At 57.0% G+C, this 57164-nt stretch carries 51 protein-coding genes, 1 tRNA gene and 2 pseudogenes (1 of these 54 running past the window's edge); 26 read left to right on the plus strand and 28 right to left on the minus strand.

Annotated elements, in window-relative coordinates:
• Positions 1–86: 86 nt before the first annotated feature.
• Genes tnpA through tnpC form a run of 3 tightly spaced genes read left to right on the plus strand, consistent with a single transcriptional unit; the run spans position 87 to position 2450 of the window.
• Entirely contained in the window at positions 87–512 is a 426-nt protein-coding gene (gene tnpA / locus G518_RS0115205) for an IS66-like element accessory protein TnpA (protein ID WP_028603288.1), read from the plus strand.
• Positions 488–838: an IS66 family insertion sequence element accessory protein TnpB gene (gene tnpB / locus G518_RS0115210; RefSeq protein ID WP_028603289.1), complete on the plus strand. Its 351-nt coding sequence runs from the start codon at positions 488–490 to the stop codon at positions 836–838. Before tnpA ends, tnpB begins: the two co-directional genes overlap by 25 nt.
• Before the next feature lie 28 nt (positions 839–866).
• Positions 867–2450 carry an IS66 family transposase gene (gene tnpC / locus G518_RS0115215; RefSeq protein ID WP_036594857.1) on the plus strand — a complete coding sequence of 528 codons (1584 nt, stop codon included), beginning with the start codon at positions 867–869 and terminating at the stop codon, positions 2448–2450.
• Between the two features lie 54 nt (positions 2451–2504).
• Here the strand turns inward: tnpC and G518_RS35305 are convergent, their stop codons facing one another.
• Positions 2505–2708 (minus strand): DCC1-like thiol-disulfide oxidoreductase family protein, encoded by a 204-nt coding sequence (locus G518_RS35305; protein WP_051236746.1) that lies wholly within the window; start codon positions 2706–2708, stop codon positions 2505–2507.
• Between the two features lie 123 nt (positions 2709–2831).
• Positions 2832–3371, minus strand: a complete 540-nt coding sequence (locus G518_RS0115225) for a GbsR/MarR family transcriptional regulator (RefSeq protein WP_028603291.1) — start codon at positions 3369–3371, stop codon at positions 2832–2834.
• Positions 3372–3879: 508 nt separating this feature from the next.
• Between G518_RS0115225 and G518_RS0115230 the strand changes: the two genes are divergently transcribed.
• Together G518_RS0115230 and G518_RS0115235 are read left to right on the plus strand one after the other, a co-directional pair.
• Positions 3880–4308 (plus strand): NTF2 fold immunity protein, encoded by a 429-nt coding sequence (locus G518_RS0115230; protein WP_028603292.1) that lies wholly within the window; start codon positions 3880–3882, stop codon positions 4306–4308.
• 72 nt (positions 4309–4380) lie between these two features.
• Positions 4381–4935, plus strand: coding sequence for a hypothetical protein (locus G518_RS0115235; protein ID WP_028603293.1), 555 nt, complete (start codon positions 4381–4383; stop codon positions 4933–4935).
• A 596-nt stretch (positions 4936–5531) separates the two neighbouring features.
• On the opposite strand, the gene G518_RS39960 is transcribed toward G518_RS0115235, so the two are convergent.
• The 3 genes from G518_RS39960 to G518_RS0115265 all read right to left on the minus strand — a co-directional run bounded on the left by G518_RS39960 (position 5532) and on the right by G518_RS0115265 (position 8855).
• Positions 5532–6095 (minus strand): hypothetical protein, encoded by a 564-nt coding sequence (locus G518_RS39960; RefSeq protein ID WP_156909408.1) that lies wholly within the window; start codon positions 6093–6095, stop codon positions 5532–5534.
• A gap of 547 nt (positions 6096–6642) precedes the next feature.
• Entirely contained in the window at positions 6643–7149 is a 507-nt protein-coding gene (locus G518_RS39965) for a hypothetical protein (RefSeq protein WP_156909409.1), read from the minus strand.
• Positions 7150–7313: 164 nt separating this feature from the next.
• Entirely contained in the window at positions 7314–8855 is a 1542-nt protein-coding gene (locus tag G518_RS0115265) for an MFS transporter (protein ID WP_028603298.1), read from the minus strand.
• A gap of 111 nt (positions 8856–8966) precedes the next feature.
• Here G518_RS0115265 and G518_RS0115270 point away from each other — a divergent pair, with 111 nt between their 5' ends.
• The gene (locus G518_RS0115270) at positions 8967–9821 is read left to right on the plus strand and encodes a LysR family transcriptional regulator (RefSeq protein ID WP_028603299.1); all 855 of its coding nucleotides are present in this window, start codon (positions 8967–8969) and stop codon (positions 9819–9821) included.
• A gap of 99 nt (positions 9822–9920) precedes the next feature.
• Here G518_RS0115270 and G518_RS35310 read toward each other — a convergent pair whose 3' ends face one another.
• The 6 genes from G518_RS35310 to G518_RS0115300 all read right to left on the minus strand — a co-directional run bounded on the left by G518_RS35310 (position 9921) and on the right by G518_RS0115300 (position 15718).
• Positions 9921–10772 carry an alpha/beta fold hydrolase gene (locus tag G518_RS35310; RefSeq protein WP_169457952.1) on the minus strand — a complete coding sequence of 284 codons (852 nt, stop codon included), beginning with the start codon at positions 10770–10772 and terminating at the stop codon, positions 9921–9923.
• 123 nt (positions 10773–10895) lie between these two features.
• Positions 10896–11396 carry a hypothetical protein gene (locus G518_RS38505; RefSeq protein WP_156909410.1) on the minus strand — a complete coding sequence of 167 codons (501 nt, stop codon included), beginning with the start codon at positions 11394–11396 and terminating at the stop codon, positions 10896–10898.
• Between the two features lie 272 nt (positions 11397–11668).
• Positions 11669–11759, minus strand: a tRNA-Ser gene (locus G518_RS0115285).
• 74 nt (positions 11760–11833) lie between these two features.
• Positions 11834–14125, minus strand: coding sequence for an IPT/TIG domain-containing protein (locus tag G518_RS38510; RefSeq protein WP_051236752.1), 2292 nt, complete (start codon positions 14123–14125; stop codon positions 11834–11836).
• Positions 14126–14312: 187 nt separating this feature from the next.
• Positions 14313–15230 carry an SPFH domain-containing protein gene (locus tag G518_RS0115295; RefSeq protein WP_028603300.1) on the minus strand — a complete coding sequence of 306 codons (918 nt, stop codon included), beginning with the start codon at positions 15228–15230 and terminating at the stop codon, positions 14313–14315.
• 62 nt (positions 15231–15292) lie between these two features.
• Positions 15293–15718, minus strand: coding sequence for an NfeD family protein (locus G518_RS0115300; RefSeq protein ID WP_028603301.1), 426 nt, complete (start codon positions 15716–15718; stop codon positions 15293–15295).
• Positions 15719–15863: 145 nt separating this feature from the next.
• On the opposite strand from G518_RS0115300, the gene G518_RS35325 reads away from it, so the two are divergent.
• Complete coding sequence (locus G518_RS35325) at positions 15864–18224, plus strand: arginine/lysine/ornithine decarboxylase (RefSeq protein ID WP_051236754.1); 2361 nt, start codon at positions 15864–15866, stop codon at positions 18222–18224.
• A gap of 140 nt (positions 18225–18364) precedes the next feature.
• Entirely contained in the window at positions 18365–18589 is a 225-nt protein-coding gene (locus G518_RS0115310) for an HP1242/YdcH family protein (RefSeq protein ID WP_028603302.1), read from the plus strand.
• A gap of 68 nt (positions 18590–18657) precedes the next feature.
• Here G518_RS0115310 and hisC read toward each other — a convergent pair whose 3' ends face one another.
• Together hisC and G518_RS0115320 are read right to left on the minus strand one after the other, a co-directional pair.
• Positions 18658–19746, minus strand: coding sequence for a histidinol-phosphate transaminase (gene hisC / locus G518_RS0115315; protein WP_028603303.1), 1089 nt, complete (start codon positions 19744–19746; stop codon positions 18658–18660).
• Positions 19747–19920: 174 nt separating this feature from the next.
• Entirely contained in the window at positions 19921–21327 is a 1407-nt protein-coding gene (locus G518_RS0115320; protein ID WP_028603304.1) for an aminotransferase-like domain-containing protein, read from the minus strand.
• 116 nt (positions 21328–21443) lie between these two features.
• Between G518_RS0115320 and G518_RS0115325 the strand changes: the two genes are divergently transcribed.
• Positions 21444–22373, plus strand: a complete 930-nt coding sequence (locus G518_RS0115325) for a DMT family transporter (protein WP_084651858.1) — start codon at positions 21444–21446, stop codon at positions 22371–22373.
• A gap of 370 nt (positions 22374–22743) precedes the next feature.
• Here G518_RS0115325 and fabI read toward each other — a convergent pair whose 3' ends face one another.
• Complete coding sequence (fabI, locus tag G518_RS0115330) at positions 22744–23562, minus strand: enoyl-ACP reductase FabI (protein ID WP_028603306.1); 819 nt, start codon at positions 23560–23562, stop codon at positions 22744–22746.
• Between the two features lie 40 nt (positions 23563–23602).
• Here fabI and G518_RS0115335 point away from each other — a divergent pair, with 40 nt between their 5' ends.
• On the plus strand, positions 23603–25411 hold the full coding sequence (locus G518_RS0115335) for an extracellular solute-binding protein (RefSeq protein WP_036594862.1): 1809 nt from the start codon (positions 23603–23605) through the stop codon (positions 25409–25411).
• Between the two features lie 60 nt (positions 25412–25471).
• Positions 25472–26500, plus strand: coding sequence for a microcin C ABC transporter permease YejB (locus G518_RS0115340; protein ID WP_028603308.1), 1029 nt, complete (start codon positions 25472–25474; stop codon positions 26498–26500).
• A 78-nt stretch (positions 26501–26578) separates the two neighbouring features.
• On the opposite strand, the gene G518_RS35330 is transcribed toward G518_RS0115340, so the two are convergent.
• From G518_RS35330 to G518_RS38515, 3 genes are all read right to left on the minus strand, one after another.
• Positions 26579–27568, minus strand: a complete 990-nt coding sequence (locus tag G518_RS35330; RefSeq protein WP_051236755.1) for a UDP-glucuronic acid decarboxylase family protein — start codon at positions 27566–27568, stop codon at positions 26579–26581.
• A 27-nt stretch (positions 27569–27595) separates the two neighbouring features.
• Positions 27596–29203, minus strand: coding sequence for a DUF4422 domain-containing protein (locus G518_RS0115350; protein ID WP_028603309.1), 1608 nt, complete (start codon positions 29201–29203; stop codon positions 27596–27598).
• Between the two features lie 137 nt (positions 29204–29340).
• Positions 29341–30660: a class I SAM-dependent methyltransferase gene (locus tag G518_RS38515; protein ID WP_051236757.1), complete on the minus strand. Its 1320-nt coding sequence runs from the start codon at positions 30658–30660 to the stop codon at positions 29341–29343.
• Between the two features lie 333 nt (positions 30661–30993).
• On the opposite strand from G518_RS38515, the gene G518_RS0115360 reads away from it, so the two are divergent.
• The 8 genes from G518_RS0115360 (at position 30994) to fabG (ending at position 38725) form a co-directional block, all read left to right on the plus strand.
• On the plus strand, positions 30994–32034 hold the full coding sequence (locus G518_RS0115360; protein WP_028603310.1) for an ABC transporter permease: 1041 nt from the start codon (positions 30994–30996) through the stop codon (positions 32032–32034).
• Positions 32031–33653 carry an ABC transporter ATP-binding protein gene (locus G518_RS0115365; protein ID WP_028603311.1) on the plus strand — a complete coding sequence of 541 codons (1623 nt, stop codon included), beginning with the start codon at positions 32031–32033 and terminating at the stop codon, positions 33651–33653. Before G518_RS0115360 ends, G518_RS0115365 begins: the two co-directional genes overlap by 4 nt.
• 121 nt (positions 33654–33774) lie before the next feature.
• On the plus strand, positions 33775–34623 hold the full coding sequence (locus tag G518_RS0115370; RefSeq protein WP_028603312.1) for a polysaccharide deacetylase family protein: 849 nt from the start codon (positions 33775–33777) through the stop codon (positions 34621–34623).
• A complete protein-coding gene (locus tag G518_RS0115375; RefSeq protein ID WP_084651860.1) occupies positions 34620–35465 on the plus strand; it encodes a class I SAM-dependent methyltransferase in 846 nt (281 codons plus the stop codon). Before G518_RS0115370 ends, G518_RS0115375 begins: the two co-directional genes overlap by 4 nt.
• The gene (locus G518_RS0115380) at positions 35462–36667 is read left to right on the plus strand and encodes a beta-ketoacyl-[acyl-carrier-protein] synthase family protein (RefSeq protein WP_036594866.1); all 1206 of its coding nucleotides are present in this window, start codon (positions 35462–35464) and stop codon (positions 36665–36667) included. The genes G518_RS0115375 and G518_RS0115380 overlap by 4 nt, the downstream gene beginning before the upstream one ends.
• Entirely contained in the window at positions 36664–37500 is an 837-nt protein-coding gene (locus G518_RS0115385) for a beta-ketoacyl synthase chain length factor (RefSeq protein WP_028603315.1), read from the plus strand. The genes G518_RS0115380 and G518_RS0115385 overlap by 4 nt, the downstream gene beginning before the upstream one ends.
• On the plus strand, positions 37497–37985 hold the full coding sequence (locus G518_RS0115390) for a hotdog family protein (RefSeq protein ID WP_245597980.1): 489 nt from the start codon (positions 37497–37499) through the stop codon (positions 37983–37985). Before G518_RS0115385 ends, G518_RS0115390 begins: the two co-directional genes overlap by 4 nt.
• A complete protein-coding gene (fabG, locus tag G518_RS0115395; RefSeq protein ID WP_028603317.1) occupies positions 37982–38725 on the plus strand; it encodes a 3-oxoacyl-ACP reductase FabG in 744 nt (247 codons plus the stop codon). Before G518_RS0115390 ends, fabG begins: the two co-directional genes overlap by 4 nt.
• A gap of 72 nt (positions 38726–38797) precedes the next feature.
• On the opposite strand, the gene G518_RS0115400 is transcribed toward fabG, so the two are convergent.
• The 11 genes from G518_RS0115400 to G518_RS35350 form a co-directional block, all read right to left on the minus strand.
• The gene (locus G518_RS0115400) at positions 38798–39577 is read right to left on the minus strand and encodes a glycosyltransferase family 2 protein (protein ID WP_036594868.1); all 780 of its coding nucleotides are present in this window, start codon (positions 39575–39577) and stop codon (positions 38798–38800) included.
• The gene (locus tag G518_RS0115405; protein WP_028603319.1) at positions 39570–40355 is read right to left on the minus strand and encodes a lysophospholipid acyltransferase family protein; all 786 of its coding nucleotides are present in this window, start codon (positions 40353–40355) and stop codon (positions 39570–39572) included. Before G518_RS0115405 ends, G518_RS0115400 begins: the two co-directional genes overlap by 8 nt.
• Positions 40356–40470: 115 nt before the next feature.
• A complete protein-coding gene (locus tag G518_RS35340; RefSeq protein ID WP_051236759.1) occupies positions 40471–41160 on the minus strand; it encodes a phosphatase PAP2 family protein in 690 nt (229 codons plus the stop codon).
• A complete protein-coding gene (locus tag G518_RS0115415; RefSeq protein ID WP_028603320.1) occupies positions 41157–43568 on the minus strand; it encodes an MMPL family transporter in 2412 nt (803 codons plus the stop codon). The genes G518_RS35340 and G518_RS0115415 overlap by 4 nt, the downstream gene beginning before the upstream one ends.
• Positions 43569–43579: 11 nt before the next feature.
• A complete protein-coding gene (locus G518_RS0115420) occupies positions 43580–44179 on the minus strand; it encodes an outer membrane lipoprotein carrier protein LolA (RefSeq protein ID WP_051236761.1) in 600 nt (199 codons plus the stop codon).
• Positions 44151–45065 carry a lysophospholipid acyltransferase family protein gene (locus G518_RS0115425; protein WP_028603322.1) on the minus strand — a complete coding sequence of 305 codons (915 nt, stop codon included), beginning with the start codon at positions 45063–45065 and terminating at the stop codon, positions 44151–44153. The genes G518_RS0115420 and G518_RS0115425 overlap by 29 nt, the downstream gene beginning before the upstream one ends.
• Positions 45062–45406 carry an ApeI family dehydratase gene (locus G518_RS38520; RefSeq protein ID WP_051236763.1) on the minus strand — a complete coding sequence of 115 codons (345 nt, stop codon included), beginning with the start codon at positions 45404–45406 and terminating at the stop codon, positions 45062–45064. The genes G518_RS0115425 and G518_RS38520 overlap by 4 nt, the downstream gene beginning before the upstream one ends.
• A gap of 46 nt (positions 45407–45452) precedes the next feature.
• A complete protein-coding gene (locus tag G518_RS0115435; RefSeq protein ID WP_028603324.1) occupies positions 45453–46787 on the minus strand; it encodes an AMP-binding protein in 1335 nt (444 codons plus the stop codon).
• A gap of 125 nt (positions 46788–46912) precedes the next feature.
• Positions 46913–47197 carry a phosphopantetheine-binding protein gene (locus G518_RS0115440; protein ID WP_028603325.1) on the minus strand — a complete coding sequence of 95 codons (285 nt, stop codon included), beginning with the start codon at positions 47195–47197 and terminating at the stop codon, positions 46913–46915.
• Between the two features lie 50 nt (positions 47198–47247).
• Positions 47248–48522, minus strand: coding sequence for a beta-ketoacyl-[acyl-carrier-protein] synthase family protein (locus G518_RS0115445; protein ID WP_028603326.1), 1275 nt, complete (start codon positions 48520–48522; stop codon positions 47248–47250).
• Positions 48523–48529: 7 nt separating this feature from the next.
• A complete protein-coding gene (locus G518_RS35350) occupies positions 48530–48787 on the minus strand; it encodes an acyl carrier protein (RefSeq protein ID WP_051236765.1) in 258 nt (85 codons plus the stop codon).
• Positions 48788–49015: 228 nt separating this feature from the next.
• Between G518_RS35350 and G518_RS0115455 the strand changes: the two genes are divergently transcribed.
• The 7 genes and pseudogenes from G518_RS0115455 to typA form a co-directional block, all read left to right on the plus strand.
• Positions 49016–49615: an LSm family protein gene (locus G518_RS0115455; protein WP_028603327.1), complete on the plus strand. Its 600-nt coding sequence runs from the start codon at positions 49016–49018 to the stop codon at positions 49613–49615.
• 68 nt (positions 49616–49683) lie between these two features.
• On the plus strand, positions 49684–51168 hold the full coding sequence (gene nusA / locus G518_RS0115460; protein WP_028603328.1) for a transcription termination factor NusA: 1485 nt from the start codon (positions 49684–49686) through the stop codon (positions 51166–51168).
• 24 nt (positions 51169–51192) lie between these two features.
• Positions 51193–51700, plus strand: a pseudogene (locus G518_RS41550) (translation initiation factor IF-2 associated domain-containing protein); the annotation flags it as partial.
• A gap of 335 nt (positions 51701–52035) precedes the next feature.
• Positions 52036–54219, plus strand: a pseudogene (gene infB, locus G518_RS0115465) (translation initiation factor IF-2); the annotation flags it as partial.
• Positions 54220–54285: 66 nt separating this feature from the next.
• Entirely contained in the window at positions 54286–54660 is a 375-nt protein-coding gene (rbfA, locus tag G518_RS0115470; RefSeq protein ID WP_028603330.1) for a 30S ribosome-binding factor RbfA, read from the plus strand.
• 3 nt (positions 54661–54663) lie between these two features.
• On the plus strand, positions 54664–55635 hold the full coding sequence (gene truB / locus G518_RS0115475; protein ID WP_028603331.1) for a tRNA pseudouridine(55) synthase TruB: 972 nt from the start codon (positions 54664–54666) through the stop codon (positions 55633–55635).
• Positions 55632–57164, plus strand: the 5' portion of a protein-coding gene (gene typA / locus G518_RS0115480; RefSeq protein WP_028603332.1) for a translational GTPase TypA. Its footprint extends 288 nt past the window's final position; 1533 of the gene's 1821 nt are visible here — the first part of the coding sequence; the start codon lies at positions 55632–55634; its stop codon lies off the right edge, out of view. The genes truB and typA overlap by 4 nt, the downstream gene beginning before the upstream one ends.

A 57164-nucleotide genomic window follows, 5' to 3' on the forward strand; every position in this document is an offset into this window, starting at 1 on the left:
CGTAAGCGGTCAATAAACCCCGCCCTTGAACAGAGGCTTGTGACCTGAGAGCCTACGTTCCCACATAGACCAACGTGGGAACGTAGATGACAGACGAATTGAGTGAGCTCAGGCGCCGACTGGTGGTGGGACGCAAGAGCGACGGGCGCAGCGTGTACGACGAAGGGGCGAAGGCTGAGCTGGTGGCCTTGTGTCGACAGCCAGGAGCATCAGTTTCTCGCCTTGCGCGGGAGTGCGGCGTGAATGCCAACCAGGTCAGCCGCTGGCTTCGTGAACATGAACGCGATGCCCGTGCGCGGCATTCGGTGGCCAACGTGGCCCCAACGGCGGCGGCGTTTGTGCCAGTTGCATTGCCACCGGTATCGATGCCTGCGCCTGCGCCTGTGATGGACATGCAGGCACGTTTGCCCAATGGCGTGGTGATCGACATGCGTGGTCTGGACCTGAGCAACGTTGGCGAAGTGATTCGAGTCTTGGGGAGCTTGCGGTGTTCCGCTTTGACGAAGGCATGAAGGTCTACCTGCACCGCGAACCGGTGGACTTTCGGCTCAACATCAATGGCCTGGCTGTGTTGGTGGAGCAGGCGCTCGGTCTGAATCCGTTTGCCTCGTGCGTGTATGTGTTCAGCAACCGTCGGCGCGACCGTATCAAGATTCTGGGGTGGGAGCGCAACGGCTTTTGGCTGTTGCTCAAGCGGCTGGAGAAGGACCGGTTCATCTGGCCATCGGCACAGGCCGTGCCCACGCTGACCATCGAGCAGTTGCACTGGCTGCTGGAGGGCATCGACATCGAGGTGGTGCAACGCCACCCCCATCTGCGCTACACCAGCGTGGCTTGACCCAATGGTGAAGGAACGATGATGGGGCATGCAGATCCAAGTTGGCGTGTCATCGCTTGTCTCCATCACCGCTGAAGAACTGAGCGCCCTCATCGCCGAACGTGATGCGCTTGCCGGCGCGCTGCGGGTGGCCACCACCGAGCGGGATTTGGCGCTGGAGCGGCTCAAAGCGTTTCAACGCCAACTGTTCGCCGCCAAGAGTGAGGCGCGCAGCACCGACCAGAAGGACTTGTTTCTCAACGAGGCCGAGGCACTCGCGCCCACCGTGCAGACGCTGCCGGCACAGACCGATGAAGAGGCATCGACACCGGTGGCAGGCCACCAGCGCAAGAAGCGTGGGCGCAAGCCGCTGGACCCCGCACTGCCACGTGAGGTCGTGCGTCACGAGTTGCCCGAGGCCGAGCGCGTGTGCGCCCATGATGGGCACACGCTGGTGGAGATTGGCGCGGAGGTCAGTGAGCAACTCGACGTCATCCCCGAACAGGTGCGCGTTCTGCAGCACCACCGTATCAAGTACGCCTGTCCTTGCTGCGATCAGAGTTTGAAGGTCGCACCGACGCCGGCGCGCGTCATCCCGCGCGGGCTACTCACTGAAGCTGCGCAGGCCTGGGTCATCACCGGCAAGTACCAGTTCGGCATGCCGCTGTACCGCACGGCCGCGTTGCTGCGCCGCTTTGGCGGCGATATCGCGAGCAACACCCTGGCCGCCGGCGTTGTGCGCATCGGCCAGGCCGTGCAACCCGTGATCAATCTGCTGCGCGACCACCTGCTCGACTCGGACCTGATCTATGGCGACGAGACCACGGTCCAGGTGCTCAAGGAGCCCGGTCGCAAGGCGCAGACCAAAAGCTACATGTGGGCGCAGATGAATGGCCCCGGCACCGGGCCACCGGTGCGGCTGTTCGCCTATGCCCCAGGCCGAGGTGAGGTGCATGCCAAGAAGCTGTATGCGGGTATCCGGCCTGGAACCACGCTCGTGAGCGATGGTTACCAAGTCTATGACGGCATCGCCGCAGACCATGGATTGACGCATCTGGGGTGTTGGGTGCACGCACGTCGACCTTTCATCAAGGCAGAGGAGGCCATACCGAAGGCGGCGCGTTCGCCCGATCAGGTTGCCACCCGTTTCGTGCAACTCATCGGCAAGCTATACCGGGCGGAGTCACTGGCCCGGGATTGGAAGCCTGCACGTCGGTTACGCCTGCGCTCGCGCTACAGCGCCCCTGTCGTGCGAGAGATCGAACGCTTGCTTCTCGCGAACTTGCACAGCGTGACTCCCTCAAGTCTGCTGGGCGAGGCACTGCACTACTTGCACGGGCAGTGGCCCAAGCTCATTCGGTTCCTGGACAACGGCGCCTGGCCACTCGATTCCAACCCGGTGGAGAACGCCATCCGGCCCTTCGTGGTGGGGCGGCGCTCCTGGTTGTTCGCCGACACGGTGGGGGGCGCCAATGCCAGCGCCAATCTGTACTCGCTCATCGAGACGGCCAAGGCCAACAACATTGAGCCCTCCCGTTACCTCGCCGCGCTGTTCAAGAAGCTTCCATTGGCCCAGACCGTCGATGACTATGAAGCCCTTCTGCCTTGGAACATCGTCCTCGGCGCACCGTGAACCGCGCACGGTACACATCCCTCAAACAGCACAAGGGCGGGGTTTATTGACCGCTTACTGCGCATCCACACCATGAATTGCGCGCATCAAGGCTTCCCTCGGAGCCGGGCCGCCGATGAAGCCTGAATCCGCACAGTTGATGAATCGCAACCGCCCTTCAGTATTGCGCAGCATCAAGTTGGTCATCTCCGCATTGCAGAAACGGCAACTGGCGTCGTAGTAGAGAGTGAGCGGGAATTTGATCGTGACGTCTTTCATTTGACTCTCCTTGTTTTGTTATTTCTGTATAAACAGAAATATGATCTTCAAAAAGAGGCAGGGCGCAGCCTGCCGTATGGAAAATTAAAGGGAAGGGGCTTGAGGGCCTGTGGAATTTCCTCGTCAGCGGTTGGTGTCTGAGCTACCGCGTACAAAGCGCTGCACGCTGGCACCCAGGCCCAGTATCTTGTCGAGCGTGCCGGGTGAAAGGCGCAACATTTCATCGGCCCACGCCCCGAGCTTTTTCATGAGATCGAGCGTGGAGCGGATACGGTCTTGTGCATCCGCAGTTTCGCGGTCGAACTCGGGGCTTTGCACCAGCGTGGAGAGCATGCGGATGGTGGGGTCGAATTCACGCTCTTTGCGCTCTCGCACTATGGTGCGAAACAGCTCCCAGACATCCACGCTGGTCTCAAAGAAGTCACGCCGATCGCCGAGCACGTGAGTGGTATGCACCAGATTCCAGGCCTGCAGCTCCTTGAGGCTGTTGCTCACATTGGAGCGAGCTACACCGAGTGTTTCACAGAGCTGCTCGGCGTTGAGTGGCTGGCCATGAACGAACAGCAGGGCGTGGATTTGCGCCACGGTGCGGTTCACGCCCCAGCGCGAGCCCATCTCACCCCAGTGCAAGACAAATTGGCGTTGAATTGTGCTGAGTTCCATGGATCTGATTCTATGACAGAAATTTCTGTCTGAACAGAAATTCTTTGTTGATCTCTCAAAACTGGCGTCTGAATGTTGCTCTATAGGGGTCCTGATCAACCTCGAGGGGCAGATAGGGGGTAGGGTAAGTCGAACACCCGAATGACGCAGACGATGGCAGTGCCTTGGATGCCAGAGGTGCCGGCACTGGTAGTTGTGCACTATTGCCACTCACGGGCTGCCTGCTCGGTACCAAATCAGCGTAGGTGACATTGGGGCGTGCTATGTAGAGTGCGTTGTAGCCACGATTTAGCAAAAACGCTGGGTTCCGTGTCCCCCGATGATGGTGATCATGCAGAGGCTTCGAGCCACCATGGAGTACGTAGAATTTGCTGGGCGAAGTATAGGTTTTGAAATAACCTGCCACTGCGGGATCTGAGGAGCACGCCCAACCGGTGTGCCCTTACAGCGCTGCAATAGGCGTCAAACCTTAAATAATCTTAAATATTTATACGCCAAAAGGGACGCCATGAAAAATTCACCTGATGACGCTAGAAAATTAATAGAAATTTTCTTCGGAGAAATGAACTCCTGGGGCAAAAAAGTAATAGAACTATACAAGCAGGAAAATGGTGGTCCTCAGAAAAATGAGGAGGCCCTTCGTGCTGAATTGAAATTAATATTCGATAAGTTCGTAACCATTCGAGAGCGTAAACAAGGGAGAATATCTGTAATGGCAGTTTCCATCGGGGCTCCAGATTATGATTCGCAGTTAGAGAGGATTTCTGAAGTAAAACAAAATGGCACTGGGTTTATTGTAGAAACACAAAAAAGCTATCCGCACAATTATGCTGAATTGTATAGATATAAAATTAAAAACTCAGATGATGGGCTGCGCATAGATTCAAAAGAAAGGTACAGTGAGTTTGGTGGGAAATGGGTTGCGGGAATTATTTGATTTAATTGCTGCTCACGCCGATTTCCGCGACCTCTATAGCGGGAGAGAATTAAAGCCCCAAGGACGTAATGCATGCTTAACAAGATCATCTGGCGGGAAGACGCTGTCATTTCAGTAAAGTTGCGTGACGGCCTGCATATGCTGGCGCAAATGCGCCGCAACCATTTGATGCAGTTCTTCAACATCCGCAGCTCCGACGGGGTCTGGGCGAACGTGGATCTGAGCAACATCGAACCGATCTTCTGCATCTTCGTCGCCGAGCACAAATTCAAGAGTCTCTTCGAGAGATGGGTAGCCGCCGAGGATGCCAAGCCATCTGCCTGTGAGATTCCGAGGCGGATGCTTAGCGCAGAAATTCTTCTTCCGGGAGATGATGGAAGGGTGCCGTTCAACGTTCAGCTGATCGAACTGGGCGACGATCTGGAGGCGTGGAGTGCCCAGGTTGTCCGTTCGGGCATCACGAAGGATGATCTGGATGTGATCTACCGGCATGAATTGGATGGCATGTATGGCGATGCCGAAAAGTTGAAGAAGCGGCTCATCAGGTTCTTCGACACGGGCGTCAACTGGAACGACGAGTTGTCCTTTATCTTTCCCGGCATCCCACTGCCGCCGCCGCAGAAGTGATCCATCGGATGATGGTGTTGGTGGTGCGACGTGGGTAGGCGAATTGAACGATGCAATCCAGACTACCGCCGATGCCCGTCGATGGCATCAACTGAGAGGTGCCTTTGCCCCTGACGTGGGCCTGTGTCATTAAATCTGCCGGGTACTGTTTGCCTGAATCTGATTTCAACGGATTTATATCTTCAGCGACCTCCAACTCAGGACTATGGCGCCTCTGAAAAATCCCTCGCCGCTCGGATGATTACGCCCCAACTCCTAACCCCCAAAAACCGATGCCACAAAAAATTAATAACCCAAAAAAAATTAGCAACTTCCCAAGTCTAGATTTTCGTATGCGGAGGCTAATTAAAATTAATATCAAAGAAAAAACAGCCAAAGATCCAAAAATGATCTTTTGAGTTAAAGGGATATCCGCCGTTAGCCCTAATGGAATTCCCACGAAAAACCCGGTTACTAATAAGAAGATGTATTGAATTATTTCCATGAAAATGGCTAGGGGAACTCTGAAAAACCCATTCGGATGCAGGGCGCTGACCCCTATCACTCAATGAGGAAAACGTAGAGGTGTGATTGACATGAAAAAATATATTTTAAAATCATCGGAGATTTAGGTGCTCAATTTTAACCACGCATTTGTAGGACTCCATGTCTATCGGGGATTTATATTCCATTCTCATATGAGTATTATTCTTGTTGAGTATCGTGCTGACTGATTTTTGATCAATTGGTTGAATTGAAATGTAGTCTGGCTCATGAATTTTGAACGCAACTCCGTCTCCCGAAGCTAGCAGTCTATTTTTCATCGGGGTTTTTTTGAAAAATATACTTCTGTCCGCGGATGCTAATAGTTCATGCATAGATCCTTTTTTTCCAAAAGGATAATTTCTATCAATTCCCTTGATTCCCATGCCAAACGAAACCCCAGATCCTACAAATTTCCCTTTTTCACATTTCCCAGGTTCAGATATCCATGAATACTCGTACCTGTCTGGATAGCTATTTTTCCCCCATTCCCACATTTCTCTTTTAGGAAATGAAAAGAAAGCGACTGCCCTGGTCTTTGAGTAAGAAGCCATGCAGACTTCACTTAATTTAGTGGTCTCGCATCCAAAAGAAACGATAGGTAAATAAAATACAAAAGCAAGAAGTATGTTCTTCATTTATAAGCTTGTTGTGTATTCAAGAAGTCAATCTATCAAAAAAAAGCTTCGGATCGACATTTGATTTTCAAGGTAATTTCCTCATGGAAAAATATCAAGTTCACTTGTTTTTTGTTCTAAAAACAAAGTAACCAATAAAGCAACCGACAAGCGATGCAATTGAGGTGAGCATGGAGATTGCAATCTCAATCATCGATGCGCCTCCGCCCTCATAGGGCGTGCAATTTAATTCGGCAAATATAAATAAAATAGATGTGATTGCGCATCCGCCTATAACTGCCGCTCTAGGGTTAATTATATGAAATATTAATGCAATGAAGATTGATGGAGTCAAGAATAAAAAAGTATCAATAAATTTTTTTGAAAATATTGATTCAAAGCAATTGAACTTATAAATCCCAATAATAATTAATATTATAAATATGCTTAAGCTGATGAGGTGTATTTTTTTATTTTCAGTCCGCATTAAGTATCGCCGTAGTTGATTTTTATTTTCAACGAAATGAGGTTGTATCGTAGGTGTGAGTATTGTGGGTTGTTGTCACGACTAAAGATATTTTTTGTTTTTTAAAATTTTAAAAAATGCAATCCAAGAGAACAATAAAGTTAGCGTGATCGGGAAGGATATAACGAAAATTGCAGGGTATATATCTGTTGAATTGAAGGCATAGGTTGAGTCGTTCATGTCTTGTGGGTTGTATTTGATAGGGATTGGTTTTTTATTTTTGAAATAATTTTCAAACTTGGATATATCCCGCTGACTCACACTATGCCAAACCCTTCTTGCTATACCGATTTTTTCTCCGATTTTCTCGGAGTTGGCTGTTTTGTATTTGTATATTGCATGCATCTCTCCTTTTTTGGTTTCTATGTTTAGTAAAGTCCCGGAAGAGTTTTCCCATTTACTTATTTTTAAGAAATCTGAGATGAAATTACTGCATTCTATTATTAAAAATAATGAGCCGAACGCTAAAAATGTCGCGCAAAGCCAACCTGCTATGGATTCGGGCCATAGCGCTTTTTCAATTATTTCAATTGCAGATTCCATTGTCATTTAAGGACGCTCCAAGTCTTCTCTGGGTCTCGAAAAAGCAGATGATCCGCAGGCAGAGCGAATCGTTCAGAGATTGATTACCTACGGACACCCCATCATTGAGGCCAATGGAGCAATAAATAAAACCCCATAGACCGCATTCAGTCGAGAACAAAGGCCATGCGCTATGCACTTTCGGTTGAGGGTACTGTATCGACTCCGCGAAATACCGCCCAGCTGAGTGCTGCCGTGATCCACGCCGCTACACCGCCGTACAGCATGACCCAGCCGAAACCTTGAGTGAGCGCGCTCTGGATGATCATGCTAGCGCGCTCCGCATCTGCAACAGCGGCCACTGCCTGCACTGCGGTCGCTGTATTGCCCCCGGCTAGACGTTCAGCGAGGTCGCGAAGTTGTGCCGCATCCAGCGATAGTCCCAAAGATGTCCGTAGGGCGGCGGTCAGGCCCGCAACCAACACCAGCCCCATTCCGGCGATATTGATGGCGAGTGTGATGAGACGCGCGCTCACATCCATACCCGATGCCATGCCTGCACGATGGGCGGGAACTGCAGAGGTCGTCATGCTGGTTGCCGGAGTGGTTGTCAGGCCCAGGCCTATACCGGCCAGCAATGCGCCGGGCAGTACAGGCCAAGATCCCTGTTCAGTGAAATGGCTGCCCAGCTTCATTAGAAAAAAACCCAGGCCAATCAGGAAGAGGCCCCCAGGAATCACGATACGCGCGTCATATCGCAACAGCAACCATTGGGCAACCGGCGGCATCAACAGAAAGGGCACGGTATAGGGCAGCAAGGCCAGTCCGGCCGACGTGACATCCATACCAAGCCCAGCTGTGAAATACAGCGGTAGATAAATCATGAAAGGCCAGTAGCTGAAATTCATTCCAACGCAGCCCAGGATGGCACCGGTGAAGTCACGAATTCTGAACACCGAGAAGTCGAACATAGGGTGTGCATGTGTCCGCTCAGCGATGATGAAGCCGGCCAGGCTCAGCGCGGTGACCACCAAAAGCCCTATGGCTGCGGGGCTGCCCCAACCTAAGCTCTGGCCTTGGGTGATGAGGAATGTCAGGCCAAGCACTGCCATGCTCAGCGTCAGAATGCCCCCCAGATCCAGCGGCTGATGCTGCGCCTGTGCATCACGGGATTCCGCTACACCTGCCCAGATCATTCCCAGGCACAGCAAGGCCAGCGGTGCATGAACCACGAAGACCCAGTGCCAGCTGGAAACGGCGACGATCGTGCTCCCAATGACAGGGCCAAAGCCCAGGCCAATTCCCGCCACGACTCCCCATACGGCGAATGCACGTGCGCGCTCTCGCCCCGCGGGGAATTGATGCGACAAGATGGCGATGGAGCAGATGAACATCGCACCACCGGCCATACCTTGAACGAAGCGAGCAACTATCAGGGCGGTCGTATCCGTTACCAAGCCGCACAACAGCGATGTGACGCCGAAAGCCAGCACCGTCAACGCAAAGACTTTGCGACGCCCATATCGGTCAGCCAGCGTTCCAGTGGCCATTAGTACGCTGGTGCAGGCAATGGTGTAGGCATTCATGATCCACTGCATGTCTTGGAAGCTTGAACGTAGTTGCACCTCCAGCACCGGCAGGATGATGGGCACGCTGGAGATTTCCAGGCCAAACATCAAGGCAGCGAGGCAGACTGCCGTTAGCGTGAGCGAGGAATTGCGAGCGAGATGCATGGGTTTGCAAGGCCAGGAGAAGGAAAGGACGCCATTCTGTAGACTTGCAACTCATGGCGCAAATGATTAAATTTCGCCATACTCATTTTCCAAATTCATGAATTGGTAGCCATGGCGTTTGATTCCAGCCTGTTGCATACTTTTATCGCCGTGCATCAAGCGGGTGGCTTTACGCGCGCGGCTGAGCAACTGCACCTCACGCAATCTGCGGTTAGTCACCAGATACGGCGTCTGGAGGAAATCGTAGGGCGACCACTGCTTCACCGGACCACGAGACGCCTCAGCCTGACTGCTGATGGCGAGGACTTTCTAAGACTTGCGCAACGCATCCTCAAAGCTCAGGATGCACTCACCCAGCACTTTCGTAGCTCACCGATAGAAGGGACTGTGCGTTTTGGTCTGCCTGAGGGCTTTTTGAGCGACAGCCTGCCTCGCCTTCTGCGCCAGTTTTCACGCACTTGCCCTAACGTGCGGCTGGAGGTCAGTGTTGGCTTGACCCAGGATCTGCCCGCTATGCTGCGCGAGCGGGAATTGGATCTTGCCGTTCTGGTGTCGCCCGCAGGTACTGTGCAAGGGCAACTGCTTCGTCGCGTGCCCATGGTGTGGGCGGCAGCGGACGACTTCGTGTGGTCTGGCACCTTGCCACTGGCCTATTCGCCTCCGCCATGCGTGAGCAGGCATATCGCGATTGACTCGCTCAACACCGCAGGCATTGCGTGGCACGGTGCGTTCAGTTCTCCGAGCCTGCAAGACATGCGTTCTGTCGTGCTGAGTGGTCTGGCCGTCACCGCATTCACGCGAGACAACTTGCGAGCCGGAATGACTGCGCTTGGCGTCAAGGATGGACTGCCTGTCTTGCCGGAACTGGACTTCACCTTGGTGCTGTCAGACACAGAACAAGAAGAGCCAAGTCCGGCGGTTTCTGAACTTGGTCGGTTGGTGTCCGCATTTGCGCGGACTCCATAGGCCTCTAGGCGCGTCGCCTGATTCAATAGATTCTCTTAGAGTCAGTGGCAGGCGATGTTTCCCACGGACATGAACTGTGAACTGACAGGTGCGTGTCGGTCAAGCGTTGTGCCGTCCAATGAACTCCAGCACTGCCTCGTTGAAAGCCGCGGGTTGTTCCCAGTTCGCGCAATGCCCGGCCTCTTTGATGATGACTACATCTGCATGTGGCATGTGAGAAGCCTGCATGCGAAGAAGAGCTGGGGGGGTGTACAAATCACCGTCACCGGTCAAGAGCAGGGCAGGTGTCCGGATGCTTTCCACACGAGCCCAGGTAAGTGCAAACGGACGCATGGGCGTGATTTTTTCAACCAATGATTCCCTGTTCAATTCAAGCCACGCCACCATGCCTGCGGGGTTGCCAGCGCGGTACGAGGGATGCAACTCCTTGAACTCCACGGGGAGGGCGTTGAATTGCGGTGGGCGCAAACGGCTATTCGCTTGCACGTATTCAGTTTCTGATTCATCTATGCCCAAATACGATGAAGCAATGGTGAGCGACCGCAGTTTCTCTGGGTAGACCAGGGCGAAATCCAGTGCAAAGAATGCACCATGGGCGAGAGCGACCAAGTGGATACGTTCTAGCCCCAGATGGTCAATGAGCTTGCGAAGGTCCTCACTCGCCATCCCGGGATCGTCCGGGTTCCCGGCCTCGGATCGGAAATAGCCGCGGCGAGAGTATCCAATGGCCCTGAAACCTGCGCGAGCAAATACCGGTTGCTGGTAACCCCATCCGGCCCCGCTCTGCGAGCCTGCATGCATGAACACGACTGGTTGCCCAGTACCGCCGGTGTCCCAATACCAAAGGCGTGCACCCCCGACATCGACCCAGCCTTGTTGGGCTGGTGCCTGCGATGGCATCGGTGCAGAAGTCCAGACAGGGGCAGTCTGTACAAGGGATCGTTTATTCATGGAAGCCCAGACTGAGGTTGATCCGTATATTTTCGCCATCAGAGCTCTTGTTGTCTCCGATCTCTGGTGCAAAGCAGCTATGCCCACGGGAATCGCTCGCACTGGATGGGGGATAAGAGCCGTTCAGAGCTTTACCGCCTTGCCGCCTCCCTTGGCGGACTGCGAAACCATGCGAACGTCAAAATGCCTGCGGATGGTCAGACTGCGCCAAACTCCGGAGAAGGGCAACAACGGACGGCTCAGGCGAGGCTTTTCGTACAAGGTGATGCGCCAGGCATGCGCTTCGCCGGGAAAGCTGAACGTCAATTGATTTGGTGGGGCAAGGGCCAATCCGCCGAATTGGCCCGAGTTGTATGGAGAACCCACGCTGGCGGTATCCAGTATCTTGAGGTGGGCATCCAGCAAGTGCAGATTGACGAAATCTTCATACCCGTTTTCGTCTGTGATTACCAAAAGAAAAAGATCCAGCCATGCAACGGCTGCCTGAAGCTTCGCGCCATCAAGGCGTATGCCGGTAGGCGCTCCTTCACGCCATAACTGGCATTGGTAGTCACCTTCAGAAGTCACGGTGAACTGGTCAGTGACTCGCAAGGGGCTCGGTGATGCCTGGATTTCGCGCTTCAAAGCTTTGACTTGAAACTCGTGGCGGCTCTGCAAAAAGCGACTAGCTTTTGGCGCGCACGCCGCCACCAAGGAACGACACAGGACGCTCGCGCAGACATCTCTGTTGCCGGTAGATGAAGGGTGCTTTCAAGCGACGTGATCATTCGCGCCATGATGCACGATGTCGCTCCTGCTTGCGTTTGAGCGCCAAACAAAAAAGCCCCGACTCCTTGTGGAGCCGGGGCTTTTAGGGGATCGCTTTAAACTGCTTTTGACAGATCAAAACTTGGTTTTGGCGGAACAGGCGGGATTCGAACCCGCGGAGGGCTATTAACCCTCACACGCTTTCCAGGCGTGCGACTTAAACCACTCATCCACCGTTCCGGAACCCGCTATTCTAGCAATAGTTTTGGCCTGCTCTGGCTGTGTCTCGAAAATCAATGGGCGGTGTGGATCTTTCAATGGCCTTGTTGATGCCGGCGGCGCAGCCATCCGAGTCCCAGCGCAGCTGTAAGCAGTATCAGCAAAGCCTGTCCCCACTGGCCCACAGTAGGGACGGGAGTGGCCGTCAGAGGTATGGCCACCAGCACAGCCGGATCATTGATGATGCCGTCAGCTCCCGTGAAGGTGTCATCACCCAGACCGTTGTCGGTGATGTCATAGCTCACCGTATGACCGCTCACGCTCACATTGGCCGGATCGTAGTAGACATCGGCAGCAGGTGAGGCCGGGGTCTTGCCGTATTTCTTCATCGTCAATCCACTGGTGCTTGGCCATGTAACGGACACCCGCGCTGTTTCACCAGGTTCGCAACCAGTCAGTGTGAGTCTCAAGCCGCCGTGGGGAGGGGCGATGCCGTTGAAAGCTGGCGGCGTGAATGCAATGGTGTTGTTGGGATCAAATGAACAACGTGGACTGCCAGAGACAATTTCGGCAGAGAGCACCCCTGCGCCTACCGCAGCTGGAATGTTGGAAAGCTGACGCAGCACGTAGGCAAATTGGCTGACGGAGCTTGCAGCGCTGGTGCCTCCTGTGGCGGTCACGGCGATGTCAACGGGTCCTAATGACCCAGCCGGACTGATGGCGGTGATTTGGGTAGGGCTATCGACGGTGATGGAGCTGGCGCCCAAGGTCCCGAACTTGACGGTCGGATTGCCTACGAAGTTGCTACCCGTGATGACTACCGAAGTGCCGCCAGCAGCTGAACCTGTGCCGGGGCTGATGCTGGTGACAGACGGTGCTGCGGCATAGGTAAACTGATCAGCGCTAGAAGTGCCGCTAGACCCTCCAGCAGTGGTGACGGTCACATCGTAGGTGCCCGCTGAATTGGCCGGGCTGACAGCGGTGACCTGGGTGGGACTATTGAACGTCACTGAGCCTGCCTGCGTGGAGCCGAAGCTGACCAGGGAGGTAGGCGTAAAGTCGGTTCCGGTGATGACGACCGAGCTGCCTCCGGCGAGCGGACCTCCACTGGGGCTGATGCCAGTCACGCTTGGTACAGCCAAGTAGGTGTATTGATCTGCAGCGCTGGTGGCACTGGTGCCACCAGGGGTCGTCACGGTGATGTGCACTGTTGCTGCTCCACCCCCTGGGACTACAGCCGTGATTTGGTTGTCATCGACAAGCGTGAAGTTGGGAGAGCTTGCCGCACCAAAGTTGACTTGAGTGGCGCCAGTCAATCCAGCGCCGTTCACCTGGATGGTAGATCCTCCGGCCAACGGTCCTGAATTGTTGGACAGAGATGAGACAGCCGGAACTGTGAAATTGGCGCAGGTGGTGACGTCGCTTAACGTTGGTGTGACCGTTGAATTGCTCGTCGTCAGCATCGCTCGGTATTTCAGATAACGCAGTCCATTGAACTGGGCGAGTGATGCAGCGCTCCCGGTGAAATAGGACGCTGAAGTGCTATCCGGGCCTACAAAGTTGAATGGGCCGGTGCTTGAGTTGCTACCGGCTACCTGAAACCTGACCTCGGTATCTGCCGGACGACTCGCGGTCCAAGACAAGGTGTTCCAGATTGGCGTAGCGCCTGCGGGAGGGGCGCTGTCGCGGACGGATGATTCATAAGTTCCATTACTCAGGTAGTCCTTTGTGACGTAGGTGTTGAAAACCGCATCGGTGGGATTGCCAAAGTACCGCATAAGGGACCATGAAGTGCCGCCATTGGACCCATTCAGCCGATCGCCTCCGCCATATCCGTTGCTGCTGCGAGTGATGTAGTAATTGCCGCCCGCGGGTGGGTTCGATACTGGTCGTACCACCAGCGCATATTGCACACCAGCTGTGACAGGGTACGGGGCAGTGAAGGTGGCGCCTCGGGGCGTCCCATAGGGAAGGGAAAATCCAGGAATGGTGCCGCTTGCCAAATCAGGCCCCACCGGAAGGCCATTGGAAGTGGCGCGCAGGCTCAGGATCAGGTCGGGAGGGGTTCCTCCACACCCTGAGCAAAAGAGGTAAAGCTCGGCCCTGGTCAAGGATCCAGTCACCAGGGGCGTAAAAGTTTGTCCTGTCCAGGCTTGTGTGTTGAAGCCATTGCCGTCTCCAGCCCCCGTGGTGTTCTGCACATCCAGCGCCTGAATACCCGGCAACACGATGCTGCCTGGGTGGCCAATGAGGTCTAACTGAGAGGCCGTACCACTCTGAAAATCCGCTTGAGTGGTATCGCTAGCGCAGGTTTGAGCTTTGCCGGAAGCGCAGAGCAGGAGCGCGAACATAAAAACCAGAACTTTGGCTAAGTACCGTATGGACATGATTCAGCGGCGTGCGTTGGCGGAGACCGCTAGGATAGCTCAAGGTGAATTAATTTATTACAAAATTCAAGATGTGTTAGCTCTTACGTGAGCAGGCGCACTACGCAGGGCTGTGCCTTTGTAGAGAGTTGAAAGCCAAAAAAAACGAGCCGTTGTGGCTCGTTTTTTGATCGTGGGGTTAGCCGGTCTAGGGCGTGGTGCGATTAGCTTGCACCATCTTCATCGCAGAGCCGATGAGCGCAGAAACCTCGGTCATGTTCGAAGGCACGATCAACGTGGTTTTCGAGTCTGCAGCCACCTTGCTGTAGGCCTCAACTGCTTTTTCGGCAACTTTGAGCTGCACTGCTTGTTCGCCGCCGGGTTGGCGGATGGCCGCAGCGACCCGTTCAATCGCTTGGGCGGTAGCCTCGGCCACGGCAGTGATCGATCCGGCTTCACCCTGCGCCTTGTTGATGATCGATTGCTTTTCGCCTTCTGATCTGGCGATGTACGCTTCGCGCTCGCCGGTGGCGATGTTGATCTGTTCTTGGCGGCGGCCTTCGGAGGCGGCAATCAGCGCGCGCTTTTCACGCTCGGCCGTGATCTGTGCCTGCATGGAGCGCAGGATTTCGGCGGGTGGTGTCAGATCTTTGATCTCGTAGCGCAGCACCTTCACGCCCCAGTTCAGCGCCGCTTCATCAATGGCTTGCACCACTTGGGCGTTGATCATGTCGCGCTCTTCAAAGGTTTTGTCCAGCTCCAGCTTACCGATGACGCTGCGCAGCGAGGTTTGCGCCAGTTGCGTGATGGCCACCACGTAATTGCTGGAGCCGTAGCTGGCGCGCATGGGGTCCGTAACCTGAAAGTACAGAATGCCGTCTACCTGCAACTGGGTGTTGTCTCGCGTAATACAAACTTGGCTGGGCACATCCAGAGGAATTTCCTTCAGGCTGTGTTTGTAGGCTACGCGGTCAACGAAGGGCACCAGAAAACTCAGGCCTGGTGTGAGCGTCGTGTTGTATTTTCCTAGCCGTTCCACCACCCAGGCATTTTGCTGAGGCACCACCTTGACTGAGCGAGTGATAAAGACGACTGCAATGACAAATAAGACGATTGCGATTTCCAAGGGGGAGTCCTTTCGGGGAGAGGGTGAGGGGGGTTACCAGAACGCAGAATGTGACTACGTTTTTAGATCACTTCAACCAGAAGGCGATTGCCTACTAGCTCGACCACGCGGTGCAGGCCAGGAATGGGGGTGACGCCAGGGCGGTGTATGACCGTCCATTGAGCGCCACGGTAGCGAATTTGCGCAGTGCCATCGGCATTCCAGCCAGGAACCTGTACGGTTTCTCCAATGTCAAGGTTCACGCTGCGCTGCGCGCGGGCTGAAGGGTCTCCTGGGCGCCGGCGGCGAGCAAAATAGCCGATCACTACGGCGCCGCCACCCACGAGCGCGGCAACCGTGAACTGCGCGGCCAGTCCCGCGCCTGCCATCGCGGCGAGCGCGCCAGCCACAAGGCCGATGCTGAGCATCAAAAGATAAAAAGTGCCGGTGAATAGCTCCAGGGCCACCATGGCGCCAGCGGCGATCCACCACATCGTCGATTCGGCCATAACGCCTCCTGTACTATCGATTCAAGATGGTCAGTGTGACCATCTGACGACATTCTGAGGCAAAAATTGCCTCAGACTCGGTATTGCCTTCTCAATTCCGTACACTTCGCCGCTGCATTGCCTACACGTGGCTGGAGCCTGCCTTATGAAATTCCGTTTCCCTATCGTCATCATCGACGAAGACTTCCGTGCCGAAAACAGCTCTGGACTGGGCATTCGAGCCATGGCTGACGCCATACAGGCCGAAGGCTTTGAGGTATTGGGTGCCACTAGTTACGGCGATTTGAGCCAGTTTGCGCAGCAGCAAAGCCGCGCCAGCGCGTTCATTTTGTCCATTGATGATGAGGAATTCTCCTCAGCCGCACCGGATCTTGACCCCGTAGTGGTGAATTTGCGTAACTTCATTCAGGAAGTGCGACGCAAAAACACTGATGTACCCATCTATATCTACGGCGAAACCAAGACCAGCCAGCATCTGCCCAACGATATCCTGCGTGAGCTGCACGGTTTCATCCACATGTTCGAGGACACGCCAGAGTTCGTGGCCAAGCACATCATCCGTGAAGCTAAAAGTTACCTCGAAGGTATTCAGCCCCCGTTTTTCAAGGCGCTGCTGGATTACGCCGAAGACGGCTCGTACTCATGGCACTGCCCCGGTCACTCCGGCGGGGTGGCCTTCCTGAAAAGCCCTATCGGCCAGATGTACCACCAGTTCTACGGTGAGAACATGCTGCGCGCGGACGTATGCAATGCCGTGGAGGAGTTGGGCCAATTGCTCGATCACGATGGCGCTATCGGAGAAAGCGAGCGCAACGCAGCCCGCATTTTTAATGCCGACCACTGCTTTTTCGTGACCAACGGTACTTCCACAAGCAACAAAATGGTTTGGCACCACACGGTGGCGCCGGGCGATGTCGTGCTGGTAGACCGCAACTGTCACAAGAGCAACCTGCACGCCATCATCATGACCGGGGCCATCCCCGTGTTCCTGAAGCCCACGCGCAACCATTTCGGCATCATTGGCCCTATTCCGAAATCTGAGTTCGAGCCTGAAACCATCAAGGCTAAGATTCGCGCCAACCCGCTGCTCAAGCATGTCGATGCAGATACGGTGAAGCCGCGCATTTTGACGCTCACCCAATCCACCTACGATGGCGTGCTGTACAACACGGAAACCATCAAAGGCATGCTCGATGGCTATGTGGAAAACCTGCATTTCGACGAAGCCTGGCTCCCGCATGCCGCTTTCCATCCGTTCTATGGCACCTACCATGCGATGGGCAAGAAGAGGGCGCGTCCAAAACAGTCCGTGGTGTATTCCACGCAGTCCATCCACAAGCTGCTGGCAGGCATCAGCCAGGCCAGCCATGTGCTCGTGCAGGACTCGCAGAACGTCAAGCTGGACCGCTACCTGTTCAATGAGGCGTATCTCATGCACACCTCGACCAGCCCGCAATACAGCATTATTGCCAGCTGCGATGTGGCCGCCGCCATGATGGAGCCTCCCGGTGGTACTGCCATGGTGGAGGAAAGCCTGGTGGAAGCGCTGGATTTCCGCCGCGCGATGCGCAAGGTCGAAGCTGATTTCGGCAAGAACGACTGGTGGTTCAAAGTGTGGGGCCCAGATAAGCTGAGCTCTGAGGGCATGGGCCGCGCTGAAGACTGGATTATCAAGAACGGCACCACCCGGGCGAGCAACTGGCACGGTTTTGGCAAGTTGGCGGCGGGCTTCAACATGTTGGACCCGATCAAGGCCACCATCGTGAATCCAGGCCTCGATCTTGATGGGAAATTCCACGAGACCGGTATTCCCGCTTCCATCGTGACCAAGTATTTGGCTGAGCACGGCGTGGTGGTTGAAAAGACTGGCCTTTACAGCTTTTTCATTATGTTCACCATCGGCATTACCAAGGGCCGTTGGAACACCATGCTGACCGAGCTACAGCAATTCAAGGACGATTACGACCGTAACCAGCCGCTCTGGCGCATCATGCCGGAGTTCTGCCAGCATCATCGTCGCTACGAGCGCATGGGCCTGCGCGACCTCTGCCAGCACGTTCATCAGCTCTATGCCAAGTACGACATCGCCAGGCTCACCACCGATATGTATCTTTCGGAGTTGCAGCCAGCCATGAACCCTTCGGATGCCTACGCCTGCATAGCGCGGCGCCAGGTAGAGCGGGTGGAGATCGATCAGTTGGAAGGGCGTATTACTGTCGGTTTGGTGACACCTTACCCACCAGGCATTCCGCTGTTGATCCCCGGAGAGGTGTTCAACAAGAAAATCGTTGATTACCTTAAGTTCGCGCGCGAATTCGCCCTGATGTGCCCCGGTTTTGAAACTGACATCCACGGTTTGGTGGAGGTAAAAGACGATGCGGGTGCGGTCCGGTACTACGCTGACTGCGTGTCTGAGGATGGCCGTCGTGGTCAGGTAGCGCCAACCACAACTATCCAGGACTCTCTGGATAACCAGAAAGATTCCCCATACGTGACTGCGAATTGACGAGGGCGGTTGATTCGATCGACAAGAAGGACTACCCTGGAGGCCTGTTAGGAGTCTGCCTTTGAGCAGGCTTCGCGCCTCTGCGGGGTTTATACAGGGGCAAACAGGCTTGCGTTCGTCACAACCGAAAAGGAGAACCAATGTTTCCTGAGTACCGCGACCTGATTCACAAACTGAAGATGGAAGATGCCCATTTCGCGCGTCTGTTTGAGAAACACCATGTGCTGGATCACCAAGTCAAGCGCATGACCGAAGGTCAGGAGCACGCGTCATCAGAGCAGATCGAAGTTTTGAAAAAGGAAAAACTTCTGATCAAAGACGAGTTGTATGTCATCTTGAAAAAGGCCGATCCTCAGGCTGTTTAAGCCTCCTCAGCCAATGAAACCCGCCACGTGAAATGGCGGGTTTTTTGCTTTTGGCCTTGAATAGGATCTTAGGTTTTCAAGATAGCCGTCAGAGCGTTGACCAATGCATCGCATTGCTGCGGCGTTCCTATGCTGATGCGCAGGAATTGCGCAATACGAGCTTGTTTGAAATGGCGCACCAGCAGGGCTCGCTCGCGCAAGGCGGCCGCAATTTGTGCTGCGTCATGCTTTGGGTGGCGTACAAAGACGAAGTTGGCTTGAGATGGCAGCACTTCGAAACCAAGAGCGCCAAGTTGTTCGCTTAGCGTTTCACGGGCTTTGATAACGTCTTGGCGAGTTTGCTCGAACCATTCCTCGTCTTCCAACGCTGCAATGGCGCCCGCGCTGGCTAGTCGATCCATCGGGTAGGAGTTGAAACTGTCCTTTACCCGTACCAGCCCTTCGATCAGCACGGCTTGTCCGCACGCGAAGCCCACTCGCAGCCCTGCCAGCGAGCGCGATTTGCTCAGTGTCTGTGCCACAAGAAGGTTGGGGTAGCGTGGCACTAGTGAAAGCGCAGAGGTCCCGCCGAAGTCCACATAAGCCTCGTCCACCAGGACCACTCGATCCGGGCAGGCGCGAAGCAGGCGCTCGATGTCGGAAAGAGGCAGGCCTATTCCTGTGGGCGCATTGGGGTTGGCCACCACAATGCCCGCACAACCTTCTGCTGCGCGTGCAATCAGGGCGTCAACGTCGATGCCCAGCGACGCGTCCACCGGCATCAATTCGGCTTCAATGCCGTAGAGCTGGGTGTAGACGCGGTAGAAGCTGTAGGTGACATCCGGGAACAGCAGCACTTGCCCCGGTTGGCGGAAAAAGGCGCAAAAAGCATGTGCCAATACTTCGTCTGACCCATTGCCCACAAACACTTGCCCTGGCTGAAGGCCATGGCGCGCCGCAACGGTTTGTCGCAGCGCCGTGGATTCAGGGTCTGGATACCGCTCCAGCCCGGAGGCCGCTGCTTGCCCGATTGCAGCAACCGCACGGGGGGAAGGTGGATAGGGGTTTTCGTTCGTATTGAGTTTGATCAGCCCTTCAATACGCGGCTGCTCGCCTGGCACATAGGGTTGAAGCTCAGCTACGGGCGGGCTCCAAAAGGGAGGAGGGTTAGTTGGCATGAGTAAGCAATTCTTTGTGGCTGAAGCCGGTGGTGCCGAGGAAGGCGCCCCTAAACGAGATCACCGTTGAGTTACTTCGAAATCAAGAAACTCGCTTCGAGAATCCAGGATTATGCAGAGCCCTGGCGCATGGTTTATGGGGCGGCTACGAAGGGGTAGCGCAAAGACTGAAGGTCACTGTGGCAACGCAATCACTGCAGACGAATGTAACGCTCGGGCGAGAACCTCAAAAATCCGATCGTCTGAGGATTGGGCCGCATTGAAACGCAAGAAATTGCTTGCGCTTAATGATTGGCTGAATGCATTGCCAGGTGCCAGTACGACATCTTCCTTCAGGCAAAAGCGTGCCACGGCTGCTGCGTCTGTTCCCTTCGGTAATTGGCACCATAGGAACATGCCCGCTTGGGGTGTCAGCCATGGCGTAATACCCAGGGTATTGAGTTTGGCTGCAGTCTTTGTCCTGGCTTCAGTCAGCCTCAGCCTGAGACTTTCCAAGTGCCGGCGGTAGCCACTGTCGGTGAGGGCGGCCAATATGATTTCGGCGGCTAGCCGCCCGCCACCGAAGGAGGTGGCAAGCTTCAGGTCAGAGAGACTTTCTATCCAGTTCGAACGTGCGGCAATGTAGCCGCAGCGCAGGGACGCAGATATCGTTTTCGAGAAGCTGCTGATATGGATGACGCGCGAAAGACCGTCAAACGCGGCCAGGCGGGGAGCGGGCGTGGCTTCGAAGTCGCAGAAGATATCGTCTTCCACGATCACCACGTTCGAGCTTTCCGCCAGTTTCAGTACCCTGTGGGCTACGGCGGGCGAAAGCGTCGCACCTGTGGGGTTGTGAATGCCTGAATTGGTGATGTAGAGCCGTGGTGTGTGTTCCCTCAAGGCCGCTTCAAATTTTTCTACATCCGGCCCGTTGGGGGTGTAAGGGACACCCACCACGTTTGCACGATGCGCCTTGAGCAAAGCGTGGAAATTGAAGTAACAGGGGTCATCCACTAAAACAGTGTCGCCAGGCTCCAGCAGGAAGCGACAGATCAGGTCAATGGCCTGCGTGCCCGATTCAGTGAGCATGATCTGATCCGGTGCTGCAGAAATGCCATTGCCTGCGAGCCGACGGGAAAGAAACTGGCGCAAACCCGCGTGGCCTAAAGGCGTGGCGTATTCGGCCAATGCCTCAGGCTTTGCCCTTGCCAGCGTTCGCAGAGCGCGGCGAACCCCTGTCTCGTACATCCATGAGGCTGGAAGCCAGCCGCATCCTGGTTTGAGCGTTGCTACATCAGCTTCAAGCGACTGGCGCGATACCCACAGCGGATCAATTTGCCTGTCCAGTTGCGGGCCGATCTTGGCGAGCGCAAGCGGCGCAACCGGCCCTGCTACGAAGAAGCCCGATCCGGGACGAGATGCGATGACGCCTTCGGCGGCGAGCCGCTCATAGGCTTCCACCACGGTGGAAACAGAGAGCCCCATGGCCTGCGCCTGGGCGCGCACAGAAGGCAAGCGGAATCCCGGCAGGTAGGCGCGGGAAGAAATTCTTGCTTGAATTTCCGCCATGACGGTCTGAATTCGCGTGGTGCTTTGCTTCATTTCTATTTGACCGTACTGGGTCTGTATGCATTACAGTTATTTTTAATTGTATTGGACTGTTGCTGGTTTACAAGCCTCATTGATGCTCCACTGGCTGGGTCATTGAAGAGGCTCCCATGGATGAGAAAAAACGCTCCCTAGCTCCCCACCCCACGAGGCTCGCTGCCCCCGCGTCGGGTGGTTCAACCAAGAAAACTGGCTGGATCAACGGCCTCATAGGTGTGAGCATCTTTGCAGGATCGCTGCCCGCTACCCGGGTCGCGGTCGCCGATTTCGATCCCACCTTCCTGACCAGCGCCCGCGCCACCGTGGCCGCCATACTGGGGTTGTTCTTCCTGTTGTTGTTGCGCCAGCCTTGGCCTAAAGCAGCCAACCTGCTTCCTCTGGGCATTACTGCCTTCGGCGTGGTGCTGGGATTTCCGTTCTTGACGGCGCTGGCGCTGCAATACGTCACCTCCGCCCACTCCATTGTTTTTGTGGGCTTGTTGCCGCTTTGCACTGCTGCGTTTGCGGTGCTTCGCGGAGGAGAGCGGCCGAGGCTGGCTTTTTGGCTGTTTGCGATAGCCGGCGCCGTGTTCGTCGCAGGCTATGCCGCGCTGGGGCGAGGGGAAGTGTCGCTTAAGGGCGATCTGCTGATGTTGGCCGCGGTGGTCGTGTGCGGCCTAGGATACGCGGAGGGCGCGCGCTTAACCCGCACGCTGGGAGGTTGGCAGGTGATCAGCTGGTCGTTGGCGATTGCGCTGCCTGTCATGCTGCCTATCGCACTGTTCACCATGCCGGCGTCTTTCGACCATGTGGGCGCACCAGCCTGGTACGGCTTGGCCTATGTGTCGATTTTCAGCATGCTGATTGGCTTTATTTTCTGGTATCGCGGTTTGGCCCAAGGCGGAATCGCAGCAGTAGGGCAGCTCCAGCTCCTGCAACCCTTCATAGGCCTCGCCCTGGCCGCACTGCTGCTGCATGAGAAGGTGAGCTGGATGATGCTCCTCGCCACGCTCGCAGCGGCCTTCTGCGTCCTGGGAGCGAAGAAGTACGCCGTCAGGTAGCTACCTAGCGTGATAAAACGGTTTCTATTGAGACGCGGCTCCTTCACCGGTTGGTCGGCCTCGCCCAACCCTACCCAGGAACCCTGATAAAACACCGATCGGCCATCTTGAAATGAATACATGAGCCTACGCGTTTCGGATGAACGCATCTGATCTCGCCGAGGGGCACACACCATGGACACGCCGCTTGCCCTCACCGGTTGGCCGGCCCCGCCCAACCCTCTCCCGCACGCGGGAGAGGGGGTAAAACCTTAGCGAAGCTCTGACGGCTGCGGAGCAGGCCATACGGGGCCACCGCGGAGCTGGCTTTGCCAGGCCGCTAGTGGCGTCCTCCTCAGGGGGAAGGCGCGTAAGCGACTCAGGGGGGCTTTTACGCTCCAGCAGTCTCTGCGCTAATGCCTGCAGTCTGGCTGAATCCACCGTCTACATAGGTGATTTCGGCGGTCACACCGCCAGCCAGATCGCTCAGCAAAAAGGCCGCCACATTGCCTACGTCATCGATGGTTACGTTGCGGCGAAGCGGTGAACCCGCGGCCACAAACCCCAGCAGCTTGCCAAAATCCTTGATGCCGCTAGCGGCCAAAGTTTTGATGGGGCCCGCACTGATGCCGTTGACGCGGATGGAGCGCCCATCAGGCGTGCGGCCAACCGCTTCCGCAAGATAGCGTACCGAGGCTTCCAGAGATGCCTTGGCCAGTCCCATGGTGTTGTAGTTGGGAACGGTACGAAGCGCACCCAGGTAGCTCAGCGTCAGCAGCGCGGCTTTGTCGTTCAGAAAGGGCAGGGCAGCCTTGGCCATTCCGGGGAAGCTATAGGCGCTGATGTCATGCGCGATCTTGAAAGACTCACGGGAAAGCCCTTCAAGGAAATTTCCAGCAATCGCCTCGCGCGGCGCGAAGCCGATCGCATGCACAAAGCCGTCGAACTTCGGCCAGGTGGCCGATAGGTCCTGGAACATCGCCGCGATCTGTTCATCGCTGCCCACGTCGCAATCGAATATCAATTTAGAGTCGAACTCGGCGGCAAAGTCGGTGATCCGCTCCTTGAAGCGCTCGCCCACATAGCTGAAAGCAAGCTCTGCCCCCTGGTTGTGGCAAGCACGGGCGATGCCGTAGGCGATCGAACGGTTAGATAAAACGCCGGTGATCAAGAGTCTCTTGCCAGCGAGAAAGCCGGTCTTCTGGGTCATGCGCAAACGCTCCTCAGTGATTTAGCGGCAGAATTGTATCATGCGCATATTTTTTTGGGCTTTAATTCTCCTTTTTGGCAGCCCCGCCTGGGCCGCGCATGGCTATGCGCTTTGGGGGGAGCTTAAGTATCCGGCTGGATTTACGCACTTCGAATACGCGAATCCGCAAGCGCCCAAAGGCGGTGAATTGAGGTTGGTGAGCAACGTACGCTACTCCACCTTCGACAAGTACAACCCTTTCACAATGAAGGGCTCACCGCCTGCTTATCTAAGCAATCTTCTGTTCGACAGCCTGCTCACTGGTGCCATGGATGAAACCGCCAGCGCCTACGGTCTGCTGGCTGAAGATGTCAATGTGGCCGATGATCGCCTTTCAGTGGTATTTAAGTTGAGGCCTGAGGCACGTTTTCATAACGGTGACCCGGTACGCGCAGAGGACGTGAAGCACAGCTACGACACGCTCGTGAGCCCTCAGGCTTCACCAAGCTATAGATCTATGCTGCAGGAAGTGGCGGGGGTGGATGTCATGGACTCGCGAACCGTTCGCTTTCGTTTTCACCAGGCGAATCGGGATCTGCCCTTGACTGTAGGCGCGATCCCGGTGTTTAGCCGCAAGTGGGGCGCGGGCAAGCCATTCGACGAGGTGGTAACGGACATACCTATTGGCAGCGGCCCCTACCGCATTGGGCCTGTTCGCTTTGGGCGGGACATCACCTATGTGCGTGATGCCCAGTACTGGGCGCGTGATCTGAACGTGGCTCGCGGTACTGCAAATTTTGAGCGCATCACGGTAAAGATTTATCGCGACAACACGGCACGCCTTGAGGCCATGAAGGCCGGAGAGTTTGACTTCATGTCAGTGTATTCCGCGGGCGATTGGGCGCGCCGAATCAATGGCAAGCGCTTTAACACTGGCGAGTTGGTGAAAAAGGAGCTCAAGCACCAACTGCCCTCAGGTTTTCAAAGCTATGTGCTCAATACGCGTCGGCCTATGCTCCGCGATCCCCGTGTTCGAGAAGCACTGGGCTTGGCCATTGACTACGAGTGGATGAACCGGCAGATGTTCTACGGCGGCTACCCTCGGGTGCAAGATCTGTTTGGTAATACGGTTTGCCAGGCCAAGGGGATGCCGGATGCCGACGAATTAGCCTTGCTGGAACGTTGGCGCGGCAAAGTACCTGATGCCGTGTTTGGCCCGATGTACGAACCTCCCAACACCGAGAAACCAGGGCAGTCCCTGCGCGAGAATCTGCGCCGCGCAAAAGAGCTGCTTCGCGAGGCAGGGTGGACATACCGCGACGGCGCACTGCGTAATGCGCAAGGTCAGGCCATGGTGCTGGAATACCTTGACAGCCGGGAGGGCGGTGTGCGCACCGTGGGGCCATGGATCCAGAGCCTCGAGAAGCTGGGTATCCGGCTGAAATTCTCGTCGGTTGATTTTGCCCTCTACCAGCAGCGGGTGGACAAGTTCGAATACGACATGATCAGCTTGAACATACCGGGCTCTTCGTATCCCGGGCAGGAGATGGAGCAGCTGTTTGGCAGCAAGACAGTGGACGTTGAAGGCAGTGCAAGCTATGCGGGCGTGAAAAGCCCTGCGGTGGATGCCCTGGTCAAGCGCGTGGTGAGCGCACGCAACCTCCAAGAGCTCTTGCCAGCCTGTCACGCACTGGACCGTGTCATCATGCACAGTCATTACCATATCCCTCAATGGACGCTCTCTTCGCATCGATTGGTCTACAACGCCCACAAGCTGGCTTATCAGCCGCCCATGCCGCCGTATGCACGGGCAGAGGAGTGGGTGATGTCCACGTGGTGGTCAATACAGCCTCAGGCTACCAAACCCTAGGAAAGTGTTTAGTGTCCAGTCCATTGATTTCAGGCATTTGAATCGGCTTTTCAAAAAACTATGTTTGCCTATATCGTCAAGCGCCTTTTGTTGATGCTCCCCACCTTGCTGGGTGTGCTGCTGCTGACCTTTGTGGTGCTGCAATTCGTGCCCGGCGGACCGGTAGAGCAGTACATGATGGAAGCCCGCAGCTCGGCGGGTGGTGGCCTGGAGTCTGGCGGCATCAGCTACCGAGGCAACCAGGGTGTAGACCCCAAACAGGTGGAGCAGATCAAGGCTCTTTACGGATTTGATAAGCCCGCCCCCGAGCGCTTTATCCAGATGCTGGGCCAGTTCGCGCGTTTTGACCTTGGGCGCAGTTTTTTCCAGAACAAAGACGTTTGGACGCTCGTGAAGGAAAAGCTGCCAGTTTCCATCAGCCTGGGGCTGTGGACGTTTTTCATCAGCTATCTGATCTCCGTGCCGCTCGGCGTGGCCAAGGCGGTGCGAGCCGGCTCACGTTTCGACATGATGACCACGCTGATCGTGTTGGTGGGCTATGCCATTCCGGGATTTGTATTGGGTGTGGCCTTGCTGGTGATCTTTGGCGGCCAACTGCAATGGTTTCCGCTCCGGGGGCTCACCTCCGCCAACTGGGAAGAACTCAGCTGGCCAGCCCGTATCGTGGACTACCTCTGGCACATCACCTTGCCTGTCACCGCCATGGTGCTGGGCAGTTTCGCGGTCACGGCCATGCTGACGAAGAATTCTTTTTTGGAAGAAATCCGCAAGCAGTATGTGTTAACGGCGCGGGCCAAGGGCTTGAGCGAGCGGCAAGTGCTCTGGAAACATGTATTTCGCAATGCGCTGATCCCACTGGTCACCGGGTTTCCTGCGGCGTTTATCGGCTCCTTTTTCACTGGCGCGCTGCTCATCGAGACGCTGTTCTCGCTCGACGGTCTGGGCCTGCTCAGCTATGAGAGCGTGATTCGCCGTGATTACCCAGTGGTGCTTGGCACGCTCTACCTTTTTACGCTTATCGGGCTGTTCACCAAGCTGATCAGCGATCTTTGCTACGTGTGGGTCGATCCAAGGGTGAAGTTCGATTGAACCTGGAAACGGCAGTTGGACGCGCCTGAGTGCGGCCTGATCGGGTGCGTAGCGCTCTTGCCCAACAGCTGAACATCATCATGCGGTGATCGTTGTCGACGTGGTTTCCTTGGAAGCGGCCGCCAACTCTCGCCGAAAGTAATCGATGGTGCGTTCCAAGCCCACTACCAGCGGCGTGGTGGGGTACCAGCCCAGACGCTGGCGAGCCAGTTCGATCTCAGGCATGCGCTGGCGCGGATCGTCTTGTGGCAGCGCTTTGAATACCAGTTGGGAATGGCTATCCGTTTGTTTTCTGAGCACCTGGGCGAGCTCAAGAATGCTGAGTTCTTCTGGATTTCCAAGATTAACCGGGCCGGTGAAACCAGGTTCAGAGTTCATCATGGCGATGAGGCCACTCACCATATCATCCACATAGCAGAAGCTGCGGGTCTGCGAACCATCGCCGTAGATCGTGATGTCTTCACCGCGGAGAGCCTGAACGATGAAGTTGCTGATCACCCGCCCATCGTTCAACTGCGTTCGCGGACCGTAGGTATTGAAAATTCGCACCACCTTGATGTCAATGGAAAACTGGTGGTGATAGGCAAAGAAAAGCGCCTCTGCGCAGCGTTTGCCTTCGTCATAACAAGCTCGCACCCCTATCGGATTCACGTGACCCCAATAGCTTTCAGGTTGGGGGTGAACGGCCGGATCGCCATAGATTTCACTGGTGGAAGCCTGCAAGACCCTGGCGCCCGTGGCCTTGGCCAACTCCAGCACATTCATGGCCCCAGCTACATTGGTGCGAATGGTTTGCACGGCGTCGCGCTGGTATTGAATCGGCGAGGCAGGGCAGGCGAGGTTGTAGATTTGATGCACCTGCACGTCGAGTGGCAAGGCCACATCTTGCTGGATCAACTCGAATTGCGGGTGATCCAGGAGTGCAGCGATGTTGCTCGGCACGCTGCTCACGAAGTTGTCTACACACAGCACCGAATGGCCGCTGTCTATGAGCCGTTGGCAGAGGTGTGAGCCAATGAAGCCCCCTCCGCCCGTGACGAGTATGCGTCGCTCGCTATTCGTTGTCATACAGAATGTCCACGTTCTTGCGCGCCTTTACGGCGCGGAGTCGGGCACGCGAGACCACTCGCTGATGTCCAGCCCTGGGTAGGTGATTTCCAAAATAGGCATCGTGATGAGCCGCGTGCCTTGTGCCACTCTGTAGCGCACCCAAACGTCAAATATGCGCTCAGCGAGAAAGGCGATGTCTCGCTTCTGATAGCGAACCTCTGTGCGTGTGGGCACTTTTTCTTCGAAGGCTGCCAGAACGTCAAACCAGATGGTACATAGCTCGTCAAAGTGTTCCCAGCGGGTGATGAAAAGGTTGTTGGCGTAGAACGCACCCGCTCCGAAGCTTTCAGCTAGAAACGGACTCAGATGGGGGTACCTGTGAGTGATCAGATTCGTGACATCACAAAGATCGTTGGCGTTGTGCACGGTGGCGTATTGATCCCAGACGTTGACGTTGATGTCCAGGGGGGCGGCGGTGATGATGGCGTCCGCATGCTCTCGCAGGTGCACCAGAGCGTGCTGGCTGGCGGTGCCAGATGCTCTGGAGAGATAAGCATCGTAGGAGACCAGCGTGGAGCGAGCCTGATGCATGTCTGCCTTGCCGCTTTGGGGCGTGCCTGCATGCAGACCGTCTTGCGAGAAAGCACTGGAGGCTTGTGCTGCCTCGGCTCCTGCTTGGGAAAACTCGAACATGCGCCGGTAATGGCAAAAGCCCACGAACTCCGTGCGCGGACCGTTTCTCCATATTTCATCCATGCCGGAGAGCTCGCACCACCGGCTGTTGTCGCGCATGTTATCCCTTGCTTCCGTGCGTTCTCCGGCAATGGCCTGAGAGGCTGCCTCACCAACATAGATAGGCGTAATGCCGGTGTCTGGTGCCAAAGGCAGTCGCCGGTGATAGACGGCGTACATCCCAATGCCGGGCTCCACGGTCTGCTCCAATGCAGCTTTAATCAGGTGATTTTGAGAGGTGTTGCCTGTTTCGTTCTTGACGAGATGAAATCGGTAGCTGTAGTAAACCTCCCACTCATTGCTGGGGAGCACGAGCCCTGGCACCTCTTTTGCTTGTTCGGTGTCGTAGATCTGCTTGGCAAAGGGGTAGAAAATATCTAGCAACAACCCACTGTAGTGCTGCAAGAGGGCCTCGTTCGCGTGAATCTCGAACCGGATTCCGGTGTTTGAAAGCAGCTTCACCATCTCTGCCGTGGAGGGGAGCTGACGTGTAAATCCTTCATGCAGCCATCCTGGAACTTCCCTGCCAGCGCGCTGAAGTGCTACGGCCAACTCCAAATCACTTTGTATGGCTTGGTCCCCGCAAGGCACTGACAAGATCACTTCCTGCCGCGCCACGCGGGCTAGTTCGTTGATGGCTCGGCCGCGATCAGCCTTGGCGACGAATCTCAGCGTGTCTACGCAGATGACGTAATCAAACGAGTTGTCTGCGAAGGGGAGTTGGAAAACAGAGCCACCGGCGTGTTCGGTCCATTGCGAAGGTGAGCCTTGGCTACGCCCGCCCACTGTAGTCACTTTGCGTTCCAGCAGGTCGGCGATGCCGTGGGGGTTCCCGCCCACTTCCAATATGCTGAACTTGGGATCGAACAACTCGGGGTTGTCCTTCAGGATTCGTTGGTAGCGGATTCGCCAGTTCAGCATGAATGCGTCCAGGGTGCAGGTAAACCTACGTGCATATATCTCAAGATCGGGAGTTGTCTACTAAACCCCGCAAGCAGCGCGAAGTCGTGATCCGCTCATACGTTTTCTCACGCGCAAAGGGCCCCATGCGGGTCAGGTCATAGCGGTGAAGATGCGGCGGCAGGTGGTGCACCGCCTAGCGTAAGCTCCCAAGCGCTGACCCCTTTCAGTTTAAGCAGTTCCAGCAGGTGGCTGCGTAGCTCGGGGTACGAAAGTGCTTGCCCTTCGATGATGATTAGATCCAGATCCAGCGGCAATTCTTGCACGAGCAGCGCGCCGAGATCCTTTGTCAGACCAAGTTCCAGGATTTTCCTCATCATGTCAGCCGCCGAGTCAAAATGTGCGTGCCCGCATTTGTTGAGGATCATGTCTCGGATAGGCAAACCGTTCAGGGTGTGGTCATTGAACAACCGGTTGAGTAGATTGTCTGTGCTGTAGCTGTTCTGATTGTGCGCGATCTGCGCCGTGAGGGCCGTCTTGCCGATCCCGCTTTCTCCGTGAACCAGAATGGCCGAAGTCTTTTTGCGCCTGCAGTGGTAGACATGGCGCGGAACGGGGTCGCCGCTTTGCATCACGCTCGGCCCGATGTAGCGGATGGAGTAGTCAGCCAGAAGAGTCTGTTCCAGGTAGCTTCGCGTCGGATACCGCATGGGCCCGTCATGGCGTTTTATGACATGCCAGGCTTGGCTACCATGGATAGTGGGCGGTCCTACGCCACACTCCAGCACCAAAGTACCCCCAGGCGCCAGAAGCCCCGACAAATGCCGCAAGAGTTCGCGTTGGCGATCTTCGTAGTGAATGGCCGAGAGAAAGAAGATAACGTCGTATTGACCCGAACGTACTTCCCACCAGGATTTATTCGCGAAGGTGGCTTTGGGGACAAGCCGGCGGGCCGCTTCGATGAAGTGGCTCGATCGGTCGACTCCGTGTGCAGAGGCCGCGCCCTGAGTGATCGCCTCGCGGCAGAAAAAACCCTCATTGCATCCCAGATCCAGAATCCGCTTGCCACGCAGTGGCGGAGTGTCCGGCTGGGTCGCCAACTGACTAAGGCACAGCGCCTCCAGCTTGGCTTGAGAGTTCGACGCGCCATCGCCGGTTTTGTCAATGCTCTGGTACCTGCTTGGCGTATTTTTCGGGATCAAGGATTGCCAACCGTTGTCGGTGAGTACCTCTACCTCAATGCCTTCCGCTAGCTTGTCCGCGGGCAATCCTACAAAACTGAAGCCGAACTTTTGATAGCCGATGACGTCAAAATGTCTTGCGACGTCCGGTCGGTCGAATAATGTGGAGCTGCGGCTGACCTCGCGCCCCCCGTGACACAGTCTGAGTTTGAGCACCGTGCGGGGATTGGTTGACGATATAGCCCAGCCCGAGATCAATTCTGGTGAAACGATATCGATGTGGCCCGATACGATCATGCGCGATTTCCTATACGAGAGATGTGCTTGTTGGGAGCAGTTCGGGTCATCGTGCTTTTGATGAAGCGGTCAGTGAGGGGCTGCGGTCGCCGCTCCTTGATACCCGAGATGACCTCCAGACCCATCAGCGCTGTTGCGAGATTGAATGGTGTCACTTGACCTGCAATGGGCAGATCATAGTGTCATGTCCATTAATCGCGGTCAAAGACCCCAGGAGGCAATACCGCAAGACCCGAATACACTTGACTACGTGACTGCCGCATTTTCTTCTTTCCCATTCGAGCCGTGCTATTGCACGGGTGGTCGCCCGTGTATTCACGCGAAGGAGAGCGTATGAGCCAAAGCGTAGCGCCAGTGCTCTCGCCCCGAGGCCGTGCCTGGCAGCGTTTCAAGCGCAATCGCCTGGGTTTTTGGAGCCTGATTCTCTTTGTCACTCTTGTGGTGCTCAGCCTCTTCGCGGAAGTGCTGTCTAACGATGATCCGCTGATCGTCCGCTACGAAGGGCAGTTTTATTTTCCCGTGGTCAAGACCTACTCGGAGAAAACGTTCGGGGGCGACTTTGAAACTGAAACAGACTATCTCGATCCGTTCATCAAACAGCAATTCGCCAAACCTGGGAACTGGGCCATTTACCCGCCCAATCCATATGGGGCGAAAACCATCAACTATTTCGCCAAATCACCCAATCCCGCACCGCCCACGACAGATAACTGGCTAGGCACCGATGACAGGGGGCGCGATTTGCTGGCACAGCTTATTTACGGCTTTCGCGTCAGCGTGCTGTTCGCTCTGGCACTGACCTTCGTCGGGACGGTGCTAGGCATCGCTGCAGGCGCGATTCAAGGGTATTTTGGGGGAAAGACTGATCTCGCCATTCAGCGTTTCATCGAAATATGGGGTTCGATGCCTGAACTCTATTTGCTGATCATTTTCAGCGCGATATTGGCGCCAAGCGTCGGATTGCTTCTGATTTTGCTCAGCCTGTTTGGGTGGATGGGCCTTTCGGATTACGTGCGTGCTGAGTTTCTTCGCAACCGGCAGCTCGATTATGTGAAGGGCGCGCGTGCGCTTGGGGTATCGAATGGGCAGATCATCTGGCGCCATATCCTGCCCAATAGCCTGACGCCCGTCGTTACCTTCCTGCCGTTTCGTATGAGCGCGGCCATTCTTGCCCTGACTTCACTGGATTTTCTGGGCCTGGGTGTCCCCCCCGGCACGCCAAGCCTGGGGGAATTGCTTAGCCAAGGCAAAAATAGTATTGATGCTTGGTGGATATCGCTCTCTACCTTTGGCGTATTGGTGATAACGCTGCTGCTTTTAACCTTCATGGGTGACGCACTGCGCGATGCGCTTGATCCCAGGAAAGCGCAATGACTGCACAGAACTCTCCTCCTAATTCCGAGCCATTGCTTCAGGTGGAGCACCTTGGCGTGGCGTTTGGCGGCAAGCCGGTGGTTGAAGATGTCAGCTTTTCCATTGCGCCCGGAGAGAAGCTGGCCTTGGTGGGTGAATCAGGCTCCGGCAAGACCGTTACAGCGCTGGCGCTGCTTCGGTTGTTGCCGGAAGCCCAAGCCACCGGGCGTGCGCTGTTCACAGAGAGTGGGCAGACGCGTGACCTGCTGGCGCTTCCGGAGCGCGATTTGCGCGGCTTGCGTGGCGATGACATCGCCATGATTTTTCAGGAGCCCATGACGGCACTCAATCCCCTGATGACCGTGGGTGAGCAGATATCCGAAGTGCTTCGTTTGAAACGCGGGCTTGCAGGCGCTGCCTTGGTTCAGGCCACGGTCGAGCTGCTGGCCAGCACCGGCATACCAGAGCCCGAGCGTCGAGCCGGGGCATACCCGCATCAGCTTTCCGGTGGTCAGCGCCAGCGCGCCATGATCGCGATGGCCCTGGCTTGCCAGCCCAAGTTGTTGTTGGCCGACGAGCCCACGACAGCATTGGATGTGTCCCTTCGCGGGCAGATCCTTGATCTGTTGGTCAGCCTGCAGAAGAAAAACGGTATGGCCGTTCTGCTCATTACGCACGATCTCAATCTGGTACGCCGCTTCGCGGACCGCGTCGCTGTGATGCAGCGGGGGCAGTTGGTGGAGCAGGGCGCCGTGGCTGAGGTGTTCAACGCGCCCAAACACCCCTACACGCGAAAGCTCCTTGATAGCAAGCCCGAACGCCATGTTGTGGAAGCGCCCGTAGATGAGCCCCCTTTGCTTGAAGCGCGTAAGCTGCGGGTGGTCTACCCTGTACCTCTGAAGGGTGTGCGTGGCTGGTTCAAGAAGGGGGAGTTTGTGGCGGTGCAGGGGGCCAGCTTCCGTGTGCTTCCGGGGCGTACGCTGGGGGTCATTGGCGAATCTGGCTCGGGCAAATCCACGGTCGCGCTGGCCTCGCTTGGCTTGCTTCCATTTTCTGGCGACCTTGAGTTGACAGGCGGACTGCGGTGGCAGCGCAAAGCAGCGGCCGACAAACCTCTGCGCCGCGTCGTTCAGGTGGTGTTTCAAGACCCCTTTTCTTCGTTATCTCCTCGCATGACTGTGCAGGAAATCGTGGGGGAAGGGCTGCTCGTGCACGCCCCCAAAGTCTCGCCGTCAGAGCGCGCCGAGCGTGTTCGCCAGGCCCTCCTGGAAGTCGGCTTGGACGAAGCGCAATTTCCCCTGCTTCTTTCGCGTTATCCGCATGAATTTTCTGGGGGCCAGCGCCAGCGAATCGCTTTGGCGCGAGCCTTGATTGTGGAGCCAGATTTACTGGTGCTGGACGAACCGACAAGCGCTCTCGATGTCACTATTCAGAAACAGGTGCTGACCCTGTTGCAGCGTTTGCAGCGGGACCGGGGGCTGGCGTACCTGCTGATCACGCATGATGTTGATGTGGTTCGAGCCATGGCCCATGATGTCATCGTGCTCAAGGATGGCGAGGTGGTTGAATCGGGGTCGTTAGAGAAAATCCTTGATGCTCCGGAACATCCGTATACGCAGAGGTTGCTGGCAGCCGTCTGAGTTTTTGTCCGCGGTTTGCCTTTACTCCCTGCGAAGGGCTATGTTGCAAGAAATTTGCCAGCGAGCCCCCGGGTAATCGTGGAGCAAAAAGGGGGGTGCGCTTCGCGGATAATGCCCCGAGATGCTTCAGTCCCCGTATCGGTCATGGCGGCCTAGTCCTTTCTTGAAATTGAGCGCCGCCGCGCATCTGGGCGCTGGTGCGGGCATTTTGTTGGCGCCTCATCTTTGGCCTGTATGGGCCGGTGCGGTTCTTGCCAACCATGCAGCGGCTGCTGTTTTGGGCATGCTGCCTCGCAGCAGTCTCCTCGGCCCCAATATTGTTCGCCTCCCACCGAATGCGGTTGCGCGAGGGGAGGTGGCGCTGACGTTCGATGACGGCCCGGACCCGGAGGTCACTCCCCAGGTGCTTGATCTACTGGAAGCCACTAAGCAGCGCGCCACCTTCTTTTGCATCGCCGAGCGTGTCCGCCAGCACCCTGAGCTAGCACGTGAAATTGTCCGGCGTGGCCATCTGATAGAAAACCACACCGATACCCATCCCCATCTATTTGCCGCTTACGGCCCCAGGAAAATGGCGCTTCAAATCGATGGCGCCCAGCACGCTTTGCGTGAACTCACTGGGCGCGCTCCACAGTTTTTTCGAGCCGTGGCTGGCTTGCGAAATCCGTTTCTAGATCCGCTATTGGCGCGGCGGGGCCTCCGCTTGGCAAGCTGGACTCGCCGCCCGTACGATACCCGTACGGGTGATCCATCCACGGTGCTGAGTCGCCTCACCAAAGGCTTGGCCGCGGGCGATATCCTGCTCATGCATGATGGGCATTCAGCCCGGAGTGCCACAGGTCGGCCAGTAGTCCTGGATGTTTTGCCCCTCCTGCTGGATGCAATGCGCCTTCAAGGCCTGCGCTCGGTAACCCTGCAAGCTGGCTGCACGCCAGCCGCTGACCCCGCGCTGAAGGAGGCGCAGGTATGAGTCGTCATGATCAAGCCTTGGGAATACGCCCGGAAAAATCGTCTTCACGCGCTCCAACGCTTGTGCAAGCGCCGCCGCTTCTCGTTGCAAACGCGGGCACTCTCTCAGATCAGCATGGGCTGCACCGGACATTGGTAGACCTTGCCAGCGCCCGCTACAAGAGTGGGGGCCGCTTCTCTTACCATTTCGCTCGAGGCAAACTGGGCATTGATCCTCTTTTTATTGATCTGCTGCGCTTGGGAGAATTTCCGGCTCATGGGCGTTTTCTTGATCTCGGCTGCGGTCAAGCGGTTTTCGCCTCTTGGTTGCTGGCAGCACGGCAGTGCTTCGAAGTCGGAACATGGCCGGCCGGCTGGGCACCCCCTCCCATCGTGGAAAGCCTGCATGGCCTGGAGTTAATGCCCAGTGACGTGGCTCGTGCTCAGGCTGCCTTGGCCGATGAGCCGCATGTGCGCATTGAGCAGGGCGATATCTGCCACGCCGATTTCGAATTGGTGGATGTGATCACTATCTTCGACGTACTGCATTACTTCGGCCCGGAGGCGCAAGATGATGTGCTACGCAGAATTCGCGCCGCATTGCGTCCGGGGGGCAAGTTGGTGGCGAGGGTGGGTGACGCAGCCGGTGGCCTGCGCTTTTCGCTCAGCCGTTGGGTTGATCAGGCGGTAACCTTTGTGCGTGGCCATGGCTTTTCCCCTATGTATTGCCGTTCGGTATCAGAATGGGCACATGCATTGGAGTCGCTCGGGTTCGAGGTGCAAACCATTCGAACAGAAGGCGGCCCGCCGTTTGCAAACACCATGCTCATTGCCCGATTGCCGCTGGATGGAGCTCACGCATGAGCAACCCACTGGTTCTTTCAGCGTTCACGGCCAGTTCTGCATTGGGCGTTGGGGTAGAGCCGCTTCTCATGGCGCTGCGGGAGGGCACCAGCGGCCTCAAACCTTGCGATTTCGAAAGTGCGGTTGTCAACACCTGGATCGGTGAAGTTCCCGGGGTTGATACGGCAGTACTTCCCCCTGATCTGGCTGAATACGATTGCCGCAACAATCGGTTGGCACTGCTGGGTCTTGGAGCAGATGGCTTCGAGCAATCGGTTCGCGCTGCCATGTCTCGCTATGGCGCTGATCGCTTGGCGCTGATTTTGGGCACCAGCACTTCCGGGATTTTGTCTGCCGAACTGGCCTACCGTGAGCGGAATGCCTCGGGCGCCTTGCCAGATGGGTTCAACTACCGCACCACCCACAATACCGCCTCGGTGGCCGCGTTTGTGCGCGCGCACCTGGGATTACGCGGGCCAGTGTCGGTGGTGTCTACCGCCTGTTCATCCTCGGCAAAGGCCTTTGCCGCTGCGGATCGGCTTATTTCTGCGGGCCTTGCCGATGCCGCTGTGGTGGGTGGGGTCGATTCCCTGTGCCTCACCACGCTCTATGGATTTTCCTCTCTGGAGCTGACTTCGCCCGAACCATGCCGTCCTGGAGATGCCGCGCGCCAAGGCCTTTCAATCGGGGAGGCGGCAGCGTTCGCGCTGCTGGAGCCTGCTTCGGGCGCGCCCGGTGAAATTGTCTTGAGCGGCTGGGGTGAATCAAGCGATGCACATCACATGTCTGCCCCTCACCCTGAAGGCCGGGGTTCACGTGCAGCCATGCAGGAAGCCTTGGACCGCGCAGGCCTGAGCGCGGGGGATATCGGCTACATCAATCTTCATGGCACCGCCACGCCTGCTAATGACGCTTCGGAAGGTGCGGCAGTGGCGGCCATTTTCGGCAACGGTGTACCGTGCAGTTCCACCAAAGGCATGACAGGCCACACCCTGGGCGCGGCGGGCGGCCTGGAAGCGGTGATTTCTGCATTGGCGCTGAAGCACGGCCTGCTGCCTGCCAGCGTGGGAACGCAAACGCCTGATCCTTCGATCCCCATCGATTTGGTCTCCAACCCAAGGCCAGCTCCCTCACTTCGACACGTGTTGTCCAACTCGTTCGGTTTCGGAGGCAGCAATTGCAGTCTGATTCTTTCGCTAGCGCCCCCGGGGGAACCGTCATGAATTCGGCTGAGCATATTTGTGTCTGGGTGGACGGCGTTGGCGTGATCGGTCCCGGTATAGCCAATTGGGCACAGGCTCAGGCCTTGCTGCGCGGCGAGGCCAGCTACGAAAGCGCGCCTACCGCATTGCCAGCACCTGAACTACTGCCTCCGGCCGAGCGTCGCCGTGCCAGCAGGATCGTCAAGGCGGCTTTGGCTGTCGGCCTTGAGGCCTGTCGGAACGCCGGGCTGGAACCACGCTCATTGCCCAATGTGTTCGCCGCCTCGGGAGGGGATGGCCACAACTGCCACGCTTTGTGCGAGCTCCTGGCTTCAGAAGATCGTCAGATTTCGCCTACGCGCTTTCACAATTCGGTTCACAACGCGGCTTCGGGGTATTGGTCAATCGCCACTGGCGCCACGCCTGCGGCGCAGGTTTTAGGGGCCTATGACGCCAGCTTTGCGGCCGGCTTGCTTGAAGCCATGAGTCAAGTGGAGATGGCCCGCCAGGCTGTGCTGTTGGTGGCTTGCGATAGTGAATATCCCGAGCCCCTGCACGCCAAACGGCCTATTCAAGATACGAGCGGCTTGGCGCTGGTGCTCGCGCCTGTGCGTAGCGAGCGTTCCATTGCGCAGATTCGTATGGCCCGGCGTGGTGCCTTGCAGGAACGTGCGCCTTCGGAGCTGGCTGCAAGCCATGCGGCACTGGCAGACTGTGTTCGCGCCATGCCTGCTATGCGTGGCTTGCCATTGGCCCAAGCGCTTATCGCGCAAGCATCTGTGCAAGAGATCGCTCTCGAATACTTTTCTCCTCAATCACTGGTGGTCCAAGTGGCTGGAGCGGAGGCCGCGTGACGACAGCCGCCCTTTCTGGCTACTGGGCGAGTGCCTTGGGTCAGGCACGAAGCTGGATTGCCGAGCGCATTCCGCACCAGGGCCAGATGTGTCTATTGGATCGCGTCGTTTCAGCTTCGCCTGAGGGCGTTACCTGTACCACCAGTACGCATCTTTTGCCAGACAACCCCATGCGCATCCACGGCGAACTGGGCGTTGCCTGTGGCATTGAATACGCCGCCCAGGCCATGGCATTGCACGGCGCGTTGATCGCTGAACTTAACGGTTCTGAACTGCCTAAGAGGGGCTACCTGGTGAGCGTGCGGAACGTGTCCCTTCATGTGCCTACCCTTGATGCAGTGACGGGCGAGCTCACGGTAGCCGCGCTTTGCGAGGCCGACAACGGTGATCACTGTGTGTATGAGTTCAGTCTGGCGGCAGCCGGCCGGGTTTTGCTCGAAGGGCGCGCCATGGTCATGTTGAACGCCCCAATCCCAAGCGTATGACTATGTCTTCTTCCCCTCTTCGCCGCGCGCTAGTCACTGGTGCCAGTGGTGGCATCGGTGGCGCTATTGCCCGCACTTTGGCTGCGCAGGGCTTTGAGGTCCTCGTGCACGCTAACCGCCAACGCGAGGCCGCCGAGGCCTTGGCCGCAGAAATACACCGCTCTGGTGGTAAGGCCTGCGTGTTGGTGTTTGATGTGACCGACCGAGCTGCCTGTGATACTGCCCTGGCCGAGCAATTGGCGGTTGGGCCCATCCAGGTGATCGTCAATAACGCGGGCGTTCATGACGACGCTATTTTTCCAGGCATGCGGCCCGAACAATGGCAACGCGTGATTGATGTCAACCTCAATGGATTTTTCAACGTCACCCAGCCCCTGATGCTGCCGCTGCTGCGCACCCGCTGGGGCCGCATCATCGCCATCACATCTGTAGCTGGGCAAGCGGGTAACCGGGGTCAGGTGAACTACTCTGCTGCCAAGGGGGCGCTGCACAGCGCGGTGAAAGCTCTGGCTCTGGAGTGTGCAAGCAGAGGCGTCACGGTGAATGCAGTCGCGCCAGGCATCATTGCCACTGACATGAGCGGAGAAGCGTTCGATGAGGCGGCTATCAAGCGCCTGGTGCCCATGCAACGGGCTGGCCAGGCACAGGAGGTGGCGGATCTCGTCGCTTTCCTAGTCAGCGATAAAGCGGGCTACATCTCAGGCCAGACCATCGGGATCAACGGAGCGATGTACTCATGAGTGCAGTGCGTACGGGTGGGGAGTCGGGATACACAAACCGCGCTGAATGCACTCGGAGAGTCAAAACACGTTCTACGACAAACGCTTAAACACCAACCATGGCAGGCGCCAGAGAAACCCTAGAAACAGGCGCGTATGCATCCAGGTGAGCAGGGTGTTGTCGCGCAGGTATTTGAAGTGCGAGACGCCCCCTTCTTCGGGCGTGAAGTACCGTACCGGCGCAGGAAGATTCACAGGGCGAACGCCGGCCCAGCATAGGCGCACGGCAGCTTCGGGGTCGAAGTCAAAGCGGCGCATGAAGCGCTGGTTTCTCATCACCTGAGCGAGTGGTGTGATGGGGTAGACCCGAAAGCCGTACAGCGAATCTCCAACACCCATCCCCAAGGTTTCCAGATTTGCCCAGCCGTTGGAAATTTTTCTCCCCCATACGCGCAGGCGAGGAGCCTCGGCACCAAACACTGGAACACCAAGAACCATGCCCTCCGGCACCGCTTGCGATGCCCGCATGAAATCTGGGATCAGTTCCGCGGGGTGCTGGCCGTCTGAATCCATCGTCAGCGCATGCGTGAAGCCTTCGCGTGCGGCCTGCTCAATCCCAGCTAGGACAGCGGCGCCCTTACCCTGGTTTTGTGTCTGAACGATCACACGCAAGCCTGGGTCACTCGCTGCCATTTCGCGCAACCAATCGGTGCTGCCGTCGGTGCTGCCATCTACCACCACCCAGACTGGCGTCCACTGGGCACGTGCGGCTGACACCGTGTCCAGTACCTTGCGTCCGGGGTTGTAGCTGGGTATGAGCACCACATGCGTGGTGGATGCACGGGGAGACAGATGAGATGGGAGATCAGCCATGCCGGGTATCCAGGGACTTCGCCGCGTGCAATGGAGAGGACGCGGGAGCAAGGTGTTCACGAAAATAGAGCTCGATGTCGCGCCCGAAATGCTGGGGCTGCTTGATGGTGTCAAAGCGCTGCCCTATCCGCATGCGCACTTCAAGTGGCAAGCGGGGCGGGCGCCAGAGCGGCCAGCTCTTTCCGAGGTAGGGCGTACTCATTTCAATCAGCAGCGTTTGTACCGGAACCCCGGCGCGCGCCGCAATCACGCCTGCCGTGGCGGCGCATGGCCCCACCGGAGGTGTGCTGGTGCGTGTGCCCTCAGGAAAAATCACCAGACACGCACCGTCTCGAAGTTCGTTGATCGCGCTGCGGATCATCGGCAAAGGGGCATCGTTGACGATGTAGCGCGCCATGCGCGCACCGGCACCGAGGAGCAGGTTATGCATCAGCCCTGCCTTCATGATGCAAACGGCGTTTGGCAAGCATGAAACCAGGACCACCGCATCAAGGAGAGACGGGTGATTGGCCACCACCACCATGGGTTGGCGTTGACGAGCCAATGCTTTCACTTCACGCAGATCAAACCGGCAACCGCACAAGATTGCCAATAGACGGACGTAAATCCGGAATCCGGTGCGAATCGCCCCCCGCCCTACATGCTTGGCGCGCGACGCAGGCAGCAAAGGGCCCAGCAGCAGTGCAAACGGTGTCCAACTCAGGCAAATAAGCGCCAGCAGCCCAAGGCCAAGCACCATGGCCAGGGGTTCATAGACACGCCAGAAAAATTTCGGCACAAAAAAGGCGCTTTTGAATGAAACGTAAACGTGGTCTAAGCCGCGTTAAGGGGTCTTAACGGCAGCTTTGTCTGAATTATCCTTAAACCATCGAAGGCTTCTTGTCAGACACGCCCTAAATTTGCTGAATGTTGTTTCCTCGGGAAGCGGAGCGCAAGCTCAACCAACCTGCTGCCGCACCCAAAGCAGCGCCTGCAATCAGGTCAATCAGCAGATGCTGTTTAACTGCCAGCGTGGAGTAACAGATGCCTATGCACCAGAGTGCATCGACCCACCTCACCCAGGCGGGAGCTCTCACGGACTTAAGTATGGTTTGCAGCCACATGAACGAGAAGACCGCCGCCGCCACGTGCAAGGACGGGCAGGCGTTGCCATTGGTGTCCACGGCATACATCATGGCGAATATGCCCCCTCCCTCGCGCGGCCCTACGGCGGCTGAAACAGAGGTGGGCCAGAACACGAAAATCAACAGACTGGCGGCGCACATCAGGCCAATATGCAGGCCGTAGCGAGTCAGGCGCCGCAGATCTGGCTGCAAGGCAACGGGTAGCGCGGTGTACACCCATAGCGAGAGATACAAACCCAGCGCCCATGGCTGAAAGCCTATCCACCGGTCAAGCTCGGTGGCCGGTATTTGAAAGACCTCAAACACCGGGTTGCGCTGAATATAGAGATACAGGTAGAAAAACAGGACCAAAAACAAAGTGTTGCCCGTGCCCTTCAAAAAAGGCAAGGTTCGTACCCGTTGGCGCATGAGCTGCAACCAGGATCCGTTGTTTTCCCGGGGCAGGGCGGGTGTGCTCATGCGTGTACCTGGTCATCCTGCACGCTGTCGCTGCCAGACCAACTCATGGCCAACAGCAAAGCCAGCAGGGCACCCGGCCCCACGGTGGCGCCCACGGCGTGAAGAACCGGAACCTTCGAGAAAGACAGCACGCCAAATCCAATCATGGTGGATACGTTAGCCATGGCCAATGACGCCAAGGCCGTCGCGCGCGGAAGCCCTGCGCCGCCAGGCGCTGAGCCTGCAGCGTCATTGCCTACGCGCTGGTGGAAGAAAAGCGCATAGTTCGATCCCACGGCAATGATCAGCAGCAAGCCCACCAGATGCAGCAGCGTCATACGCATGCCTCCGAGCACGTGCCCGGCCATCACCAGAACCACGGCGCCCGCGAGTGGCAGCACCACTTTAAGTACTTGAACAGGGTTGCGCAGCGCCAGGGCGAGCAAAATCACAACGCACAGACCACCCACCATGGCGAGGACAAGCGCTTCGTGAAGATATTGCCCAAACATGCTGGTAGCCTGCTCTTCAAGGTCTAGATAGAAAACATCAATACCCGCGCCAGATGATGAAGAGAGCAGGGCATTGGCGGCAGCTTTGGCTGCTGCGGCTTCTGCTGCGCCGGCCCCCTCGGGAAGCTTGAGCGGCATCAAAACTGACCATCCCTCGCTACGTTGAAGCAAAAGGCTTTGCACCGCGAATGCGAAGCTGGTGCCGCGCAGCACGTCAAAACTTAGTTCCGGAGCCACGCGCGCTTTTGCGACATCTTCTATGAAAGGCTCTAGCCGGCTTGCTTGAAGTGGCAACCCGGCAAGTGCCGCCGCAAGGCGCGCGCGAAGCTCCGTCTCCTCTGGCAGGGCGCTTCTGCGCGCCTGCTGGGTCGCCATGCTGGGCATGAAACGCGCGGGCGTTTCTATTCCGCGAATTTTCCCGGTCTCGATGAGCGGTTGCAGTTGCTTTTCGATCTGCTCGGCGGCGGCAAGGGCGGCATCTTCCGTAGCGGCTGATACGACCACCATGTGTTGCAAATCTGGTGCGCCTGCGTCCTTGCGCAGATCGGCATCGAGTTTTTGCAGATCCATTGGAGCGGGGTTCAGACCCGAGAGGCCTTCCGACCACAACTGGGAGCGCCCCATGATCACGATCACCAGAGCTGCCAGGGTTAATGCAGCCACTGGCCAGCGCAGCCGCCGAGCCACGTTGCTCAAGCTGGCCATACGATCACCTATCCACTCGATACGCTCCATGGGAACGGGCGCCGTGGGTAAGGCCGGGAGAACGAAACGAGTCACGGCCGCCGCCGCAATGAGGCCCGCGACCGAATACGCACCGAGCTGAGCCAGCCCAGGGAAACTTGAAAAAAGGAGCACAGCAAACCCACACACCGACGTGGCCACACCCAGGCGGATAGTGGGCCAGTAGCTGCGGCGCCATGTGACTGGGTCATGGGCTTGCACGAGGTAGTAGATGCTGTAGTCGATGGACTCACCAATCAGGGTCGTACCAAAACCTATGGTGATAGCGTGGATGGTGTCAAACCCCAGGCCCACGGTGGCAATGGCCACCAGAATGCCGGAAGCCACAGGTATCAGGCCGATGAAGACATTGCGCAGCGAACGGTACACCGCAAAAAGCAATGCGAAGACGGTCAGGGCGCCGATCAGCGACAGGCGCTCCACCTCTGATTTGATGGTGCTACGAGCGTGAACGGAAAAAACTGGCGTGCCAGACATCACCAGGCGGAGCTCACCACCCGGGTTGGCTGCGTCGAACGCAGCCTGAATGCTGTTAAGCGTGCGCTCTTGCGCATCCGTGTCAGTGCCGGAGGCTGCAGTCATGGTCACCAGCAGGGCGCGGTCACCATTGGCTGAAGCCCAGGCTCCATCACTGCTGGAGGGCATGTTGGCCCCTGAGATGGTGTCCAGCGTTCTGACCAATTCTCCGGTCGGGTCTCGAGGCAGCAGGCTTTTTAGTATCAGCCCGGCGGAACCTGAGAGGTCTGCCACCGTCTGGGAAATCGCGTCATGCAACCCCGTGGTACTGAAGCGCTCGGAAGTGACCCCCGGGCTCAGCAGGTACCGGTAATTGAGCACCAGCTCCTGGTCATGCTGACGGCTGGCTTCATCGCCATTGACAACGCCTATGAAATCATTGCTGGCTCGCAGCTTTGCCGCCAAGGCGCGAGATGCATCGGCGCGTGCCTGCGGCGTGCCCCCATCAATGCCCATCAACACCATGCGCGAGAGGGCGCCCTCACGAATCTGATCAACCAGCAAGCGCTGGCGGGCATCCGGGTTCGTGGGCAAGAACGCCGACATATCGGTACTGAAGCGGCTTGTGGCCACTATGGCAACGCATGCCACCATGACCAGTACCCATAACCAGAGCGCACCGCGTGAGGAGCCGGCGCGTGGTGGAGTCGAAAGCATTGGCGCGGACCTTATTTATCGGCTTCAATGGCCATCACTGATCGATCCCCATCGGCCTGCAGTGTTTCTATAGTGGAAATCTGGTTGCGCTTGCCACTTATCATTATTTGGGTGATCCAGCGCTGCGTGCGTTCCTCAGCGGGTGTGAGTATCAAGCGCCAGTTGGTTTCGGAGCCTTGTAACTGCAGCGCGTAGTATTGGCGGAGCACAGATTGGTTGCCCATCAGGGTGCTGCGGATGGCTTCCACAATGCTCATTACTTCGGGGTACTGCTGCAAGCGCACTTCGCGTTTTCGGCCGTCGCGTGAAAGCGTCAAGCGATCCCGTTCGAGCACCATGGATTCTGGCTTTGGCAGCAGGGTGTTTTTCTCCAGCCGATCGGGCGGGCTGAAAAACAAGGTTCCGGAGCTCACGACTGGCGCATCGAGCACAGACAACTTCTTCGTTTCTACGAAGCGAGCGCTACCTGCGGGGTGCTGGGCCAGCTGCTTCATCAACTCGTCAAGATTCCAGTTGGCCCATACGGGAGTAGCTGTGCTCCAGGCCAGTGCTGCGAGGATCAGGAGTTTGCGAAAGCGTAATTCAGCGCGGGTTTTCGTGCCAAAAATCATAAAAATTGAACCAGTTCCAGGGAGTTTTCTTGCAATGCTGCTGCAGCAGATCGACGAATCTGTCTTGAGCGGCGGTAATAGCCGTTTCACGGCTTTGAACTGAGACGTCGGCGAAATCGAGGACGGACTCGAAATGGAGATGGTAACGATTGCCGCCCAGGTAGACGCCCGCCATGAAGACCACGGGCGCGCGCAGCATCGCTGCGAGCCGAAAAGGACCCAGCGGAAAATTGGCGGGCTCATCCAGAAATGGGATAGCGCGGGTGTTAGTGCTGTCCAGCGTGCGATCGGCCAAAATACCTACGCAGCCCCCCGTCGACAGATGCTCCCGCACATGTAATATTGATTCTGGCCGCCCAAGCGAAATGACACTATCGACGAGCGCTGGATTGATGGCTGCCAGTGCAGCCGTAACCATGCGCGCGTTATCTGGGTACATCAGCATCTTGGCATCTATCCCATGGCGCTCACCCAGCACGCGCAATGCCTCGAAACTGCCGAAATGTCCCCCCACCAGCACAATGCCCCTGCCTTCAGCACGAGGGCCAGCAAGATGCTCTTCGCCCGATATCTTCACGTCAAAAAGATCAAAGCGACCGCGTAGCCAATACACCCGGTCATGCACCACCGAAGCGAAGGAGAGCACATGTTTGAAGCCGTCAGGCACTCGAGCTACACGACCAAGGGCGCGGCTCAGGAAGGTTTTGCTGGCCCTCTTCGCTGAAGGAGCGAACACCAGGAAATAAAGAGCAATCGGGTAGAGCACCAGGCGACTGAATCTTCGGCCCAGGGTAAGCGAGAGCCAGGTCATCAGACGCAGCGCAGCCATTGAGCTGCGTTCAGGCTTTTGCGCCCATGACGTTTTGTCGTCGGAAGGTGGCGTCATCGTGCATCGTCCAGGCTGCTCAGCAGAACCGATCCCGACGCCACAACGCGCGCCGGCTCCGAGCTGCTGTCGATGATCACGAACCGGGTGCTGGTGTCGCTGGAGGATATGCGTGATTCAAGGTGCGCGCCAGGCAAGGCGACACCAGGAAAGCGCGAATCTCTGATCTCCGCTACCTCACGCCCGGTAAAGCGACTGAGCTCTTGCAATAGCCAGCTCAGCAAAAGCGCACCGGGGACAACGGGCTGGCCAGGGAAATGCCCATCCAGCACCGGATGATCCAGACTTACCTGCCAGTGACCCAGCACGGGCCACTCTTGCCAATTCAGTGCTTTTTTCATCGGGAGGCTGCGAGCCGCACGAAGCCGGGCGGTGTAGAAAAACTCTTCATGAGCGAAGCGTGGCGTAAAGGGCGAGAAGCTCGGACCGAACCAGCTTGCCCGTGGCATTTCGCGGCAATGTTTCCACGCGCAGAACGGGGCGGGGGAGAAACACCGCATCCACTCGCACGCGCAACTGTTCCAATATGGATTCAACGCTCAGACTGGGTGCAACAACCAATGCTGCAAGACGCTGCACACCCTCTCCATCGCCCGATCCCGCCGCGGCCGCATCAGGCTGCAGGAAGCAGCCATCCAACACCCCGGGAATCGTCTGCAACTGCGCATTGAGGTGCGAGATGGATGTTCTCTTTCCCGCAATATTGACCATATCCTCGTGGCGGCCCAGGAGGATGAAGCGCCCAGCGCTTTGGGTTTCGATGTAGTCAGACAGCAGAACACGCCCCTCAACGTGGCCACCAAACACCCAGGCGCCTTCTGTATCCGTATCCATTTGCACGCCCGCAAGCAATTGCCAGGCCGCGTCCTCCGAAGGACGGCGGCTGGCAACCTGGCCGCTTTCTGTGCACCCATAGATTTCGAGCAAAGGGGCTTTGAGCGCCCCTTCTGCACGTTGGGCCAGGGGGAGGGCCAGTGGCGCGGTAGCGCTGAGAACCGTATCGCACGGCGGCAGCGGAAGGCCTGCAGCCATCAAGGTAGAAAGATGAAATGGAGTGGTCACCAGCATCCGGGGACGCGGCGTTGCATCAAGTGCTTCAGTGATATCCGCCGGATAGAAAGGCTTGCCATGCCACATGCTGGACCCGCCATGGAGCGTGAGCAAAACGCTCGATTCAAAGCCATACATGTGTTGAGGCGGCACCGTGGCGACGATAGCCATCCCTCTTGCGCCCAGCCGCTCTGATTCCGAGGCGCCGTTCAGACACAGCAGCCCCCACCGCTTAGCGTGCGCCGTGGGTTCGCCCGTGGAGCCAGAAGTAAACACGATGGACACCACCTGCTCTGCGTCTATCAGCGGCGCCGGTGCGGAGCGCAGCTCTGCCGAAGAGCGGGCAGAGATCTTCAGATCCGGTAAACCATGAGCCAGGTCACGACCGTCGTGCAAACACAATAGGTCCGGATATCGGGATTGCAGCTGTGAAATTGTGTTGGGCGCGAAGCTGGAGGGCATCAGCGTCGTCTTGCCTGCCAAAGCGGCCGCCGCAAACCCCAGCATAAATAGATAGCGATCTTGACACGTGTTGATGATGAACGAAGAGGCGGGCAACACTCCCGCGAGATCCACCGCTTCCTGGTGAAACTGCCCGGCAGTAATGGTTTCGCCCAGCCGATGCGCGATCACATCGCCGGGCAAGTGGCTGCTTAAGGGGTACTGCATCATTTTATTGCCGGGCCGTCCCAAAATAGAAAGCACCCCTTCAGGGGGGCAGCGGACCTCGCGAAGCTGGGGAGCGTGGGGGCCATTTTTTACAGCGGCAAGACTGAACTTGCGCCTGCATCATTCAATCAAGTTGTACGGTGCGTCGCAATATGCTGTGTGAGATTGCGCAGGGAGGCATAGATGGCGGCCTTTCCTTCGTCGTCGGCGCGGAGCTGGAAGCCGTACTTTTTTGACACCGCGAGCGCTACTTCGAGAATGTCGATCGAGTCCAGCCCTAAACCCTCTCCGTAAAGGGGCGCATCAGGAGCGATGTCAGAGGGCTGAATGTCCAGATTCAATGCCGTGACCATCAATTGCGCCACCTCAGGAATCAGAGTAGCGGTGTCTGTCGAAAAAGGAGAGGAAGACATAAGAGAAATGGGGTCGAAAAATTGTCGTTAAACCAATGCGCTACCAAGTATTAGCGCACGGCCTTGAAAGCAAGCACCGCGTTACTGCCACCGAAAGCAAAGGAATTGGAAAGCGCGGAAGTCACTTTGGAGCCGCGTAACGCAGTACCGCGAACGTGCGCCACCCCAGCGCAACTGGCATCCACACGATCCAGGTGAGCGGTGGGCGGCAACGTATCGTAATGAAGAGCTAGTACCGTCAGCAATGCTTCAACGGCGCCCGTGGCGCCCATCAAATGCCCATGCGCCGATTTGGTTGCACTCACTGCAAGCTGCTCCGCGTGCCGTCCAAAAACCGTTCTCAAAGCAGCGATTTCGATCGGGTCGCCTTCGCGTGTTGCGGTGCCGTGTGCATTCACATACCCTAGCTCCGAAGGAGAGAGGCCCGCCTCATTGAGAGCCATGTTCATAGCCGCTACCTGCCCATTTTGATCAGGCCGGACAAGATGCATATGGTCGGCGTTGGCGCCATAACCAGCAATTTCTGCGTAAATGCGGGCGTTTCTAGCGACAGCATGGTCCCAATCTTCCAGCACCAGGGCCGCCGCGCCTTCTCCCAGTACCAAGCCCGCGCGTTCTGGGTGAAAAGGCCTGCAAGCCTGGGGTGCCGTAGCTTTGTCGCCAGGCGAAAGTACCTTGAGCGCTTCCCAGGCGCGTACCACAGCATAGGCCAGTGTGGCATCAGAGCCCCCAGCCACCATGAGCTTGGCGCGCCCGTTGCGGATATGTTGAAAGGCCTCACCAATGGCGGTGGCGGCAGATGCACAGGCCACAGAGTAGGTGAGGGCGCTGTTTCCCAGCCCTAATTGAATGGAGATATGGCCCGCCGCTGCGTTGTTCATACCCAACACCACAGACATGGGAGGCACGCGCTCACGCCCATGCTGCCAGAAATCACGATAACCGCGCTCGAAGGCCATCAGGCCGCCCAGCGCAGTGCCCCAGGCCACGCCACTTGCCTCGGTCATTCCTGATGCCTGGCAGTATTCCTTATCCAGCCCTGCGTCTTGCCACGCGTCGAAAGCCGCAGCTACTCCCAATTGGGCAAACCGTTCCATCATGGTGGAGAGCGCTTTTCCCAAACGCAATTCAGGTCGGAATGCGGCGCAACGCACGGCCGGAACGGATATTGGCCGGGGAATATCCTGAGTCTCATATAGTGAGACGGCAGATTGCCCGTTCGTTATGCGCTGGAAGAAATCAGTCACCCCTCCAGAGTTGGGCTCGCCTTCGCCATCGAACGGATTGACAATGCCCAGCCCCGTGACGGCTACCCTGTAATGCATATTGGAGTTAAGGCGCGGGGTGGGGTGGAGTAGAGGCTTTGAGCGCCCCGGCTTGCAGATGGGTTTCAATCAGGGCTATCAGCTCACCTACTGTTTCAGGCAGAGCATCCGCTGAGCGGATGTCCAACTCGGTTTTTGCCTGATCTTCCAGCTCAAACAGCATTTCCGCAAACATCAAGGAGTCGACACCCAGATCTGCCAGTTTGGCCTCGGGTACTACCTTTTCTCTCGGAATATCTAGCCGCTCCACTAGAAAATCCCTCATTAGCTCCAATATATTCACTTGTCAGGCACCTTCGCGGTGTCCATTCTTACGCTGATTCAGTCAGATGATATGCGAAGAGAGGGGCATCGCCCGGGTCGGTTGGGCTCAGCCCAATACTCCGCACTTTCGTGGTAGAATCACATCAATTCACGACCAAATGGGCGGGTTCCAACCGCCCATTTTTTTTGGTTCTTCGTTTTTGGGGTCTTAGTTGCCCGGGGTAAGAATTTGACGAGCGTTGCATTGCAGCAAACGATTGACGACACCGTACGCGGTCTCGGTTATGAGTCGGTGGAAACAGAGCGTTCCCCCGGTGGGTTGCTGCGCGTCACTATAGATTTGCCTTGGAGCCCTAGCGACGCTGTAGTCCACTCTATCACTGTTGAAGACTGCGAGCGCGTCACGCGTCAGCTTCAGTATGTGTTGGAGGTGGAGGGTGCGGAATACAAGCGCCTGGAGGTGTCTTCGCCTGGTATTGATAGGCCGTTGCGCAACGAACTGGATTTTGAGCGTTTTCAGGGTCAGGTGGTTGATCTGGTGCTTAAGGCGCCGGTCGGCGCGGCTGTGGCGGCAGGCCAGGTGAATGCCAATCGCAAAAAGTTTCGTGGCGCGCTCCAGCGAGCCGAGCCTTCGGGCTGGCAGATTATGTGGAGCGACGAGGTCGTTGCCAAGCCGGGTCAGCGCGTCAGCGCGCGGCGAGCAGCCCCGCCAGTGCACGTGATGGCATTTGCCCTTGATGAGTTGCAGAGCGTCCGTCTGGCGCCCATAGTGGATTTCAAGGGGCGTGGGCATTCTGCTCCGGATGCCTCGGAAAACGTAAAGGATTGACGGCCTTGGGTCGTGCTTGCCGCGCCTTTGTCTAAGGCGGGGGGATTTGATATGGAGTTGTCTTAAACATGAATCGCGAACTGTTGATGCTGGTTGAAGCCATTTCGCGCGAGAAAAACGTCGAGCGCGACGTGGTATTTGGCTCCGTTGAAGCGGCATTGGCCCAGGCGGCTAAAAAGCTTTATCAAGGCGAAGTGGATATCCGCGTGGCGATTGATCGCGACACGGGTGAATACGAGACTTTCCGTCGCTGGCACGTGGTGCCTGATGAGGCGGGTCTTCAGTTGCCCGAGCAGGAAATCCTCTTGTTCGAAGCCAAAGAGCAAATCCCTGACGTCGAGGTAGATGAATACATCGAGGAATCGGTGGAGTCGGTGCCTATTGGTCGTATTGGCGCCATGGCCGCCAAACAAGTTATCCTGCAGAAAATCCGCGATGCCGAGCGGGAAATGCTGCTGAATGACTTCATGTCGCGCGGTGAGAAGATTTTCTCCGGCACCGTCAAGCGCATGGATAAAGGCGACATCCTGGTTGAATCCGGTCGGGTGGAAGGGCGCTTGCGCCGTGGCGAGATGATTCCTAAGGAAAATCTGCGTAACGGTGATCGCGTCCGCGCCATGATCATGGAAGTTGATCTCACGTTGCGTGGTGCTCCCATCTTGCTCTCGCGCTCTGCGCCCGAGTTCATGATTGAGCTGTTCCGCAATGAAGTGCCAGAGATTGAGCAGGGCCTTCTGGAGATCAAGAGCTGTGCTCGCGATGCCGGTAGCCGCGCCAAGATCGCTGTCTTGAGTCACGATAAACGAGTGGACCCCATTGGAACCTGCGTAGGTGTCCGGGGTACACGTGTCAATGCCGTGACCAACGAACTCGCCGGTGAGCGTGTGGACATCGTTCTTTGGTCCGAGGATCCTGCTCAGTTCGTGATTGGTGCGCTGGCGCCCGCGAATGTGCAGTCCATCGTGGTGGACGAGGAAAAACACGCCATGGACGTCGTGGTGGATGAGGAAAACCTCGCCATCGCCATTGGCCGCGGTGGTCAGAACGTTCGTTTGGCTTCCGATCTCACCGGTTGGAAAATCAACATCATGGACGCCGCCGAATCGGCGCAAAAACAGGCCGAGGAAACAGGTTCCACGCGCCAGTTGTTCATGGAAAAGCTCGATGTCGATCAGGAAATCGCAGATATCCTCATCGAAGAAGGGTTCACTAACCTGGAGGAGGTTGCTTATGTGCCCATCCAGGAAATGCTGGACATCGAGAGCTTTGATGAAGACACCGTCAACGAACTACGCGCTCGTGCCAAGGATGCTCTTCTGACCATGGAAATTGCTCGTGAAGAGCAAGTTGATACCGTCTCGCAAGATTTGCGCGACCTTGAAGGCCTCACGCCTGAACTCATTGGGAAACTAGCCGATGCGGGTGTTCAAACCCGCGATGACCTTGCTGATCTGGCCGTTGATGAACTTACAGCCATCACCCAGCAGTCCGAAGACGACGCCCGCGCGCTCATTGTGAAAGCGCGCGAGCACTGGTTTGCAGACCAAGAGTAATGGTCATGGAGACACGCACAGCATATGACGAACACCACTGTTTCCGAGTTCGCGAACGAACTCAAAAAGCCGACCGACACTCTGCTTGAACAATTGCAGGCAGCGGGCGTGGCCAAATCGGCCCCCTCCGATGTCTTGACCGACAACGACAAACAGAGATTGCTGAACTACTTGCAAACCAGTCACGGAACCCAATCGGCCGAGCGTAAGAAAATCTCGCTGACGAAAAAATCTACCAGCGAGATTAAACAGGCCGACGCCACGGGCAGAGCGCGCACCATCCAGGTGGAGGTCCGCAAGAAACGTACGTTCATCAAGCGCGACGATGAAGTTTCAGCCCCTGAGCCAGAGATTGAAGAGATTTCTCCGCCAGCGCCGCCTGTTCAGAGCGCACCTGTCATTGATGAGGCTGAATTGGCTCGTCGCCAGGCCGAAACACGTCGGCATGCGGAGCTGATGCGTCGCCAGGAAGAAGAGCAGACCGAGAAGCGCCGCCAACGCGAAGGACAAGAGCAAGAGCGTGCGAACGCCGCACGCGCTCAAGAAGCTGCGGTTGCTGCGCCCGTCCCCGCACCTGTTCCTGCGCCTGCACCAGCTCCAGAGGCCGCGATTGCGCCGGAGCCTGTGCAAGTTGCCGCGCCTGTGGCTGCGCCCGTTGTTTCTCCTGTGGCAACTGATGTTCCTGCGGCTCCTGCCCAGGCTGAGCCCGCAGTAGCCCAAGCGGAAAAGAGTGAGCCTGCCAAGGCCGCGTCAGAAAATACCGAAGCGGCGAGCGTGCCTGCTGAGCAAACCGTGAATTCGACACCCGCACCTGCAGTAAGCGTGCCGGCAGCGCCTCTGGTTGCTGCCAAGCCAGCTGTAGAAGATGAGGCAAGCCGCCAGCGTGACCACGACGAACGTCGCCGTAAAGCCCTGGCTGAAGCTGAAGCTATTCGGAACATGATGAACGCGCCGCGGCGCGTACTCGTGGCCAAGAGGCCGGAAGAACCCAAAAAGGTCGAAGAAGCCAAGCCTGCTGTGGGTGTCAAGGGCACTCTGCACAAGCCTGCTGGCACAACACCCAAGCCCGCTGGCGCAACAGCTGCTGCTGCACCTTCTGGCAATAAAGAGGTCAAATCTGCCAAGCTGTCTTCCAGCTGGGCAGGTGATCCGGCCAAGAAAAAGGGTATCCCAACCCGTGGCGACTCTTCCGGTGGCGCTGGTCGAGGTGGCAACTGGCGTGGTGGCCCTCGCGGACGTCGCGGTGATCGCGATCACCGTGATGTCCCTATGCAGGCCGCTCAAACAGAGCAGCGCATCGTTGAAGTGCACGTGCCGGAAACCATCACGGTGGCTGAGCTCGCACACAAAATGTCTATCAAGGCATCAGAGGTCATCAAGCAGTTGATGAAGCTGGGCCAGATGGTCACCATCAACCAGCCGCTCGATCAAGACACGGCCATGATTCTGGTCGAAGACCTGGGTCACAAAGCTGTTATCGCTGCACTGGACGATCCCGAAGCGTTTACCGAAGAAGAAGTGCAAGCGCAGGCTGCTGAAGCCTTGCCACGCGCTCCTGTCGTGACCGTCATGGGTCACGTCGATCACGGTAAGACTTCGCTGCTCGACTACATTCGCCGCGCCAAAGTGGCGTCTGGCGAAGCTGGCGGCATCACGCAGCACATCGGCGCCTATCACGTGAGTACTCCTCGCGGCGTAGTGTCCTTTCTGGATACTCCCGGTCACGAGGCCTTTACGGCCATGCGTGCTCGTGGCGCGAAAGCCACCGACATCGTTATTCTCGTCGTGGCAGCGGATGACGGCGTCATGCCCCAAACCAAAGAGGCTATCAAGCACGCGAAAGCGGCTGGCGTGCCGATCGTGGTCGCCATCAACAAGATCGATAAGCCAGACGCTAACCTGGAGCGCGTCAAGGCAGAGTTGGTCGCTGAAGAAGTGGTGCCTGAAGAGTTCGGCGGCGAATCACCTTTCGTTTCCGTCTCTGCCAAAACAGGCCAGGGCGTGGACGACTTGCTTGAGCAGGTTCTGCTGCAGGCTGAAGTGCTTGAACTCAGGGCTCCAATCGATGCTGCTGCCAAAGGTATCGTGATCGAAGCACGACTCGACAAAGGTCGTGGTCCTGTTGCTACCGTATTGGTTCAGTCGGGCACTTTGCGCGCTGGTGATGTCGTGTTGGCTGGTCAAACTTCCGGCCGCGTGCGTGCGATGCTGGACGAAAACGGTAAGTCAGTGAAAGAAGCTGGTCCTTCGATTCCAGTGGAAATTCAGGGCCTGACCGAAGTTCCGCAAGCTGGCGATGACTTCATGGTGATGGCAGATGAGCGCCGTGCGCGTGAAATCGCTACCTACCGTGCCGGTAAGTTCCGCAACACCAAGTTGGCGCGGCAACAAGCTGCCAAGCTCGAGAACATGTTTACCGACATGGCCTCCGGCGAGGTCCAGCATTTGCCGATCATCATCAAGGCAGATGTCCAAGGTTCTCAAGAAGCGCTGGCGCAATCACTGCTCAAACTCTCCACCGAAGAGGTGAAGGTTCAGCTGGTGTATGCAGGCGTTGGCGGTATCAGCGAATCCGACATCAACTTGGCCATTGCCTCTAAAGCCTTGGTCATCGGCTTCAACGTGCGTGCTGACGTAGGTGCGCGCAAGTTGGCTGAAGGCAATGATGTAGTGATTCATTACTACAGCATCATTTATGACGCTGTGGATGAGCTGAAGGCTGCGATGTCGGGCATGTTGGCGCCCGAGCAGAAAGAAGAAGTTATCGGTCATGCGGAAATCCGCACCGTGTTCGTGGCTACAAAGATCGGCACCGTTGCCGGCTGTATGGTCACCCACGGCGTGGTTCGGCGCGATGCTCGCTTCCGTCTGCTGCGCGACAACGTCATCATCTACACAGGTGAACTTGACTCGCTCAAGCGCCTCAAAGATGATGTGCGCGAAGTCAAAGAAGGTTTTGAGTGCGGTATCAAACTCAAGAACTACAACGACATCAAAGAAGGCGATCAGCTGGAAATTTTCGAGATCAAGGAGATCGCGCGTACGCTGTAAAAATTGCCGAATGTTCCTGCCGTGTAAGCGGTGGGGCTGTTCGCCAGAAGCTTTCGCGCATTCGCCATGCCAAGAAAAAGTACCACTCCCAACCGCAGTTTCAAGGTTGCCGACCAGATCCAACGTGATCTGGCGGAGTTGATCGCGCGCGAGTTGAAAGATCCGCGCGTCGGGATGGTCACTGTGAACGCTGTCGAAGTAACGCCAGACTATGCTCATGCCAAGGTGTACTTCAGCCTTTTGAACGGCGATCCCGTGCAAACGTCTGAAGGCTTGAATGCGGCTGCTGGCTTCCTGCGGAGCGGGCTATTCAAGCGGTTGCACATCCACACGGTGCCCACGCTTCACTTCGTGTTCGATCGAACCATCGAACGCGCCGCCGATATGAACGCCTTGATTGCAAAGGCTGTTTCATCTCGTGCGAAAGACTCAGACGAATAAAGTATGAATGCGCCGCGCACGAGGGTCGTCCGGCGCCCCGTGCACGGGGTGCTGCTGCTAGATAAACCCCTGGGTTTGTCGAGCAATCAGGCTTTGCAAAAAGCCAAGTGGTTGCTGCGCGCTGAAAAAGCGGGCCACACCGGCACGCTTGATCCCCTGGCCACTGGTGTGCTGCCCCTCTGCTTTGGAGCGGCGACCAAATTCAGCCAAATTCACCTGGACGCAGACAAATCCTACGAAGCGACTATTCAGCTAGGGATTTGTACCGCCTCCGGCGATGCCGAGGGCGAAGTGACCTCGCGGCGCCCAGTGCCTGCGATCACCCAGGCGCAGCTGGATCAGGTGCGTCAACGTTTTACGGGCCCCATCTCTCAGGTGCCGCCCATGCACAGTGCCCTGAAAAAAGACGGCAAAGCGCTTTATGAGTACGCGCGCCAAGGCATAGAGATTGAGCGCGCACCGCGCGAAATCACAATACATTCACTGACCATCCAGCCGGGTAAAACACCTGAAACTCTGGACATCATCGTCAGTTGCAGCAAGGGCACCTACATACGCACCTTGGGCCAGGACATTGGAGAAGCGCTCGGATGTGGCGGTCACCTGACGGCTCTGCGTCGTATTGCTACCGGCCCGTTTGTTGCCGCGCAATGCATCAGTCTTGAAGCATTGGAAGCACTGCCTGAAATTGAGCGCCTCCACCGACTCTTGTTGCCTGAGGCGCTCCTGCCTGATCACTTCCCTGTCACGCTGGGAAGCGAAGATGCCGGGCGGTTCCTGACTGGCATGCGGCGTCGGGGCACGTGGTCAGACCACGAAACCATTGCAGTATTCGGCCGCGAGCCGCATGCCCTTCTAGGCACCGCCCACGTTAAATCCGGCGAACTTATCCCGGCGCGCTTGCTGAGCCCGATTGAAATCCAGCAGATCCTCGCCGCGTCCTCGCGCGGCAAACAACCTGAAGCCATCGTATGAGTAAACAAATCCGCAACATCGCCATCATCGCCCACGTCGATCATGGAAAAACCACTATGGTTGACCAACTGCTGAGGCAGTCGGGCACTTTTGCTGACCATGAAAAAGTGGTCGATACCGTGATGGACAACAATGCCATCGAGCGCGAGCGCGGTATTACTATTTTGGCCAAGAACTGCGCAGTTTCCTGGGGTGGCACACACATCAACATCGTCGACACGCCCGGACACGCGGACTTCGGCGGCGAGGTGGAACGGGCACTCTCCATGGTTGATGGCGTGGTGCTTTTGATCGATGCCCAAGAAGGCCCCATGCCGCAAACGCGCTTCGTGACCAAGAAAGCGTTGGCGCTCGGTCTCAAGCCTATCGTGGTGGTTAACAAGGTCGACAAGCCGGGCGCTCGCCCCGATTTCGTGATCAACGCCGCTTTCGAACTTTTCGATAAGCTTGGCGCGAATGATGAACAGCTTGATTTCCCGGTGGTGTATGCCTCCGGCATCAACGGCTGGTCATCCATGGAAGAAGGCGAGCAGGGCGAGCAGTGGGGTCCAGACATGTCTGCCCTGTTCGAAACTGTGTTGAAGCATGTGCCTGCGCACCAGGGCAATCCCCAAGCGCCGTTGCAACTGCAAATTTCGGCCCTTGATTTCTCCACTTTTGTCGGGCGCATTGGCGTGGGCCGCATCAGCGCGGGTACTGTCAAGCAAGGCATGGATGTGGTGGTGGCTGAAGGCACCGACGGCAAGACTTTCAAAGGACGTGTGAACCAGGTCCTGACCTTCCAAGGCCTGGATCGCGTCCAAGTCACCGAGGCTGGCCCTGGTGAGATCGTGCTCATCAACGGCATCGCGGACATCGGTATTGGTGTCACTCTTACCGATCCAGTCAATCCGCAGCCATTGCCTATGCTGCATGTGGATGAGCCCACGCTGACCATGAACTTCTGCGTGAACACCAGCCCCCTGGCTGGCCGCGAAGGTAAGTACGTGACCAGCCGCCAGATCTGGGATCGCCTGCAGAAAGAGCTCCAAAGCAACGTGGCCTTGCGCGTCAAGGAAACAGATGAAGACGGTATCTTCGAAGTCTCAGGCCGGGGCGAATTGCACCTGACCATTCTGCTGGAGAACATGCGCCGCGAAGGTTACGAGCTGGCCGTGAGCAAGCCACGTGTGGTGTTCCGTGATGTCGATGGTGAGCGCCACGAACCTATCGAATTGGTGACGGCTGATATCGAAGAAACACATCAGGGCGGCGTGATGCAGGCGCTCGGCGAACGCCGTGGTGACCTCGTGAACATGGAACCCGATGGCCGCGGCCGTGTGCGCCTGGAGTACCGCATTCCTGCTCGTGGGTTGATCGGTTTCTCCAACGAGTTCCTGAACTTGACACGCGGCTCCGGTCTCATCAGCAACATCTTCGACAGTTATGAGCCGCACAAAGGCGACATTGCTGGGCGCAAGAACGGCGTGCTCATCAGCATGGACGATGGCGAGATCTTCACTTATGCCCTGGGCAAGCTGGATGATCGC

The organism is Ottowia thiooxydans DSM 14619 (assembly GCF_000422885.1).
GTDB classification, from domain to species: domain Bacteria; phylum Pseudomonadota; class Gammaproteobacteria; order Burkholderiales; family Burkholderiaceae_C; genus Ottowia; species Ottowia thiooxydans.

What these genes read in the sequence shown, in the direction of transcription:
- tnpA (WP_028603288.1), top strand. Translation starts at nt 87, where the DNA reads ATGACAGACGAATTGAGTGAGCTCAGGCGCCGACTGGTGGTGGGACGC.
- tnpC (WP_036594857.1), top strand. Translation starts at nt 867, where the DNA reads ATGCAGATCCAAGTTGGCGTGTCATCGCTTGTCTCCATCACCGCTGAA.
- G518_RS35305 (WP_051236746.1), bottom strand. Translation starts at nt 2,708, where the DNA reads ATGAAAGACGTCACGATCAAATTCCCGCTCACTCTCTACTACGACGCC.
- G518_RS0115225 (WP_028603291.1), bottom strand. Translation starts at nt 3,371, where the DNA reads ATGGAACTCAGCACAATTCAACGCCAATTTGTCTTGCACTGGGGTGAG.
- G518_RS0115230 (WP_028603292.1), top strand. Translation starts at nt 3,880, where the DNA reads ATGAAAAATTCACCTGATGACGCTAGAAAATTAATAGAAATTTTCTTC.
- G518_RS0115235 (WP_028603293.1), top strand. Translation starts at nt 4,381, where the DNA reads ATGCTTAACAAGATCATCTGGCGGGAAGACGCTGTCATTTCAGTAAAG.
- G518_RS39960 (WP_156909408.1), bottom strand. Translation starts at nt 6,095, where the DNA reads ATGAAGAACATACTTCTTGCTTTTGTATTTTATTTACCTATCGTTTCT.
- G518_RS39965 (WP_156909409.1), bottom strand. Translation starts at nt 7,149, where the DNA reads ATGACAATGGAATCTGCAATTGAAATAATTGAAAAAGCGCTATGGCCC.
- G518_RS0115265 (WP_028603298.1), bottom strand. Translation starts at nt 8,855, where the DNA reads ATGCATCTCGCTCGCAATTCCTCGCTCACGCTAACGGCAGTCTGCCTC.
- G518_RS0115270 (WP_028603299.1), top strand. Translation starts at nt 8,967, where the DNA reads ATGGCGTTTGATTCCAGCCTGTTGCATACTTTTATCGCCGTGCATCAA.
- G518_RS35310 (WP_169457952.1), bottom strand. Translation starts at nt 10,772, where the DNA reads ATGAATAAACGATCCCTTGTACAGACTGCCCCTGTCTGGACTTCTGCA.
- G518_RS38510 (WP_051236752.1), bottom strand. Translation starts at nt 14,125, where the DNA reads ATGTCCATACGGTACTTAGCCAAAGTTCTGGTTTTTATGTTCGCGCTC.
- G518_RS0115300 (WP_028603301.1), bottom strand. Translation starts at nt 15,718, where the DNA reads ATGGCCGAATCGACGATGTGGTGGATCGCCGCTGGCGCCATGGTGGCC.
- G518_RS35325 (WP_051236754.1), top strand. Translation starts at nt 15,864, where the DNA reads ATGAAATTCCGTTTCCCTATCGTCATCATCGACGAAGACTTCCGTGCC.
- G518_RS0115310 (WP_028603302.1), top strand. Translation starts at nt 18,365, where the DNA reads ATGTTTCCTGAGTACCGCGACCTGATTCACAAACTGAAGATGGAAGAT.
- hisC (WP_028603303.1), bottom strand. Translation starts at nt 19,746, where the DNA reads ATGCCAACTAACCCTCCTCCCTTTTGGAGCCCGCCCGTAGCTGAGCTT.
- G518_RS0115320 (WP_028603304.1), bottom strand. Translation starts at nt 21,327, where the DNA reads ATGAAGCAAAGCACCACGCGAATTCAGACCGTCATGGCGGAAATTCAA.
- G518_RS0115325 (WP_084651858.1), top strand. Translation starts at nt 21,444, where the DNA reads ATGGATGAGAAAAAACGCTCCCTAGCTCCCCACCCCACGAGGCTCGCT.
- fabI (WP_028603306.1), bottom strand. Translation starts at nt 23,562, where the DNA reads ATGACCCAGAAGACCGGCTTTCTCGCTGGCAAGAGACTCTTGATCACC.
- G518_RS0115335 (WP_036594862.1), top strand. Translation starts at nt 23,603, where the DNA reads ATGCGCATATTTTTTTGGGCTTTAATTCTCCTTTTTGGCAGCCCCGCC.
- G518_RS0115340 (WP_028603308.1), top strand. Translation starts at nt 25,472, where the DNA reads ATGTTTGCCTATATCGTCAAGCGCCTTTTGTTGATGCTCCCCACCTTG.
- G518_RS35330 (WP_051236755.1), bottom strand. Translation starts at nt 27,568, where the DNA reads ATGACAACGAATAGCGAGCGACGCATACTCGTCACGGGCGGAGGGGGC.
- G518_RS0115350 (WP_028603309.1), bottom strand. Translation starts at nt 29,203, where the DNA reads ATGCTGAACTGGCGAATCCGCTACCAACGAATCCTGAAGGACAACCCC.
- G518_RS38515 (WP_051236757.1), bottom strand. Translation starts at nt 30,660, where the DNA reads ATGATCGTATCGGGCCACATCGATATCGTTTCACCAGAATTGATCTCG.
- G518_RS0115360 (WP_028603310.1), top strand. Translation starts at nt 30,994, where the DNA reads ATGAGCCAAAGCGTAGCGCCAGTGCTCTCGCCCCGAGGCCGTGCCTGG.
- G518_RS0115365 (WP_028603311.1), top strand. Translation starts at nt 32,031, where the DNA reads ATGACTGCACAGAACTCTCCTCCTAATTCCGAGCCATTGCTTCAGGTG.
- G518_RS0115370 (WP_028603312.1), top strand. Translation starts at nt 33,775, where the DNA reads ATGCTTCAGTCCCCGTATCGGTCATGGCGGCCTAGTCCTTTCTTGAAA.
- G518_RS0115375 (WP_084651860.1), top strand. Translation starts at nt 34,620, where the DNA reads ATGAGTCGTCATGATCAAGCCTTGGGAATACGCCCGGAAAAATCGTCT.
- G518_RS0115380 (WP_036594866.1), top strand. Translation starts at nt 35,462, where the DNA reads ATGAGCAACCCACTGGTTCTTTCAGCGTTCACGGCCAGTTCTGCATTG.
- G518_RS0115385 (WP_028603315.1), top strand. Translation starts at nt 36,664, where the DNA reads ATGAATTCGGCTGAGCATATTTGTGTCTGGGTGGACGGCGTTGGCGTG.
- fabG (WP_028603317.1), top strand. Translation starts at nt 37,982, where the DNA reads ATGACTATGTCTTCTTCCCCTCTTCGCCGCGCGCTAGTCACTGGTGCC.
- G518_RS0115400 (WP_036594868.1), bottom strand. Translation starts at nt 39,577, where the DNA reads ATGGCTGATCTCCCATCTCATCTGTCTCCCCGTGCATCCACCACGCAT.
- G518_RS35340 (WP_051236759.1), bottom strand. Translation starts at nt 41,160, where the DNA reads ATGAGCACACCCGCCCTGCCCCGGGAAAACAACGGATCCTGGTTGCAG.
- G518_RS0115415 (WP_028603320.1), bottom strand. Translation starts at nt 43,568, where the DNA reads ATGCTTTCGACTCCACCACGCGCCGGCTCCTCACGCGGTGCGCTCTGG.
- G518_RS0115420 (WP_051236761.1), bottom strand. Translation starts at nt 44,179, where the DNA reads ATGATTTTTGGCACGAAAACCCGCGCTGAATTACGCTTTCGCAAACTC.
- G518_RS0115425 (WP_028603322.1), bottom strand. Translation starts at nt 45,065, where the DNA reads ATGACGCCACCTTCCGACGACAAAACGTCATGGGCGCAAAAGCCTGAA.
- G518_RS38520 (WP_051236763.1), bottom strand. Translation starts at nt 45,406, where the DNA reads ATGAAAAAAGCACTGAATTGGCAAGAGTGGCCCGTGCTGGGTCACTGG.
- G518_RS0115435 (WP_028603324.1), bottom strand. Translation starts at nt 46,787, where the DNA reads ATGATGCAGTACCCCTTAAGCAGCCACTTGCCCGGCGATGTGATCGCG.
- G518_RS0115440 (WP_028603325.1), bottom strand. Translation starts at nt 47,197, where the DNA reads ATGTCTTCCTCTCCTTTTTCGACAGACACCGCTACTCTGATTCCTGAG.
- G518_RS0115445 (WP_028603326.1), bottom strand. Translation starts at nt 48,522, where the DNA reads ATGCATTACAGGGTAGCCGTCACGGGGCTGGGCATTGTCAATCCGTTC.
- G518_RS35350 (WP_051236765.1), bottom strand. Translation starts at nt 48,787, where the DNA reads ATGAGGGATTTTCTAGTGGAGCGGCTAGATATTCCGAGAGAAAAGGTA.
- nusA (WP_028603328.1), top strand. Translation starts at nt 49,684, where the DNA reads ATGAATCGCGAACTGTTGATGCTGGTTGAAGCCATTTCGCGCGAGAAA.
- rbfA (WP_028603330.1), top strand. Translation starts at nt 54,286, where the DNA reads ATGCCAAGAAAAAGTACCACTCCCAACCGCAGTTTCAAGGTTGCCGAC.
- truB (WP_028603331.1), top strand. Translation starts at nt 54,664, where the DNA reads ATGAATGCGCCGCGCACGAGGGTCGTCCGGCGCCCCGTGCACGGGGTG.